The organism is Sedimentitalea todarodis (assembly GCF_032595355.1).
Lineage (GTDB): Bacteria > Pseudomonadota > Alphaproteobacteria > Rhodobacterales > Rhodobacteraceae > Sedimentitalea > Sedimentitalea todarodis.
In genome coordinates this window covers 1-56,950 of sequence record NZ_JASMWN010000025.1, presented here as the reverse complement: position 1 = coordinate 56,950, position 56,950 = coordinate 1, and the positions used below count along the sequence as shown (strand labels likewise).

Genomic DNA, 56,950 nt, shown 5'->3' with positions numbered 1-56,950 from the left:
TCTGCCGCGCCCGCGGCTACAAGGTCGACGACATCTCGATCGCCGCCGGAAACTCCGACAAATCCCCGCCCGAAGTCTTTGTCGCAGCACAGGACACCATGCAGCCCACCGGGGTCTATTACGGCATGGCCCGCGGCCCCTATGTCAAGGACATGCCCGCCCTCGCCGACCTGCGCCTCGTCGTGCAGCTGCGCGATCCGCGCGACTGCATCACCTCGGCCTATTTCTCCTACGCCAAAAGCCACGTGCCCCCCAAGGATCCCGAGCGGCGCAAAAAATTCGAAGCCCGCCGCCAGTCCCTGCAGCAAAAGACCATCGACGATTTTGCCCGCGACAGCGCCGCCAATTACCGCATGCGCATGGAAATCCTCGCCGGCCTGCTGGCCGATCACCCGGATGCGCTGGTTCTGAAATACGAGGAAATGGTCACCGACACCGAGGCCTGGCTGAACCGCATCGCCGCGTTTCTCGATGTCACGATGACCGATGATCTGCGCGCGAAACTGGCGGCAAAGGGCGATTTCTCGACCGAGGGCGAGGACACCAGCAAGCACAAGCGCCAGGTCACCCCCGGCGATCATGCCCGCAAACTGACGCCGGACACCATTGCCGAACTGAACCGGGAACTGGGTCCGGTGATGGAACGCTTCGACTACCCGGTCTGATCCCGCATCAGAGCGGTGCCACGAAAAACGCCGGGGGCCGCGTGCCCGCCTGAACATGGCCCAGAAAGCCGCGCGCGGTGTCCAGCGCCTCGCGGATGGTCACATCCATGTCCAGATAGCGGTAGGTGCCCAGCCGGCCGACAAAGCTGACGCCCTCCGCCCCTTCGGCCAGCGCCACGTAATCCTGCAAAAGCGCCTTTTCCGCCACCTGCCGGATCGGATAATACGGGATATCGCCGGGATCGCAGGCGCGGGAAAACTCGCGGTAGCAGACCGATCCGGCATGGTTTTCCCAGGGCGCGAAATGCTTGTGCTCGGTGATCCTCGTATAGGGCACCCCGACCTCGCCGTAATTCATCACCGCACAGCCCTGGTAATCGCCGTCACAGGTGAACCGCTCGAAATCCAGCGTGCGATACCCCAGCCGCCCAAGTTCATAGTCAAACCACCCGTCCAGCGGCCCGGAATAGAACACATGGTCATAGGCGCCGGCCTGGTTGCGGCTGAACACGGTCTGCAGCCGCACGTCTATGGCCGGATGATCGAGGATCCGTTCCACCATCGCGGTATAGCCATGCTCGGGCATGCCCTGGAACCTGTGGAAGAAATAATTGTCGTCATAGTTGAACCGCACCGGCAACCGCTTGAGGATCGAGGCCGGCAACTCGCTGGGATGACAGCCCCATTGTTTCATCGTGTAACCCTTGAAGAACGCCTCATACAGATCCCGGCCCACAAAGCGCATCGCCTGTTCCTCGAAGGTCTGCGGATCGTCGATGCTGGTGTCGGCCTGTTCATTGACGATGAAATCGCGCGCCTCGTCCGGGCGCAGGGTCTTGCCAAAGAACTGGTTGATCGTATGCAGGTTCACCGGCAGCGAATAGACCGCCCCGCCGGTGGTTGCCTTGACCCGGTTGCGATAGGGCAGAAACCTCTCGTAGGCGTTGACATACTCCCAGACCTCTTCGTCATCGGTGTGAAAGATATGCGGCCCGTAGACATGCACCATGACCCCGGTGTCGGGGTCGCGCTCGGTGTGGCAGTTGCCGCCGACATGGGAGCGGCTGTCCACCACCGTGACCTCATGCCCCGCCTCGGCCAGATGGCGGCCGATCACCGCTCCGGACAGGCCTGCACCCACCATCAGATATTTGCCCATCGCGCACGCACCCCCTGCCAGACCGGTTGAAGCCTGCCCGCGTTAAAAACAAATCCGGCCGGTATCGCAATGGCCATACCCACGGGAATTGTTTTGCCCCGCACAATCGCCTATGGACGCATCAACAATACAATCCTGAGGTGCAAAGATGAGCACAACCACACGCAGAACCCTGATCTTCCACATTGGCGATCACAAGACCGGATCGACCTCGATCCAGACCGTTTTTGCCGGCGATCGTGTGCGGTTCAAATCCGGGCGTGCGTATTTCTCGGCCAAACTTTCACACAACTGGTTGAAGGAACACTGCAATGCCTATGGCGCCGAAAACCGGCGCGGCGCGAAAGCAAACGCGGAAAAGGTATTCAGAAACATTGCTGCTGACATCCAGCGCGCCAATGCAGAGTTCTGTTTGATTTCCGCCGAGTCCTTGGAGGGTGTACCCGCCCATGTTCTCAAGGATATCATCGACCGGTTCTTTTCAGACACCGCTGATGACATCCGCGTCGTTGCCTACGTCCGGCCTCATGCCGGTCGTTTTACATCGGGCTTTACCGAAAGAACAAAAACCGGCCTGCCCAATGCACTTTCCAGCGATCTGGACCGCCTTTTCGATATCGTCATGGAAAATGGCACCTTCCTGTATGCGCCCCGGTTTCTATCGTGGCGCGCGCAGTTTGGGGACCGGTTCATCCTGCGCCCAATGATCCGCGACCAACTCTATCAGGGGTCCGTGGTCGAAGATTTCATACTGCATGCGTTCGGGACAAAAGACTTCACCGTTGTCGGTGAAGCCGGAGCAAATGAATCGCTGTGCCTGGAGGATCTCATGCGGCTGAAGGCCCTGCAGTCATATATTCTCAAAAGCTCGGATCCAAGGCTGCGCCACGCCATCGGCTGGGAATTTTCCAGGGTCGTGAATCAGATGCAACCTCCGGAAACACCCACAAAGCTGCGCCTTCATAAAAGCCTCGCGGAAAAAATATACGCCGCCTATCTCGACGATGCCCGCGAAATGGACCGCGAATTCTTTGAGGGTGCGCCGCTTCTGGCGGGTGACCTGGAGCGCACGGTCGAAACGGCCATTCCTCGGGCACAATCAACAGAGCCTGCCGATCACTTGTCCCAATCGGAAATGCGGTCTCTGGAAGTCTTTTCCAGAATCATCGCCGGGCTTCTGGAAAGCGAAGAAACAAACTGGCCCGCCTTCCTGCGCAGCAAACGCATCCGCGACATCAAGAAAACACGTATTGCTGCAAAAGCAGCCCAATGACAGCCGATAACCTGGGACCTCGCCGCAGACCATGAAAGTCATCACCTTCTTTGGCCATCACAAGGTCGGCTCCACCGCGTTGCAGGCGTTTTTCGCCCGCAATCATCTGGCATTGCTGCGGCGGGGCATTCTCTACCCCGCTGTCGAAGTCGAAGGGCTGGCCCAGTCGCTCGCGGGGGCGCTCAACCCGGACCGCCCGCCGGCGCTCGACCGGATGAACGTGCGCGAACCGCATAACGCGCTGGCCTTCCGGATGCTGGCCCAGGCCACCGGCGGCAAACCCCCTGACTGGCATGGCAACCTGCCCGCCGTCGCCCAGATGATCCGGGCGCTGCGCTTGCAGGCGGACTATCTGCAGCCGCATACGGTGATCCTCTGCTCCGAGGTCATGTCGAATTTCGGATCAAATCATCCCAGGCTGATCGACACCCTGCGGGGTATCTTTCCGGATGCCACGCACGAGCTTTACTGCGTTCTGCGCCGGCCCGACGAATACCTGACCTCCTGGCACGCCCAGCGGCTGCGCTTTGGCGACAAGGTCAGCGCGCTCAGCGACAAGGCCGCGCGCAGCTATTTTGCCGGCATCCACTTCGACTACAAGCGCCTGCTCGTTCCCTGGATCAAGCGCTTTGCCGACTCGACACTCCACCTGCGCAACTATGCCGATGTGCTGGCCGCCGGCGGCTCGACCGAGGATTTCCTGGCCCGGTGCGGCATCGGGCTTGGGCCCGACCTGATCCCGGCGGGCCGCGCCAACACCAGCCTGCCCCGCGCGGCGATGGAACTGGCCCGGCGGGCCAATCTCGACCTGCCCGCCGAACAGGCCCGCATCCTGCGTCAGTACCTGCTGGAGCACGGCGACCGGCTGAACCCGGTGAAAAACGCCGATGTCGAGATGTTCGGCCCCGACCTGCGCGCGGACATGGCCAGGCGGTTTGCCCCGGTACATGACTATCTGAGCGCGCTGACCGGCCAGCCGTTCTTTCCCGATATCGACCAGCTGTCCACGCCCCGCCCGATCCCCGAAGCGCGCGCCACCGCTCAGCTTCTGGACCGGATCGACCCGACCGACCTGCCCGACCCGGCGCTGCGCGACTACATCAGCGCGCTGCACCGCGAGATCGCGGCATGATCCGCACAAGCATACAAAGGCACCCCATGATCACCCTGCAGAAGCTGACCTTTCCCGAACCCGGAATTTGCACCGAACACGATCTCTATTTCCGGCCCCGTGGCGCGTTCGGCTTTTCCCAATCCGCAAACGAGATCTGGCTGAACCAGGGCAGCCTGCTGGTGCTGGACACCTATTTCAACCTGCTGAACATCGGCAAATGGCATGCCGGCTGCGCGCTGGACGGGCTGTATGTCGAGCTGACCGGGCATGGGCGCATCGAACTGCGCGCCTTTCAGGCGATCCCCGGCCAGTCCTGGGAAATCCTCGCCTGCGAAGTGATCACCATGTCCCCCGGCGTGCCGTATCGGGCCGATCTGTCCCATTATGCCGAACGCTCGGTGCGCGGCCTGATCTATCTGGAGGTCAAGGCGCTGGACGAAGGCGGTGCGACGATCACCGGCGGCCGCTTTGCCACCGACACCAAACTCGCCACCCCGCCCCGGCTGGCGGTCAGCATCACCACCTTCAAGCGTGAAGACGAGGTCCGGCGCACCGTGGCCCGGTTGCAGACCTTCCTTGGCAGTTACGAATTCGGCGAAAACGTACATGTGCAGGTGGTGGACAACGGCCAGAGCGCCAAGATCCCCGAAACCGGCAAGGTCACCCCGATGGACAACCCCAATTACGGCGGGGCCGGCGGCTTTGCCCGCGGCCTGATCGAGGCGGAACGCGCCGGGTTCAGCCACTGCCTGTTCATGGATGACGACGCCTCGTTCCACATGGAGAACATCGCCCGCACCTATGCCTTCCTGGCGCTGTCCAGGGACCCCAAGAACGCGGTGTCCGGCGCGATGATCAACAACACCCACAAATGGGCGATGTGGGAAAACGGCGCCTTTTTCGACGGCTCCTGCCAGCCGATGTTCTGCGGTGTCGACCTGCGCAACCGGGACGCGGTGTTCGGGATGGAAAACGAATCCGCGACCCTGAACCCGCCGACACTGTACGGCGGCTGGTGGTTCTTTGCCTTTGCCATCGACCAGGTGCGGCACCACCCGTTCCCGTTCTTCGTGCGCGGCGATGACATCTCGTTCTCGCTGATGAATGATTTTGACATCACCACGCTGAACGGCGTGGTGTCCTTCCAGGATGATTTCTCCGAAAAGGAAAGCCCGCAGACGCTCTACCTCGACCTGCGCAATCACCTGATCCATCACATGGTCTCGGACAAGCTGGCGCGCCGCCCGCTGGGCACCGCCAAGATCGCAATCCGCTTTATCATGCGCAGCCTGTTGCGGTTCCATTACGACTCGGCCCGGGCACAGTTGCTGTCCTGGCAGGACACGATGGAAGGCCCCGGCTTCTTTGACGAGAACATCGACATGGCCGCCCGCCGCGCCACCATCAAGGAGATGACACAGACCGAGGTCTGGCGCGATCTCGCACCGGAGGACAAGATCGAGCGGCGCAGGCAAACCCTGAAACCGCACGACAAGCGGCACCGGTTGGGACTCTGGACGCTGAACGGCCATCTCGTGCCGTTCTCGGCCCGACGCTGGGACCGGATCGTGCTGGGCATCGGCGAGCGCGGCATCGTCTTTCCCGCCTTTGGCGCCTCCCGGATCACCTATCTGAACACCGCCGCGGACAAGGGCTATACCGTGGCCCAGTCCAAGGCCCAGTTCTTTGCAATCGCCTGGCAGATGACCAGGACGCTGTGGCGGTTCACGCGCGGATACAAGGCGCTGAAACGGCAATATCGCGACGGCTATGACGCCATGACCACGCGCGGATACTGGCAGGACAAGCTGACCCTGCCTCCGGCAAACCCGGATACATTCAGGGAACCGATTGTTTCGCGCGCGAAACAAATTTCTGCAAGCGTTTGAAAACAAACAATCCGTTCCGAAGCGAGGCCTGTCCGCTCAGCCCATGATCGCCTCGTGCATGGCGATGGCCTCTTCCAGATCATCGAAATACTGCATCTGGCCATTTTCCAGGACGATCCCGGAATCGCAGAACTGGCGCAACTGGCCCATGCTGTGACTGACCATGATGGCGCTGGAGTATTTCATCCGCTCGATAAAGACCGCGCGGCTTTTGCGCTTGAACACCGCATCCCCGACCGCGGTGACCTCGTCCACCAGGTAGGTGTCGAAATGGATCCCCATCGACGCGCCAAAGGTCAGCCGCGAGCGCATGCCGCTCGAATAGCTGCGCACCGGCATGTAAAAGGATTTGCCCAGCTCCGAGAAATCCTCGACGAAACTCATCAGCTCCTGCGTATCCACACCATAGATCCGGGCGATGAACCGCACGTTCTGCGCCCCGGTCAGCTCGCCGTGAAACGAACCGCCGAACCCCACCGGCCAGGACAGGGTTCCATCGCTGACGATCCGGCCGGAATCCGGGTTCATGGTGCCGGCGATCATCTTCAGCAGGGTCGATTTCCCGGCCCCGTTCCGCCCCAGGAGCGCCAGCGACCGCCCGGTCGGCAGGGTCAGGTTCAGATTGTCGATCACCAGCTTGCGTTCGCCCTTGATGCGAAAGCTCTTGGTCAGGTTCTCGAAACGGATCACCGGCGATTTCTCCCGAAATCGCCGCGGGGCGGCAGGGCATTCGCACAGCGAATGTCCCGAGAGCCCCACTGCGGATCACACACCCCCTGCCCCATTCCCGGTCTCTAGCTCCGGTCGCGAATGCTGTAGAAGATCAACGCCCCGATCGACCAGATCAACAGCAGGAACAGCGCCGCCAGCGCCGTCAGCAGGGCGCGCTGAGGATATTCCGGCTCGGTCGCGAGGGTCGGCCGGATATAGGTCGCAAGATACCGGCTTTGCCGGGCGGCGTCGGCCCGGGCCAGCTCCAGCGCGGTCAGCGCCGCGCGATAGGTCTGTTCGGCATATTCGCGATCCACGGTCAGGCTTTCGAACTCGGCGATCAGGGTCGGGTAATCCTCGCCCACGGCGCCGGTATCGGTGTTGTCGCTGGTGAAGGTCTGACGCTCGATGGTGATGCGTTCGCGGATCACGTCGATGCGCTGCTGCGCCTTGGTCAGCCGCGGGTCGGTGTTGCTGGTGGTGCCGCGCAGCAGGTCGTATTCGATCAGCGCCTCGGCCAGCTGCTGCTGCAGGTTGTTCATCACCCCCATGCGGCCCTGGATGTCGGCCTCGGGGTCGACGATCTTGGTGCGGGTCCGGAACCGTGTCAGCGCCTCGCGCGCATCCTTGAGCCGCGCAACCGACTGGTCCAGATCGGCGCGGGCATAGCCCATCGCATCCTCGCGCGCCTGGTTGTTCAGCGCATTGATCCGGTCCTGGCTCTGGTTCACGATGGCCCGGGTGATCGCCTGCGCGGTCTGCGGATCATAGGCCAGCGCCTGCACCTCGATCAGCCCGGTGCCGGAATCAAAGGAGATCCCGACGATACGCTGCCAGTACCAGACCAGGTCCTCGAGCGTGGCGTCCGGCCACAGCGCAAAGGCCCAGTCATGCGGCCATCCCTGGCTATAGTGGGTCCGCAGATCGACGCGCGCATCCACCAGTGCGACCATTTCCTGGCTCTGGATGAACTCGTAGAGAATATCGCTGTCCGAGGCGGTGGTGCCGCCCGAGAACTGCGCCAGCCCGCCCAGAAGCTCGGTGGCGCCACCGCTCTCCTGGCTGCGCACGGTGAACCCGGCGGTCGAGGCATATTGGTCATTGGCGTGGATCCAGAGGTAATAGGCCACCGCCGCCAGCGGGATCGCCACCATCAACAGAAAGCTGGTCAGAAGCCCCCAGTGCCGCTTGCGCATTCTGGCCGGCCCGGCAATCGGCTGCACCTGCACCACCGGCACGGGGCCCATTTTGCCGCCGCCCTTGCCGGGTCCGGATTTGCCGCCGCCCTTGCCGCCGCCACCGTTTCCGCCGCCCTGGCCGGACCCGGATTTGCCGCCGCCCCTACCGCCGCCGCCGCGATGAACCGGCGCGGTTTCACTCACCGGTTCACCCGCGTCTCCGGTCCTGTCGGTTTTCTGGTCCATGCCTGCCATCCCGGCCCGAAGCCGTTTGTATCTTTCCCCGATTTCTTACATAGTCGGTGGCACAAACGCCAGTATCAGAACGCTTTTTCATGTCCGTCCTGCCACCTGCCCGACCTGCCGCGACCGCCGCCCAGCCTGCCCCGGCCCTGAAGCCGGCGGGGGGCCGCCGCTTTGCCGCCGGGCGCACCATCCTGGCGCTGATCCTGCGCGAGATGTCGACCCGCTATGGCCGCACCCCCGGCGGCTACATCTGGTCCATCTTCGAACCGCTGGCGGCGATCCTGTTTCTCAGCGTCGGGTTTTCGCTGGTGATGCGCTCGCCGTCGCTGGGCACCAGTTTCCTGCTGTTCTATGCCACCGGCTATATGCCGTTTCACCTGTACCAGAGCCTTGCCGGAAGCATCGCCGCCGCCATCCGGTTTTCCCGGCCGCTGCTGCAATACCCGGCCGTCACCTGGCTGGATTCGGTGATCGCGCGGTTCCTGCTGAACAGCCTGACCGGCATCCTGGTCACCATCCTCCTGCTGGCTGGCATCATCGCGGTGGTCGATGCCCATACCACGCTGAACATGCCGCCCATCATCGAAGCGCTCGGCATGGCGATGTTGCTCGGTGCGGGGGTCGGCACGGTGAACTGCGCGATCAGCGGGCTGTTCCCGATCTGGGAGGTGATCTGGTCGATCCTCACCCGCCCCCTGTTCATCGCCTCGGGCATTTTCTTTCTCTATGACACGATGCCGCCACTGGCGCAGGACGTGCTCTGGTACAACCCGCTGATCCATATTGTCGGGCGCATGCGGTCCGGGTTCTATCCCACCTATACCGCCTCTTATGTCGAGCCGATCTTTGTTCTGTCGGTCAGCCTCATCCTGCTGGCGGTGGGGCTGCTGCTGCTGGGGCGCTATCACCGCGACATCCTGAACCTCTGAAACCCGCGCGCCTTCAGCGCTCCCTGCGCATCCGCACCGCCAGGCTGCGCAGCGCGTATTGGCTGAAATGCCAGGCCGCGCGCCGCCGCGACAGACCCAGGTGTCCCCTGCAGGCGGCCCAATAGATCCGCGCCGCCCGCCGCTTGTCGGCGCTGGCGCCATCCGCATGCACCCGGTAGGTGGCCAGCGCGTCCGGCAGGCCGATCACCGGCAGATCCCGCGCCCCGCAGGTGGTCAGGATATCGGCCCAGAGACAGAAATCCTCGGGCGCTGCGTCGGTGGGCATTGGCAGGCGGCCCAGCTGCTCCCGGTCATAGACCGCGGTCAGGCACCCGATCACCAGCCGCCGGTCCAGGAGATCTCCGAGCCCGGCCTCTGTCGGCACCGACTGGCGGCGCAGGGGATGGCCCGCCACATCCACGATATCGTAGCCGGTCCAGGAGAACGCCGCACCCGCCCTCTGCATGGCGGCGATCTGGGTGGACAGCTTCTGCGGGTGCCACATGTCATCGCAATCCAGGAACGCGATGAACCGCCCCCGCGCCGCCGCGATCCCGGCATTGCGGGTGGCTGCGGGACACCGCGAACCGCGCTGCTCCAGCAACCGGATCCGGGGATCGCTCTCTGCCGCGCGCCGCGCAATCGCTGGCCCGTCATCGGCTGACAGGTTGTCCACGATCAGATGTTCGTAATCGCCCATCTGTTGCGCCTGCACCGAGGCGATGTGCTCGGCCAGAAAGGCGGAACCGTCAAAGAGCGGCGTCACGATGCTGACGGTCGGGGTCATGGTCGCGGCTCTGCCAGCGCCCGGATCTCGGCATGGGTCACGTCCAGCCGCCCGGCCAGGCCGTCCCGCACCGCACGGCGCATCAGCCGCAGAAACCCGCGGCGCTGCCCCGGATGGTGGCGCACCTTGGCGGCCCATTTCGGCAGGATCAGCAGGCAGGCCGGCCAGAACCGCCAGCCCCCGGCGCGGCGATAGAACAGCAGCAGATTGCGGTGGTAATAATAGACCTTCCACAGCGGCTGGAACCGATGTCCGTCAAAGGTGGAACAATCATGTTCAAACCGCAGCGAGGGTTCGAACCCGATGCGACCGCCGGCCTGGCCCAGCGACAGGGTGAACAGCCCGTCATCGCCATAGACAAACAGCCGCCCGTCCGGATAGCCGACCCGCGCAATCGCCGCCCGCGACACGAACAGCCCGACAAAGGTGGCCGCGTCCACGGCGATCGCCGGCCCCTCGTAATCCGCCGCGGTGACATGCACACGCCCGCTGAACGGATTGTAGGAGGGCCGGTTGACCGGGCAGAGCGTGCCATCGGGAAAATAGACCGCCGCCGCCACCGCGTCCCAATCCGTGTCGGGCAGGGCATGGAACGCCGCCAGCGCGCCCGGGGCAGGGCGGGCGTCGTCATCCATCAGCACCATCCAGTCCGGATCGAACCGGTCCGAGACCAGCCGCATGCCGGTCTCAAAGCCGCCGGCGCCGCCAAGGTTGCTGGCCTGTGTCGCCACATGCAGGCGGGCATCCTGCTGTGTCGCCAGCCAGTCGCCGGTGCCGTCGGTGCTGGCATTGTCGACCACCACCACCGCGTCCAGATCGTCCGCTGGCTCGGCCAGCAACCGGCCAAGCGTCATCTGCAGCTTGGCCAGCCGGTCATGGGTGACCACCACCGCCACCAGACGACAGCCCTGTTTCTGATCCCGATCCGTGGTCACTCCCGGCCCCTGCCTGACTTCTGTGGCGGCTATCCACAAATCCTGCCCCGGTGTCAAATATCTCGCCGTCTCTGCGCGCGGATTCTTGTTTCGCGCAAAGACGGGTTGTTTGTTTTCAAAGGCTTGCAAAAATTTGTTTCGCGCGCGAAACAATCCGGTTCTGGAATGTATTGCGGTTCAGCGGGATTTCAACCAGTCCTGAAGGGCCGCGAAGAGATCGGCATTCACCCCGCCGCCGGTCAGGTCGATGCGCCCGGCCTGCGGATTGAATCGCACCGAGACGCGGCTTTCCCCGAGGCGCTTTGCAATCGAAGCGCTGTCGAGCCCGCTGAGACGCGGTCGCGGGGCAGGGGCCTGTTGCGGTGTGGTCCCGGGCGCGGTGTCTGCCTTTTGCGCCCGCGTCCAGTCGCGCAGAACTGCGGCGAGGATTTTCAGCTCGGCCTCCGCCGTCTCTGGCGGCGTTTCCCTAAGCCGAGCCCCCAGTTTAGAGCCGAAACCGTGATCCTCCTGCAGGGCCTTGGCCAGGCCCAGACCCAGCTTTTCAGGGATCGCCACCGGAAAGCGCAACACGCTGTCCAGAGGCTCCACCAGCGTCAGGAAGGAGCCGATCTTGGAGCGGCGCGACCGGCTGACCGATCCGAACAGCCCCCGCAGGGCCGCGCGCGGCGTGGGATACACGCCTTCATGGACCGCGCGCAGGGCGATGCGGCCCTTTTCATAGAGGCTGAGGGCGGCGCGGATCTCGTTTTCCTCGACCATCGCCACATAGGCGGCCTGCGCATCCACCGGACGGATGATGCGGGCCTGAACCGTGGCGAACCGCTCGTCCTGATCCACCGCGTACAGCCGCCGCAACGCGCCGAGCCGTCGCCAGCCCGAGATCAGCCCGTAGCGCGCCGTGCTATTGGAGCCCGTGCCGTTGGGGGCGGGCAGGGCGACAACCTCGATCGGGGTCTGCTGGCCGCGCGCGCGCAGCGACGTCATCAGCGCCTCCATCTCTTCGTCGTCCGGCTGTATCATGCGGTCGCGCACCAGGTGGGTTTCATCCACCGCGTCCAGCGCCAGCGCCTCGATCATCCGCCCCTGGGTGCGGGCCGTGCGCAACGTGTCGGAGAGTTCCGCAAGGGCGGCACTGGCGCTGGTCTCGCCCGCCACCTGCGCGATCGGGGCCGGCGACAGCGGCCCGCGCTTGCCGGGGTCTGCCTGAAGGAACCCGTCCTGCGCCGGGGTCAGTCGTTTGCGTTTGGCCATGATGGCTCCCCTCTATTCTGCCGGTTCCGCCTGCCGGGCGGCCAGTTCCTCGCGCCGCCAGATGCCCAGCAAAAGCCGCTTGAAGGCGGCATAGGTGGCGTCAAAGGTTTCGCGCCCCCGTGCATAGGTCTCGCGGTTGAAATCGCGGTAGTCGGCCTCGTAGATGCCCGAGACCTGTTCGCCCGCCTGGCCGATCAGCGCGGTGAAATCCTGCCGGTGCGGCGACAGGGTCTGGCCCAGATAGGCCTGCATCAGGGCCGAAAGCTCGCCCTGCTGCGCGGCGTCATAGCGGGTGATGACCGCGCGCACCGCGTCCCATTCAAAGCCCATCTCGGGCCGCCCCAAGGCGCGGGCGGCGACGTTTTCACCGTCTTCGATGCTGGCGAAGGTGGAATGCAGCATGTCAAAGAACCGGCCCGTGGAATCAAACTCCAGAAAGGACGCGCCCAGAGGCACCAGCAGGATATCGGCCGCCGCCAGCCCGTTGATGGTGAGATAGCCAAGGGCCGGGGGGGTGTCGATGAACACGAGGTCATAGTCATCCAGCACCCCGTCTTCGGTCAGCCGGTCGGTGAGCGCCTCCCACAGTTTCCAGCCGCGCGCCGCCATGCGCCAGACCGGCACCTGGAATTCCGCCCAGTAGAGGTTCAGCTGCGCTCCGATCAGGTCGATATTGGGCCAGTGGGTCGGCTGGATCAGATCCTGCGCGCCGATGCCGAGCGCCTCGGTCAGGGCCTCGTCCAGCGGTTGCGGGGTCTCGCCCCGGTCGAGCCGGCGCTGGTTGTCGGCGCGCAGATGCTCGCCGTAATGGCGGGCGAGCAGCGGAAAGGCGGTCTGCCATTCGTCCTCGACCGTACCGCCAAAGATCGAGGTCATCGACCCCTGGCTGTCCAGATCGATCACCAGCACCTTGTAGCCATCCAGCGCCGCCGACATCGCCAGATGCGCCGCGGTGCTGGTCTTGCCGACGCCGCCTTTGAAATTTGCCACCGCCACCAGCTTTGCAGGCAATCCTTCGGGCCGGTAGGGGCGGTAATTCTTGGCCTTGGAGCCTTGCGCCGCAAAATGGGCGCGCAGTTTCAGAACCTCGTCCAGCGCGAACCACTTGGCGCCGCCGGCGGTTTCGCTGGTGCCCTGCGGCAGGTCGGGGTTCTGTTTCAGCACGCGGCGGAAATGGGCCTGCGCCACGGGGATCAGGTAGCGGGTGATTTCCCAGGTCGAGAACAGGCGCAGCTGTTTCCGCCCCGCCTCGTTCAACCCCCGGCTGGCCAGATCGGCACGGCCCTGGGCGCAGGCGGCGGCGATGGCGGCAAACCCGGCGGTGCCGGTCGGCGCGCCGATGTCCGCAAGCGCCACATCGGGATCGATGTTGAAATAGGGCGGAAGCCCGACGGTGTCTTTTGCCATGATGCCTGCTCGATGTGCTGTGTTTTCGTCAGGATAGCATGAAACACATGACATGGAAGAAAAACCATCACAAACACGGATTTTTCCAAGCAATTCCGGGGCCTGCCAAGGGCTGTGGGGTCTGATGTGAGGCGCTGTGGCTTTTTTTGTCGTGTTAGATTCGTGTTATTTATATGTTACGGGGAATCCTTGGAACCGGCAAAGGTTTGTTATCATGACGTTTTCAGGAGATTTCTGAAGTCCCGGTGACTCTGAACCCCCGAAAGAGCGACTCTGAAGCCACGTTCAGGTGATTCCGAACCCCCGTTGCCGCCGCCTGTGGATAACCCTAGGGTGAGTGTCACCGAAACCACGATAAACGAGTCGGATACCGACCAAGAGCAGGGCCATGAGCAGGGCAGTGACAGCAGGCGGCGGAGGGCTTCTTCCGGACCGCCACCGGCAGAGCGATTTCTTTCTCTGTGACATTTTTGATGCGATCCCCAAGGATGACATCGCCAGCATGGAACATCCGCTGTTCTCGCTGGCGACGCGGCCGGACCGGCGCATTCTGGAGTATGAGCACAATGCCACGCGGATCACGGTGACGCCGTCGGTGCGGGGGCTGGCGACGATTCATGACAAGGACATCCTGATCTTCTGTGTCAGCCAGCTGATGGCGGCGATCAATGCCGGACGGCGCACCAGCCGCACCCTGCATCTGAAGGCGCATGATCTCTTGGTGGCGACCAACCGCGAGACCTCGGGCGATGCCTACCGGCGGCTCAAGGATGCGTTCGAGCGGCTGGCGGGCACACGGATCACCACCAATATCGTCACCGGCGAGACCGAGACCACCAGCGGCTTTGGCCTGATCGAAAGCTGGGAGATCGTGCGCAGGACGCCGCAGAACCAAAAAGGCGGCGGGCGGATGGTCAGCGTCAGCGTGACCCTGTCGGACTGGCTCTATCGCGCGGTGCTGAGCAAATCGGTGCTGACCCTGTCACGCGATTATTTCCGGCTCAGGAAACCGCTGGAGCGGCGCATCTATGAACTGGCGCGCAAACATTGCGGGCGGCAGGCGGAATGGGTGGTGTCGGTGGACACGCTCTTGAAGAAATCCGGGTCCGCCAGCCCGCGCCGGGTGTTTCGCGCCATGCTGCGCGAGATGATCGCGGCCGGGCACCTGCCGGATTACCATGCCGAGGAGCGCCCCGGCGATCTGATCCGGTTTTCACAACGCGATCCGGTGATCGACACGCCGCCGCCGGTGCTGGGACCCGATGCGCTTCAGGCGGCGCGCGCCCTGATGCCGGGGGTGGATGTCTATGCGCTGGAGGCGGAGTGGCGCGGGGTCTGGGCGCGCTCGGGCGCCCCGCGCCTGCGCAAGCCGGACGCGGCCTTTGTCGGCTGGGTGAAAAAGCGCAGCCAGCGCGGTTGACGGGGCGGGGACGCAACAAGGGGCCTGTTGTCAGGGGACGTTGCTGCCGTTCAGTCGTGACTATCCAGCCACTCTAGTGCTTTCTCCCGAACGTCATCGGGAATGTTTGCAGCTCGACGTGTCTCAAGACTCAACATTACGCATTTGAATTCCGTCTCGAATGCTATCGTATCGCCATCAGCGCGAAAAAGTTGGTGCCGAAAGGTCATTGATTTGGCGCCAATCGCAACAATCGAAGTCTCTAGCCGCAGCGCGTCGCCAGCAGACAGTTCGGCACGGAAATCACTCTGTGCGTTTACGACAGCAAATGAAAGCCGCCGACCAGTACGCATATCGTTTGCGGTCAATCCCATTTCCGACTGGATTGCGAAGACCCCATCGGAACAAGCAGCGAAGTAACGTGATACGTTCATGTGACCCAGAAAGTCACAGTCCGCCGGATCAACTACCGAACGGAATGAAATCATGGCTGGCATTGGTTTCCTCCATAACTCTAAAGCAATACAATACGCAGGAACTTTTGATCCTACTAGGTCTGCTCCGGGCTCCGAACCGACTTCCACCGTTTCAAGGATAAGCCGCGACCGGACTGAGGGGCGGGCGCGGTGAAACTGGAAACAGAAGACCCGGCAGAGTTGAACCGTTTCCGGCCTGTCAGGGCGCGCCGGGCCGGCAGCAGGGGTTTTGCTGCGCTGTGCTGAAATCCTGCGCCCCGGGTGCAGAGAGCGGGTGACGCGGGGGCGCGGCATTGCTAAACCCGGCGACAGTATTGTGACAAGGGTGCGCTGATTATGCAGATTGAACAAACGCCACTGCCGGGGGTGCTGATCCTGACGCCGGCGCGGTTTGGCGATGACCGGGGGTTCTTTTCCGAATGCTGGAACCGCAAGGGGCTGGCCGGGCAGGGGATTGATCTGGATTTCGTGCAGGACAATCATTCGATGTCGGTGGCGGTGAACACGCTGCGCGGGCTGCATTTCCAGGCCCCGCCCCATGCCCAGGACAAGCTGGTGCGCTGCGGACAGGGCGCGCTGTTTGACGTGGCGGTGGATATCCGCAAGGGATCGCCCACCTACGGGGCGTGGTTCGGGGTCGAGCTGACGGCGGAGAACGGGCGGCAGATGCTGGTGCCGCGCGGCTTTCTGCACGGCTTTGCCACCCGCGCCGAGCGCACCGAGATCCTGTATAAATGCACCGATTACTACGCACCCGACTCCGATGGCGCGGTGCATTGGGACAGTTGCGGCATCGACTGGGGCCTGAGCGGGGCGCCGGTTCTGTCGGGCAAGGATGCCGGTGCGGGCCCGCTGGCGGATTTCGACAGCCCGTTCGTCTGGGAAGGGTGAAACGATGAAACTGGTGGTAACAGGCGGCGCGGGGTTCATCGGATCGGCGGTGGTGCGGCAGGCGGTGGCGCAGGGGCACCAGGTGGTCAATCTGGATGCGCTGACCTATGCGGCCTGTCTGGACAATGTGGCCAGCGTCGCGGATGCCGAAAACTACAGCTTTGTCGAGGCCGATATCCGCGACCGCGCGGCGATGGATGCGGTGTTTGCCGAGCATGCCCCGGATGCGGTGATGCATCTGGCGGCGGAATCCCACGTGGACCGGTCGATCGACGGCCCCGGCACCTTTATCGACACCAATATCACCGGCACCTACACGCTGCTCGAAGCGGCGCGGGCCTGGTGGGTGAGGGCCGGGCGGCCCGAGGGGTTCCGCTTTCACCACATTTCGACGGATGAGGTCTTTGGCAGCCTCGGCCCCGATCCGGAAACCGACGGGCAGTTCACCGAGGACACGCCCTATGATCCGCGCAGCCCCTATTCGGCGTCCAAGGCGGCGAGCGACCATCTGGTGCGCGCCTGGCATGAAACCTATGGGCTGCCGGTGGTGCTGACCAATTGCTCCAACAATTACGGCCCCTATCATTTCCCCGAAAAGCTGGTGCCGGTGGTGATCCTGAACGCGCTGGCGGGCAAGCCGATCCCGGTCTACGGGGCGGGCGAGAACGTGCGCGACTGGCTCTATGTCGAGGATCACGCCGATGCGCTGTTGACGGTGCTGCAAAAGGGCGGGTTGGGCCGCAGTTACAATATCGGCGGCGAGAACGAGGTCAGGAACATCGATCTGATCGGCATGATCTGTGCGATCCTCGATGAGAAACGTCCCGGCGACAGACCTTACGCAGAGCAGATCAGTTTCGTGACCGACCGGCCGGGGCATGACATGCGCTATGCGATCGACCCCACGCGCATCCGCGAAGAGCTGGGCTGGCGGCCCTCGGTGACGTTGCAGCAGGGTCTGGAAAAGACGGTGCAGTGGTATCTGGACAATGAAAGCTGGTGGCGGGCGTTGCAGGACCGGGCCGGGGTGGGCGAACGGCTTGGGGTGAGTGCCGTCTCGGAAACCGTCCGGGAGACGGGTTCAGGCACGAACGGGCGGAGCCCGAAAACATGATCCTCGTTTTCGGCAAGACCGGGCAGGTGGCACGGGAACTGGCGCGGTCAGAGGGGGTGACCTGTCTGGACCGCGCGGCGGCGGATCTGGCGGATCTGGCAGCCTGCGCAGCCGCGATCCGGAGCCACAGACCCGCCGCGGTGATCAATGCCGCCGCCTTTACCGCCGTGGACGCCGCCGAAGAGCGCGAGGCCGAGGCGACGGTGATCAACGGCACCTCCCCCGGCGCGATGGCGCGGGACTGCGCGGCTCTTGGCATCCCCTTTGTGCAGATCTCGACCGATTACGTGTTTGATGGCAGCGGTGACACCCCGTGGCAGCCCGGTGACGCGACCGGCCCGCTGGGGGCCTATGGGCGCAGCAAGCTGGCAGGTGAGCAGGCGGTGGCCGGGGCCGGTGGCACATGGGCGGTTCTGCGCACCTCCTGGGTGGTGTCCGCGCATGGCAACAACTTTGTCAAAACCATGCTGCGGCTCGGGGCCGAGCGGGACGCGCTGACCGTGGTGGCCGACCAGATCGGCGGGCCGACCCCGGCCCGCGACATTGCCGCCGCCTGTCTGAAGATGGTCAAAACCCTCGCCACGGAGCCTGACAAACGCGGCATCTATCATTTCGCGGGCGCGCCCGATGTCAGCTGGGCCGCGTTTGCCCGCGCGATCATGGCAGAGGGCGGGCGGGACTGTACCATCACCGATATCCTGAGCCGCGACTATCCGACCCCGGCGGCACGACCGGCGAATTCACGGCTGGACTGTTCCGGGTTTGAGGCCGCTTTTGACATGACACGGCCCGATTGGCGTGATGGGTTGGCGGCGATACTGAAAGATCTTGGAGAGGCCTGATTTCATGAGCACACGCAAAGGCATCATTCTGGCCGGTGGGTCGGGAACGCGGCTCTATCCGATCACCATGGGGGTCAGCAAACAACTGCTGCCGATCTATGACAAACCGATGGTCTATTACCCGCTGTCGGCCCTGATGCTGGCCGGGATCCAGGAGATCGCGATCATCACCACGCCGCAGGATCAGGCGCAGTTTCAGCGCACCCTGGGGACAGGCAGCCAGTGGGGCGTGTCGCTGACCTATATCGCGCAGCCCAGCCCCGACGGGCTGGCGCAGGCCTATATCCTGGCCGAGGATTTCCTGAATGGGGCTCCGAGCGCCATGGTGCTGGGCGACAACATCTTCTTTGGCCACGGGTTGCCGAAACTGATGGCGCGGGCCAATGCGCAAGAGACGGGCGGCACGGTGTTCGGCTATCACGTGGCCGATCCCGAGCGATATGGCGTGGTGGCGTTCGATCCGGATGGCGCGGTGCGCGAGATCATCGAGAAACCCGCCGTGCCGCCGTCCAACTACGCGGTGACCGGGCTGTATTTCCTGGACGGCACGGCCTCGGCGCGGGCGCGCGAGGTACAACCCTCGGAGCGTGGCGAGCTTGAGATCACCTCGCTTCTGAGCCTCTATCTGGCGGACGGGCTGCTCCAGGTCGAAACCATGGGGCGGGGCTATGCCTGGCTCGATACCGGCACCCATGCCTCGCTGCTGGACGCGGGCAATTTCGTGCGCACGCTGGAGGAACGGCAGGGGTTGCAGGCGGGTTGCCCCGAAGAGATCGCCCATGAACAGGGCTGGATCAGCGACGAAGACCTGGCGGCGCGGGCCAGGATGTTCGCCAAGAATGCCTATGGCGCCTATCTGGCGGGGCTGTTGAAATAGGGCGTTGCGCGCGCCGGCCCGTTCAGTCGAGGTCGGGGGCCGTCGCCTTGACCGAGATCGCTGCGAACCAGGCCGCAAGGTCGGCGATATCGCCGTCACTCAGGCCGGATGCGATGATGGTCATCTGGTGATGCTCGCGCGCCCCGTCCCGAAACGCCTTGAGCTGGGCGGCCACATAGGCGGCGTTCTCTCCGGCCAGGTTCGGGGCGTTGGGCGCCACCGCAAGGCCCAGCTCTCCATGGCATAAACTGCAGTGTTGCGCCTTTTCGCGCCCCGCCAGAACATCCTGTGCCCCGGCAGGGCCGGCACAGGCGAGCATCAGCCCGCCTGCAAGGACCCAGTCAGCCGTCATAGCTGATCCGGTAGACCACATTCGCAAAATCGTCGGACACCAGCAGTGAGCCGTCCGGCAATTCCGCGATGTCGGTCACGCGACCGACCGCGCTTTCCCCCTGTAGCCAGCCATCGGCGAAGACTTCCTTGCCCACGGCATTTCCCTCGTCATCGAACAGGATGCGCAGGATCTGATAGCCAACGGGCGAGGTGCGGTTCCACGAGCCATGCTGGGCGACAAAGGCATCGTTCTTGTAGTCGGCCGGGAACATGTCGCCATTGTAGAACTCGATGCCCAGATTGGCGGAATGCGCCTGGAACTCGATCACGGCAGGGGTCACCTCGACCGGGGGGGCCTTGTCTTCATACCCGGTCAGTTTTGTGTCGATGCCGCCAAGATACGGAAACCCGAAATGCGCCCCGGCTGCGGTCACGCGGTTCAATTCGTCCGGCGGGGTATCGTCGCCCATACCGTCGGCGCCATTGTCGGTGAACCACAGTTCATTCGTCACCGGGTGCCAGTCAAACCCGACCGAGTTGCGCACACCGTCGGCAACGACTTCGACGTCCGAGCCATCCGCGTTCATGCGAATGATCTTGCCGGTGTTGTCCTTCAGGTCGCAAATGTTGCAGGGCGCGCCCAGCGAGACATAGAGTTTCCGGTCGGGTCCGAACTTGATGTACCGCCAGCCATGCAGGAAACCTTCGTCGATGTTCTCATGCACGGTGTTCAGCGGATCGAGCGGCAGGGCGGTATCGAATTCGGCCGGGACCGGCCAGTTGGCGATGCGATCCTGCATGCCGACATACAGGATCGAATCCTGCATCGCGACACCGTTGGGCACGTTCAGCCCGGCCACCCGCTCCAGCACTTCGTCGGCGGTGCCGTCCCGGTTGGTGTCCACCATCGAATAGATATGCCCGTGACGCGAGCCGACATAGACAACCCCGTTCGGCTTGCCGACAACGATCGAGCGCGCCTTGGGCATTTCGGCGAACACTTCGATTTTGAAGCCGTCCGGCAGGTTGATCTTGTCCAGAACGCCGGAAAAATCGGTCCCGGCCTGCGCCGGTACACTGGCAACAGCCAGGGCCATGGCGGCGAAGATTGGTTTTGTCATGAAGTCCTCCCAGTTGTATTTACGCGCGCCACTGTGGACGCATGAATGTGAAAAGATAGCTGGAAAAAGGTATTTGTCAGCACGTTCGGCGCCATGGCCTGCCCGGCGGGTCAGATCGGTGCGGCCCCCTGCGCCAGCCAGCCCGCGAACTGCGCTTCGCTCACCTCGCTGGCGGCGAGCCCCTCCATCATCCGCACGCCGTCAAACGGGTCCGGGCGAAAGGTCAGCCCGTTCAGGCGCAGAAAGGTGAGGGCGGTCACCACCGCCGTGCGCTTGTTGCCATCGACAAAGGCATGGGCCTTGGCGATGCCGAACGCATAGGCGGCGGCGATGTCGGTCAGCGAGGCGGTTTCATAGGCGGCCAGGTTCATCGCCCGCGCAGAGCCCATTTCCAGAAGGGTCGCGTCGCGCAACCCCGGCGCGCCGCCATGGCGGGTGATCTGGCGGTCGTGGATGATCAGGATGGCGCGCAGCGGAACCCAGACGGGACCCGCCTTTCCGACCCCCGTCACGCCAGCGCCTGAAGCATGTCCCGGTTGTCATCCATCACGGTCTCCGCCGCCGCCAGCGCCTCTGCCAGCGCCGGATCATGCGCCATCACGCGCAGGCTGCCGTCATCGCCACGCACCACAAACAGCCGGTCGCCTTCCTTGGCGTCGAGCATCGCCAGCATTTCAGCGGTCAGCGTCATCACGGCGGAATTGCCGACCTTGCGGATCTTGGTTTCGATCATGGTGTGGCGCCTTCATTGTATGTACGTATGTATATACGGACGCAGGAAGGGGAGCAAGAGTGGGGCGAGTGAGATGGGTAAAAACGGCCGATATCGGTCATTTTTGGCCATACGTCAGATCCCCCCGAAAGTTCAGGATATTTCGAGGACAAAACCCCTGGGACGAAACCGGGGCAGGAGGCGCCCTACGCGTTTGCCTGTGGCAAACGCGTTAGATATTACCCGCTGCGCTGAACACGCCAAAGAAGTTGCCGATGACGTTGGAGACGGTCAGGGCGTCGTTGATCGGGGATTCGGTGGCCATGACCAGGTCGTCCGGGTTGATCTGGAAGCGGCGAGCCGAGAACAGACCGTCCGCCGTGGTCAGATCAAGGCTGAACACCACCCGGCTCTCGCGCGGGCCGCGCACGCCGGCGCGGGTGGCCGAAGCGGGGTATTCGCGCAGAACCAGCAGCCCCTTGGGATCGGCCTTGCTGTCCTGGAAGCCGCCCATGATCGCCACCGCGTCCATCGCCGACATTTCGTCCTTGGTGAAGGTGTAGAGATCTTCCTTGCCGGTCGCGCCGAAGGATAGGAAATACCGTTCGTCCTCTTCCAGGAACACCCGGTCGCCGCCCCTGAGCAGGGTATCCAGCGAGGGGTTGTTCAGGAGCTTGTCCACCGAGGTGCCATAGATCGAGCCGCCGCGCATCAGCCGGATCTGCGGGTTGTTCAGGTTCGAGCTGATGCCGCCGCCGGCCGAGATCAGCCCCAGCACCGAATAGTTGCGGTCCGGCATCGGGTAGGTGCCGGGTTGCAGCACGCCCGAGACCAGGTCGACCGAGTTGCTGCGCCCTTCGGTCATCGACAGCTGTACCTGGGCCGAGGGCACGATCATTTCAAGCGAGGTCTGCAATTCCTCGCGCGCCAGATCCGGGGTCAGCCCGATAACGCTGACCTTGCCCACATAGGGCATGAAGATCGACCCGTTGGAGGCGACCTCGACATCGGTCAGCTGGATTTCCTTTTGCTCTGTCGTGGTCAGCAGCGAGTTGTCCGAACTGTCCCAGATGCGGACGTTCAGCTTGTCGCCGGGCTGGATGATCTGGCTGCGCGCGCCCTGGCTGGCCGAGATCCAGCCGAGATGTTCCTGCTTGCCGGTGGCGGGCCATTGCGACACCGTCGGCAGGAAGGCGCGGTTCACCGAGTAGAGCGCGAATCCGGCGGTGGCCTCGTTGGCTTCTTTCAGGATTTCCTCGCTGGCCGGGGCACCGCCGGGCAGGCGGGAACAGCTGGTCAGGGCGGAGACCAGCGCCAGCGCTACAAAAATCTTTGGAAGAATGCTCATATACAAGAGGCCTGTCATCAATGTTCAGGGGGCTGGTGGTTGCCGGCCCGCAAGATACTGTTACAGGAAAACCGGTCAACTGCGCGAGGGGGCAGATGCAGTTTCCCAAGACAATGGTACTGGGTGCAACAGGTCGTATCGGCATGATCCTGCGCAAAAGCTGGGATCCGCAGGCGATTTCGTGGCAAACCCGCAAACCGCAGGCCGGGGCAGGCTGGGTGGTTCTGGATCCTTTGACAGACCCCGAGTCGCTGAAACGTGCCGCAGACGGGTGCGAAGCGATTCTGTGCCTTGCCGGGGTGGTGCCGGGCCGGTCAGGTGCGGGCCAGTCAGGTGCGGGCAAGCCGGGGGCGATCGCGGACAACATTGCTCTGGCCGAGGCCGCCCTGCGGGTTGCCGCGCCGGGCGCACGGGTGTTGCTGGCCTCATCCGCCGCGGTCTACGGGGCGACACCGGGCCTGTTGCGCGAAGATCATCCACCGGTGCCGCTGTCGGAGTATGGCCGGGCCAAGGCCGTGATGGAGCGGCGCGGCGCAGAACTGGGGGCGGCGCGCGGTGTCGCGGTGACCGCGCTGCGCATCGGCAATGTCGCCGGGGTGGATGCGATCCTGGGCGGCTGGGCTCCGGGGTTCCGGCTCGATCAGTTTGCCGACGGGCGCACCCCGCGGCGCAGTTATATCGGGGTTCAGACCCTGGCCCGGGTGCTGCGGGATCTGATCATCGCACCGGACCTGCCCGGCATCCTGAATGTCGCCGCACCGGGGGCGATCGAAATGGGCGCCTTGCTGAAAGCCGCCGATCTGGACTGGACGCCGCGCCCGGCACCCGATACCGCCATTGCCAAAGTTGAGCTGTGCACCGGAAGGCTCGCGCGCTTTATCCGCTTTGACGCCGACGACAGCAGCGCCGCAGCGATGGTGGCCCAGTGGCGGAAAGCAGGCTCTGACAAGGGACAGACGGCATAAGATGACGTGCAAAAGATGACACGCAAAAGATGACCTGGCAAAAGCGCATTCTGGACCTGGTCTTTGCCTGCCTTCTGGTGGCCATCCTGGGGCCGGTCCTGATCGGGCTTCTGGCCTGGTTGCTGTTCAGGGAAGGCCGCCCGCTGTTCTACGTGGCCGAGCGGATGAAAGGCGTGGATCAGCCCTTCATGCTGTGGAAACTGCGCACGATGACGGTGGTGGAGGGCGATGCCGGTGTTTCCGGGGGCGACAAGGCGGCACGGATCACCCCGACGGGAGCCTGGCTGCGGTCGCGGCGGCTGGACGAGTTCCCGCAGCTCTGGAACATCATCCGGGGCGATCTGAGCTTTGTCGGCCCGCGCCCGCCCTTGCGGCAATATGTAGAGGCCTGTCCCGAGCTTTACCGCGAGGTGCTGAAATCGCGCCCCGGCGTCACCGGGCTGGCCAGTATCGTCTATCACCGGCACGAGGTCACGTTGCTTTCGCGCTGCGCCACGCCGGAGGAGACGGACGCGGTCTATCGGCGCATCTGCGTGCCCGCAAAGGCACGGCTGGACCTGATCTATCAGCGCCGCCAGAGCATCTGTCATGATTTCGACCTGGTGTTCCAGACCATCGGAAACCTGTTTCGCCGGAACCGCGAGACGTGATCAGGGTCTTTACGACCGGACGGCATGCACATCGCTCGCCCCTGCGCTATCCGGCGCTGGCGGACCTGTTTCAGGGCGAGATCACGCAGGTGACGCGCCCGGACGAGGCCGACCTCTATGTCTTTGCCCATAGCGTCGACATTGCCGAGGCTCCGCATGCGATGGTGGCGGATTGGCGGGCGCGCCGCCGCCCTGTCGTGCTGCTGTCGGAGGAACCGTTCTGGGATACGATCTGGACCCGCCGGCCGATGGAGCGGCACATCAGTCTCGAAACCGGGTTTGGCGCGCTGCCGGTGGTGCAGCTGGCGCATGCCACTAGCGCGATTTTCCGGTTCCGCGAGATCCCCTATTACCTGCTGACCAACAACCGCTTTGCCAATGCCTATCGCTGGCGGTTCGCCCGCAACGCCAGCCGTGGCGCCCGCTACTGGCGCCGCCATTTTGCGGCGCGCGAGGAGGATCTGACCTTCATGTTCGAGCGCCGCCCCGGCGCGCTGCATGACGTGAAATGGCCTGCGGGCGATATTGTCGGGCTCTGTGCCTGGCGCACCACGCTTGCGGAACGCTGCGAGGGCGACAAGGTGCAGCGGCTGGGGCAGAGCTGGCAGGGTGGGGTCAGCCGGTTCGATCTGGCGAACTGGCATTTTGACAAGCTGATGCGGCTGGACGGGGCGACCGGCACATTGGCGGCGATCGAGAACACCCACCAGCCCGACTATCTGACCGAAAAGCTGTTTGATGCCTTCGCCTGCGGCGCAAGGCCGCTTTATCATGCCAGCCCCGGCCACCGGCTGCACCAACTGGGCCTGCCTGAAGGGTCCTGGCTGAACCTCCATGGGCTGACGCCGGAACAGGCGGCCGGGCGGGCGCGGCAGCCCTTTGCCGGGGACGCGTTCATCGAGGCCTTTCACGGGGCACAGCTGCGGCTGGCGGCGCTGTTTGGCGATGCCGGGGCGCTGGTGCGCGAACGCCGGCGGCTCAGATCCGAAGTCCTGGGCGCATTTGCAACCCTCCTGGAGGTGCACGGAGATACTGCGCCGGGTGTGTGCCCCTGAGCCGAACCCATGGGAGCGCGCTCTTGTGACAGGGGGCAAACCATATTATCGCAGGACGCAATCGCGAGGTGAACATTCGACATGACCAAAACAGCATTGATTACCGGGGTGACGGGACAGGATGGATCCTATCTGGCGGAATTCCTTCTGGAAAAAGGATACGAGGTCCACGGTATCAAGCGCCGGGCGTCCTTGTTCAATACCGCCCGGGTAGATCACATCTATGAAGATCCGCATGTGGATCACGCCCGGTTTCAGCTGCATTACGGCGATCTGTCGGACACGTCGAACCTGACCCGGATCATCCAGCAGGTGCAGCCTGACGAGGTTTACAATCTGGGTGCGCAATCGCATGTGGCGGTCAGCTTTGAAGCGCCGGAATATACCGCCGATGTGGACGCGCTCGGCACGTTGCGGCTTTTGGAGGCAATCCGGTTCCTGGGGCTCGAGAAGAAGACCCGGTTCTACCAGGCCTCTACATCAGAGCTCTATGGTCTGGTGCAGGAAACTCCGCAGAAAGAGACCACGCCGTTCCATCCGCGCAGCCCCTATGCGGTGGCCAAGATGTATGCCTACTGGATCACGGTGAACTACCGCGAGGCTTACGGCATGTATGCCTGCAACGGCATCCTGTTCAATCACGAGAGCCCGCGGCGCGGCGAAACCTTTGTCACCCGCAAGATCACCCGTGGTCTGGCCAATATCGCGCAAGGGCTGGAGCCCTGCCTTTACATGGGCAATATCGACGCGCTGCGCGACTGGGGCCATGCCAAGGATTATGTGCGCATGCAGTGGATGATGCTGCAACAGGACACGCCCGAGGATTTTGTCATCGCCACCGGCAAGCAGTACAGCGTGCGCGCGTTCATCATCTGGTCCGCCACCGAACTGGGCATCACCCTGCGCTTTGAAGGCGAAGGGGTCGACGAGGTGGCCATCGTCGACGCGGTCGAGGGCGACAAGGCCGTTGCGCTGGCGCCGGGGGATGTGATCATGCGCATCGATCCGCGCTATTTCCGCCCTGCCGAGGTCGAGACCCTGCTGGGCGATCCCACCAAGGCCAGGGAGCGTCTGGGCTGGGTGCCCGAGATCACCGCGCAACAGATGTGTGCCGAGATGGTGACGCAGGATCTGGACGAGGCACGCCGCACCGCGCTGCTGCGCAGCCACGGTTTTCAGGTCGCGCATTCGGTAGAAGGCTGATCGGGGCGGGGCCGGAATAGAGGTCGGGCCGGAATAGAGGTCGGGTCGGAATTTGGAGCGGGGACAATGACATGACGCTGGCAATCCTGAACCTGTCCGGGTTGGACGAGGCAGGGTGGCGGCCCTGGTTCGAGACGGTTCTGCCAGCGAACACCGACTGGCAGGTGGCGGAGGATCCGGATGATCTGCCGGCTGCGGACAGATATGTGCTGATCTATGACGCCCCGGATACCCGGTTCCTGCGGGCGATGCAGGAGGGGGCGCCGTTCGGGCAGATCATCGCCGACTGGACAGAGCATGCCCGACAGGTTCTGGCCCGCTGGCGCAAGGCGCGCCGCCGCCTGTACCTGGTCGATGCCGATGCGTTTGCCGCCGCCCCCGAGATGCTGGCCGAAAGTCTCGGCGGCTGGCTGGGCTGCGATATGGGCACGCCGCCTGCCGGCGATCGCGACGCGGAGGTGCATCCCCTGGCCATCCTGGCCGCGCAGGCGGCGCATTGCCTGGACCCGGTGCGCCAGCTGGCGGACGAGCTTGAGGTTGGCGGCATATCGCCCCGGCTGGCCCGGCAGGGCAGCGCCGCCCGGTTGGGCGCGGCCTATGCGGCGTGGCAGGCGCAAGCCGCGGCGGCGGAAAAGAGCGCCGCCCGGAACAGGCAGCTGGACAAGGCAAAGGCCAAGACCAAGGCTGTGCAGGCGGACAGGACAAGAGCCCGGCGCGAGGTGAAGGCCCTGAGCGCCAAGCTGCAGGAGGTCACCGCCAAGACCGACCGTCTGCAGGCGGAACTGAAGACCCGGAAGGACGCGATCAAGGCGGAGCAGGCGGAGGACGCCCGCAAGCGGATCGAGACCCTGACCGCAAGGCTGGAGACGGCCGTTGCAGAGGCAGACAGGCTGCGCGCCGACCTGAAGGCCCAGAAGGACACCGCCAAGACGGCGCAGGCGGGCGAGGCCAAGACCCGCCATGAGGTCGAGGCGTTGACTGCACAGCTGCAACAGGCGACGGCGGAGGCAAGCCGCCTGGATGCCGATCAGACGGCCGAAAAGGAGGCGGCGCAGGCGCTGTTTCACGAAGAGATCGAACTGTTGCAACAACAGTTGATGACCGTGCAGCAGGCGCTGGAGCAGGAATATCGCGATGGGCTGGCGCTGCGCAAGGCGGCGGGCAGCGACCGGCATCAGCTGCGCAGCGATCTGGACCGGATGCGCCGGGCCGCCGAACTGGAACAGCTGCGCCTGTCGACGATGCTGCAGGAGCAGGCGGAACAGATTGCCGCCCTGCTGGAAGAACAGCGGACGCTGACGACCGAACTCGACCGCAGCCGTGAAGAGGTGGATGGGCTGCTCGCCTCGACCTCATGGCGGATGACCGCGCCCCTGCGGCGGGCTCGGCTGGTCGTGGCCAAACCGACATGAGTCCTGCGGAAGCCCTGTATATCGGCTGCGGACCTGCGCCCGATATCGACCCGGATGCCGAACGCGTGGTGCTGGTGGAACCCAACCCGGATCACGTGCCGGTCCTTCGGGCGCAGGTCCGCAAGATGGGCAACCGCGTGCGCCTGATCCCCGCGGCCGTGGCCGCAGACACCGGCCGTGCGCCGTTTCATATCTGCAATTTCTCCGATCTCTCGGGGCTTGAGGTGCCGGCGGCGCTGTTTGAGCTGATGCCGGGGCTGAGACAGGTGAAGACCGCCCAGGTGCAAACCCTGTCGGTGGCCGACCTGCTCAGGCAGGCCCGGATCCGGAGCGATGGCTATGCGCTGCGCTGCGAGGCCTGCGGGGTGGTGCCGCAGCTGCTGAACCAGTTGCTGGCGGAACAGGAACTGGACCGGGTGGCGACCCTGTGGCTGACCGTCGGGGCCGAACCGTTTCACGGGCCGGGCAGCGATGCGGACTCGGTGATCGGGCTGTTGCAGGATCATGGCTATCGCCTGCTGGCGCGCGAGGACGAGGCGGATCCGGACTGGCCCTGCCTGAAGTTCGAACAGGACAGGGCGCTGCTGGATCTGACCCGCGCCCGCGACGCGGCCAGGGCGGCAGCGGCAGCGGCGCAACGCACGCTCGAGACCGAACGCGCCGGGATGCAGGCCCAGCTGGAGGCGGCGGTGAAAAATGCGCGGACCGACGGGCAGGCCCAGATCGAAGCGATGCAGGCCGATCTGGCGAATGTGCAGGACCGGGCCAAGGCCCTGGACGCGCAACGGGAGCGCCTGCGGGCGGACCTGGAAACCGCCCGCGCCGAAACGGCCAGCCTGCGCAGCGCGCTTGAAAAGTCCGCAACCGAGAGGACCGCCCTGAAAGAGCGGCTTGCATCGGCAACCGGGGAGCGGGACGCCGCGCACGCGACGACAGAGACGGTCCGGACCAACACGCGGGCGCAGATCGCGGCGGCCCAGGCCGAGACCGCAGACCTGCAAAAGCGGGTTGAGGCGCTGAGCCAGGAAGCGGAACGGCTGCAAACCGAGGTCGAGACCACGGGGGCAAAGACCCGGGCTGAACTGAAGGCGGCGCAAGAGGCGCGCGCCGCGGCGGAGGCGCAACTGGCCGGGGCCCGGACAGCCCGCGCCGAGGTTCAGGCGCAGTTGACCACGAGCGGCACCGAGATCGCCGCGCTGCAAGAGCGTGTCGCGGCCCTGATCCGGGATCGGGATACACAGCGCGCGGCGGCGGAAACCGCCCGGACCGACCTGGGCATGGCCTTGCGGATGCAGGCGATGGCGGCGGCGGATCTGAAGGATCTGCAGGAGCGCCACACCGTGCTGAGCGCAACCAAGGACAGGCAGGACGCGGTGCTGGGCCAGCTGGCGCTGCAACTGGGCGATGTCTCCGAACATCTGCAGCAGATCGAAGCGGCCCCGGCGGCCCCGCGCCTGCAGCGGGATACGACGGCGAAAAAGGACGGCGCATGAGCGCGCCCACCGATCCCCAAGCCCTGCTGGCCCGGATCGAGGATGCAAGGGCGCTCCTGAACACTCATGATCACCAGAAGGCGCTGACCCCGCGCCTGGCCGACCCCTTGCCCAGCCTGATCCAGCAATGCCGGTCCCTGAGCGAAGAGGCCGCGCAGGTCGAGGCGGAGCCGGTGCGCTGTCTGCATCACTTTGCCTGTACCGGCGGCACGCTGATGGCCCGCTACCTGGCGGTACAGCCCAACACGATCCTGCTGAGCGAGATCGACCCGCTGAGCCGACTCCATATTGATGGCGAGCCCCCCCGGTTCGCGCCGACGGATCTGATCCAGCACCTGCGCTACAGCCCGCGTGAGATTCCGCAAGAGGTGATCGGCGACGTGTTTCTTGCCGGGCTGGCGCCGCTTTTGGCCGATTGCCGGGGGCGCGGGCGCCGGCTTGTGTTGCGCGATCACGCCCATTCGCAATTCTGCCATGGCGATGCGCCCCAGGACCGCCCGACGCTGCGGGCGTTGCTGATGCGTCGCTATCCCGTGCGCTCGGTGGTGACGGTGCGCCATCCGCTGGATGCCTACCTGTCGCTGAGCAATAACAACTGGCTGCATTTCACGCCGGGCACGCTGGATGAATATGCCCGCCGGACCCTGGCGTTTCTGGACGCGCACGAGGGGGTCGAGATCTTTCGCTACGAAGATTTCCTGGCCGCCCCGGACCCGCATCTGCGCAATATCTGCAAGGTGCTGGACCTGCCATTCGCGGGGGTGCAGGCAGAGCTGGTGGCGTTGATGCCCCTGACCGGCGACAGCGGGCGCGGCGGGCAGGGTCTTCAGAGCCGCCCGCGCCGCCCGGTGCCGGATGACATCGCCGCCGCGGCGCGCACATCGAAACGCTATATCTCCCTGTGCGACCGGCTCAAATATGACCCGGCGCCGGAGTCAGGCACCGGCGGGTCGGCAGGGCCTTAGCGCCCGCGTGCCAGAACCTCGTCATAAAGCCGCATCGGTTCGGGATTCCTTGCCAGGGCCTCCTCGACCTCGGCGCGTTGCTCCTGCTTCAGCGTTTCGCGCTCTTCGGTCGGAACACCGACACGTTCCGTGGCCTTGTCGCCATGTCGCTTGGCGGCGCGGGTCCGGGCCTGATCCTGCGCCCGTGCGGTGTCGCGGGCGAGATCGTCAGAGAGCGGCAGCGGATCGCCCAGAACGGCGTTGAGACGGGTGAGGACCGCGTTGAAATTGTTCACCGTTTCCTCGAATTCGCCAAGGATGAACGGCTTGTTCAGCTGCAGGGTCCGGGAGTAGAACGTCACGTAGCGATCCAGGCAGAACGCAACGGGCCGCCCCGAAAAGATCTTGTAGGACAGGATGGCGGCGGCCGGGTCGCGGATCAGCACAACGATCGGGATCTTCTGGAGCGCGCCCAGACGCAGGTTCAGCACCGAATGGGTGTGGTGCCCCATGGACGGACGCTTGTGCCCGGCGGCGTCGCAGATGACGTTGATCATGTCGACGGAAAAGGTGTTGGCGCTGCGTGGATAGCCTTCGACCACCAGCTTGCTTCTGGGCTGGCAGACCAGGTTGTGCATGTTCTTTTCCAGAAGCTTGGCACGGATTTCGTCTGGGCTGGGCATCAGGCGTGACTTTCTTGTTGTTCTGTCTGCGCGCGCGGGATCGCCGCTGCGATCCGCAGGAACTGTGCGGCGACCCGGTCGGCGCGGTGATCGTCGCGAATCCGGGCCGTGGCCTCGGGGAGTGGGGCAAGCCCCGCGATCGTGGCCAGCAACACATCGGCAAAAGCCTCTGCGGTATAGCTGTGGGCGATGCCGCCGATGTCATAGGTTTCACAAAATTCCGCGCAGCCATGGCCAGGACCGACCACCGGAACGCAGCCATAGGCGCCGGCCTCGACCAGGATGTTGGGCCAGTTGTCCTCATACGAACAGCTGAGCACGATGTTGCTGGCGGCGAAGATGCCGACCAGCCGGACATGATCGCTGATGCGCCCATGCAAAACATGGGTCAGACCGCTGGCATTCAGCCGGTCAACCAGCATCGGATCGGCCTGGCCGACCACATCGATCTGCACCCTGCGCCCTGCGGGCAGCCGGTCGTGCAGGGCGGCGAGACTGTCCAGCGCCAGCGGCATGCCCTTGCGCCGTTCGGCAAGGGAGTCGGCAATCAGCAGGATGCGGATGATGTCGTCATCCGGACGTCCGGCCCCGGTGTCCAGCGGCGCATAGGCGTTGCGCAAGACATGTGCCCGCTCGCCCGGTACGATGCCGCTGGCCATGGCCTGATCCCGCAAAAACCCGCTGGGGGCGGCCAGATGCACGTTGTCATGGGCAAATATGGCGCGTTTGACGCGCAGATTCACCGGGATGAAGCGGGCGTCACACAGGCGCGAATCCACCTGTGGACAGCCAAGGCAGCCGCGCATCATACCGGTGCAACCCGCCGGGTAATGGCAGCCGCCGGTGAAGTAGTGATAGTCATGCAGCATGAACAGCATCCGCGTGCCGCGCGCGGCCAGCGCCTCCAGTTCCGCCAGCCCCAGCAGGTACGAGGCCCAATGCACGTTCACGATATCATAGCCCGACAGCAGCTCGATCAGCCAGTCGCGGCGATAGCCCGGGTATTCCACGGTGAAATGCGTGTCGGTGAGCTGCCGGTTGCTCTTGCTGCCGGAGGGCACCACAGCTTCGGGCAGAAAGCCGCCCAGATCCCCGGCGGTCAGGAAATCCGCACTCAGCCCGTCCTGCGCATCCAGTGCGCCGGCCAGCCGCTGGGCGGCAATGCCACCGCCCCCCGCGCCGGCGCTGGACAGAACGGCGATCCGGGTTGGTCCACCGGAGGAGGAGGCCGCATCCCGCATCACATTGCCTCAAGATCCAGATCCAGCAGCAGTGCCCGGTTTTTCTCGACCGTGCCTTGCAAGGCGGCAAGCTGCACCTCCAGCACGTTGTCGCTGGCGCGGGGCGGGGCCACCGGTTGCGGCGCGGGGGCCGGGGCGGGTACGCTGCTGGCGGCCTCGGCCTCGTTGAACAGGCCGACCAGGATATCCAGCGTCCTGCGGGCCTCGGCCATACCGCCGTGGCGGGCCTGCACCAGTGCCAGTTCGGTGATCGATTCCGCGCGTTTGTCACGGGTCTTGCAGTCTTCGTGATAGACCGAATAGGCGATATCGCGCGGCAGGTGCAGGAAGCTGTATTTCGCCGCCATGCCCAGGAACAGGTCCGCGTCCATCGCATAGTGATGGTCAAGCTTCACCGGACCGACCGCGTTCCAGGCCGCGCGCGAAAAGAACACGCTGGGCTGGATCAGGTGATGGGCGGCATAGTCCAGCAGGTAGGAGAAGGCGAGTTTTTCCGGCGAGAACCGGAAATGGTGGATCGGGCTGAAATCCTTTTCCGTCAGGTAGGCATCGCCAACCACCACTTCGGTTCCGGGATTGGCATGAAACGCACGGCGCACCGCCACCAGCGTGTTGGGCAGGATGACGTCATCGCCGTTGAGCCAGTAGAGGATCGGCTGGGAGGCGCGCTCGTACCCCTTGTTGATCGCGTCCGACTGGCCCTTGTCCTTTTCCATCACCACCACGGCAAGGATGTCGCGGTAATGCTCGACGATCTGCGGCGTTGCATCGGTGCTGCCGCCATCCATCAGGATCAGTTCGACCCCGTTCAGATCCTGACACATCAGGCTGCGCAGGGTCTTTTCCAGAAAGGCGGCGGAATTGTAGATCGGGATCACGATCGAAACCCCCGGCAGGTCAGCCTCGGCGGCGTCGAGGATGAGCCCGTCCTCCCATGGCAGGATGGCATCGGCACGGATCGGTTCAGGCAGCATGACGGACCCCTTGGGCATGGGACAGGATTTCGCGCAACAGCAAACGCTCGTCATCGCATTCGCAGCCCTGCACCAGATAGTTGAATATACGCGGATTGAAAATGCCGTGCTCCACCAGTTCGGCCCCGAACACCGATGTGATCTCGAGCTGCAGCATTCTGGGGTCGTCCGCGAGCGTCTCGCGCAGATGGCGGATCGCTTTGCCATGCAGGTTGCCTTCGGGGTACTGGGTGCGCACCGGCACCGGGCCGGGCGTGAACAGGTCCCGGCATTCCAGGCAGAAGAGGATCGCCAGGAGGCGCTGGCTGAACCGGTGATGCGGGTCCGGGTTGACCTCGAACACGTCCCGCGCCCAGGGCAGGTCGCAGGCCCCCGCGGTCCTCGCCTCGGTGGCCAGATGGGCGATGGACCCGCGCCGCGTCACCCAGCCCTGAACCGGACAGAGCCGCAACAGCCGGTCCGCCAGCGCCATCGCCGCCGCATCGGGCAGGGTGGCGGCGCGCGGCGGGGCGAGGAACATCATCTGCATGCGCGCCGTCAGCGGCGCGGAGCGGTCGCATTCCCATTCGATCACCCGCTGAAAGATCGCCGCCGCCTCGGTCGGGTTTTCGGTCTCGATCCCGGCCAGACGGCGCATGTCCGGCAGGTAATGGGCAAATTCATCCATGCTGCTGTAGGTGGTCGGATGGCGCTCATGCAGCAAGAGTCCGCTATCGGCAAGGCCGCCCCCGGCAGACAGGATCAGCGCGCCCATCACGTAATCCCAGCCGATCATCCCGAAACACATGCGCCCGGCGCTGGTGCTGGTGCCGGCCCGCTCCAGCACCTGTGCCAGCGACGCGCGCGAGAACACGAACGCGTCCAGCCCCCCGCGATAGGGCGCGCGATCTCCGAAACGTACGGTCTCGGCGGCCCCACAGTCTTCGCGGGTCAGCGCCATGGCCGGAAAGTGATCCAGCCAGTGGCCAAGCCCGGCAGGGCTGCGCATGGCCGGGAAAAGGTCGGAATTCACCACCGCCACCGGCCCGGTTCCGGGCTGCTCCCGCAGGCGGCGCAGGGTGGCGAGGATCTGCGGCACCGGCTTGCCGTGAAGCGCCTGCCCGGTATCGGCGGCAGACAACCGCAGGATGTCGGCCTCGGCCAGCCCGAGGGGGATCAGCCGATCCGCCTCGTCGTCGACATTGACAGTCAGGATGCGGACACCAAGAGCTTTCCAGGCCTGAAAACAGCGCAGTTGCGTCTCGATGCGGGAAAACGGATTCAGCGACGTGACCGCTGTCACGGCAGACTCCGAACGCTCCATTGCCAAACACCTTTCAAAACGCCCTGTGCATTCGCGCGCAGGGCGACAGCCCGCGTTTACGATCTGCTTGGCACGAAAGAAAGAGCCGCATCCGGGATTCCGCGGATTCACAGCGATTTGCCGGACAGGTTCGAGTGTATCGCGCAACTATGCCGCCCAAAGAGGCACGCTGGCAAAGACCGTGATCCTGCATTAAACCCTGCGGACAGGTTCGACGGTACAGCGAAAAGGCATGCGATGTCAGCGACACAGGGATCGGGCAAGACCATCGTGCTGCATATCGGTCTGCACAAGACCGGCACCAGCAGCATCCAGGCGACGCTAAAACACAACCAGGCGCTGTTGCGCGAACGCGGTGTGCTCTATCCGGGTTTTCTGCCGGCCAACCATTCGCAATTCTTCATCAATGCCTTTTCCGACCGGGCCGAGCATTATCACGCCAATCGCCGTCAGGGGCTGGACGCCGCGGCAATTGCCGGGCGCGCCGCGGAACAGATGGACCGGCTGGGCCGCGCGTTGACCCGGTTCGGCGGCGCAACCATCCTGCTCTCGGGCGAGGATGCCAGTACCCTGCAGGCCCCCGAGGTGGCGCAGGTCCGCAGCCGGCTGGATGCGCTGGCCGAGGCGGTCGGGGTCAGCCTTGGCTACCGGGTCTTGCTCTACACCCGCAATCCGGCGGCCTTTGTTTCGAGTGCCATGCAGGAAAACGTCAAGGGCAACGGCATGCGCCTGGACGACAGCCGCGAGCTGCATATCCGCAATGCCTCCGGACGCTACCGGCGCATCCATGATGCCTGGGTCTCGGCATTTGGCGACGACGCGGTGCGCTTTCGCTGTTTCGAAACCGCCTGTGACGCGCCCGGCGGTTTGATCGGGGATTTCCTGCACAGCCTCGGGATTCCGCCCGACGGCATCAAGCCTCGCCTGACCAACGAGGGGATTTCCGACGAAGTCACCGAATTCCTGTCCTCGCTCTACCTCCCCGGAAGCGGGGCCGGGCATGGCCGGTTGCAGGATTGCGCGATGCGTATCGCGCTGACACCGGAAGATCGCGAGGCGCTGTTTGCCCTGCGTGGCAGCAAGGGGGGTCTGTTGTCGCTGGCCGACCAGATTCGCACCTGGGATGTGGTCGCGGACGACATGCATTTTCTGCAGGCGCAGTTCGGCATCACCTATGCCCGCCCCGAGGCCGGTCGGCTCGCCGCCGGTGAAAAATTCGCCGCCGCCTTCCTGCACGACCTGGCGCAGGCCCTGCCGCGCCTGTCCGTGCCCGCGCGCGAAGCGCTGCTGCACTATCTGCTGACACGCCCCGTCGAGCCCCCGCAACACGCGAACACCGAGGCCGCCGCAGAGTGAAACTGTCGCTTCATATCGGCACGCCAAAGTCCGGAACCACCACGATTCAGCGGTTTCTGAAGCGAAATCGCGTGCTGTTGCAGGAAAACGGGGTCCATGTTCCGCGATCGGCAGGCGAAAGCAATCAGCAGCGACTGGCGGCCATGTTCCTGAGCGACGACACCGTGGACGATTTCTTTCGCCGTCTGAACCTGCAGAACCGGGCGAAACGCAGTGCCGCCAAACGCCGGTGGCAGGCGGATCTGAGTGCCGAAATCGAGGCGCAGCCCTGTTCGCACGTGGTCATGTCCTCGGAGCATCTGCAAAGCCGCCTGCACGAGCCCGAAGCAATCCGCGCCCTGTCCGATTACCTGCAGGCCCGGTTTTCCGACATCCGGATCATCCTCTATATCCGCGATCCCCTGGACACGGTTGTCTCGCTTTACTCAACGGCGGTGAAATCCGGCTCCAGGCTGGCGGAACTGCCGCTGTCACCGCCCGCTCTCTGGACCAATATCGTCAACCACAAGGCGACGATCCAGCGCTGGCAGGCCAACCTGACCCCCGCCAGGCTGGACCTGCGGCTGTTTCAGAAAGAGGATTTCGTGCAGGGCGATCTGCTGGCCGATTTCATATCCGCGGCAGAGTTGCCGGAGCTTGACTACAAACGTCCGAAGCGGGCCAATGAATCGCTGGACCGGCTGGGCCTGGAACTGCTGCGTCGTCTGAACAAGGATATCCCGGTGATCCTGCCGGATGGCACGACCAACCCGCAACGCGGCAACATCAAGACGGTTTTCGAGGCGCATTTCAACGGCGGAGCACCGTTCCTGCCCAGTGCCGAGGCGGTTGCCGCCTACGACACCGCTTTTGCCGCATCAAACGACTGGGTGCGACAGACATTCTTTCCCGACCGGGCGCACCTGTTCACACCCAAGACCCGCAATATTGCCGCCCGGGAAGAGCTTGCCCCCGGTGATCTCGACGAGATGGCCGCATTCGCCGCAGCACTCTGGCGCCGGGATCACAAACAGGCATCAGGCAAAAAGAACCGGACCTGAACCCGGTCAGCGCATCAGAACCGTTTCCATCCGCTCGATCCGGGCCTCAAAGGCATCGCCGGAGAAGAACAGGTGAAGCTCGGCGCCCCGGCTGTCCGCAATCTGATCCTGCGGGATCGCGATATGACCCTGCAACAGGTGCGCACCGCCCGAGGACGCCATGTGCTGGTCCGCGAACACGTCCCGGTATCCCTCGTCCTTCAGGAACCGCAGGCAGGGGCGAAAGGCAAACAGACCGTCCGACACAACCTGCAGGATCAACCCGACATAACGACCGCTTCTGACGGTGCCAATATCCAGCGTACAGGACAGGGACACCCAGGGAGATTGGCCCGCGGTTTCCATCCGCAAGAGAAAGCCGCCCTCGGTCGGGGCAAATCCCAGCCGCGCGCCGGAGTCAGGCTGGCTGGACAGCCAGACATGCGGACCCAGGTCCTGATGCGGGGCGGCAAGATCGATCGCGTCATGGCCGGCCAATGCGGCCAGCCGGGCGTTTTCGGTCTCGAATGCGGGGGTGGGTGCGGTGCTCATGATCGCCTTCTACTGGAGCCTCAGGTCGCCGCCAAGGCGTTTTCGCGCAGGCCGCAACAGGCCCGGCCAGGGCGTTGCACCGCAGGGCTGATCCGGTGTAGGCAGCCGCCATGTCCCGGAAGGAAAAACGCCCGATGAAGATATATGTTGCAGGACATCGCGGAATGGTTGGCGGGGCCATCTGCCGCCAGCTCAAAGCGCGCCAGGGCGCGGGCGAAGCGATCGAGCTGATCACCCGCACCAGTGCCGAACTGGACCTGACCGATCAGGCGCAGGTGGCGGAATTCATGCAGGCCGAACGCCCCGACCGGGTCATCCTCGCCGCCGCCAAAGTCGGCGGAATCGTCGCCAACAACAGCTATCCGGCGCAGTTCATCTATGAAAACCTGATGATCGAATGCAACGTCATCCACCAGGCCTATGCCGCCGGGGTGACAAAGCTGCTGCAACTGGGCAGTTCCTGCATCTACCCCAAGCTGGCGGAGCAGCCGATGGCCGAGGACGCGCTCCTGACCGGCCCGCTGGAGCCCACCAACGAACCCTACGCGATTGCCAAGATCGCCGGCATCAAGCTCTGTGAAAGCTATAACCGGCAATACGGCACCGATTACCGGTCGGTCATGCCGACCAACCTTTACGGCCCCGGCGACAACTTCCATCCCAAAAACTCGCATGTCCTGCCGGCCCTGATCCTGCGGTTTCACCGGGCGGTGCAGGAGGGGGCCAAAGAGGTGGTGATCTGGGGGTCGGGCAAGCCGATGCGCGAATTCCTGCATGTGGATGACATGGCCGCCGCCAGCCTCTTTGTGATGGATCTGGACGAGGGCATCTACCAGCGCGAAACCCAGCCGATGCTGAGCCATATCAATGTCGGTTCGGGCACCGATGTCACCATCCGGGACCTGGCCCAGATCGTGGCCCGCGTCACCGGATTCACCGGGCAACTGGTCTTTGACAGCTCCAAACCCGACGGCGCCCCGCGCAAGCTGATGGATGTCAGCCGGCTGGCCCGGTTGGGCTGGACCGCCTCGATCGGGCTCGATCAGGGGATCGCCGGCACCTATGACTGGTTCCTGTCCCAGAGCCCGGACAGCCTGCGCGCGAAATAGGGGGCTGTTGCATTAACAGGGCCGAAGAGGTCCTGGATCGGGCAGCGGGCTAACCCGGCGAGCCCGGGCGCGCTCACCACAACCCATCGACCGGCTTGCTGCGGTGCGCGAATAATGCGCCGTGTGCCGGGGGTCGTCGCCTTCGACCGGATGTTCGACGCTCAGCCTGTCAGGGTCACGCGATCATTGAGAGCCTCCGGGTCGCTCGAACTCAACGGGGAAGGGGCGCCACGCCTCACGTGGGAGTTCTGCGACAACGCCGGCCAGACCCGAAACTGGATGCTGATTGACACGAAAACCCTCAAATACTAGGACGAAAGCCCTCAGCATGGGGAAAGCAGAAATAGTGAAATATTTCAAGCGTATACTACTGGAAATTTTCCCAAGCACCTATTTGACGGATAGGCATAACTGGCTTGCGCGAAATGGGCTTGCCATCTTGGCCTACGCAGCAACGCTTTTGATTACATTCGAACCCGTTCTTGCGCGGGACAACTTCGCCAATATGTCAAAAGATCGTTTTATCACTGGGTTGCGCAGGTTATCCTGGTATATGAGGCGTGGCTGGCCGAGGCTTAATCTATCAATCGACCCGGTCTATCTTTTTTGTGAAAATATGGATCACCGGGAATTGGTGGCGGTTCGACGCTTTCTTATGCGCCGCAAGACATATCAATCCCGTGAAACATTTCTGGGCGAATTATGCTTCATTTCGGCCTGTGACACGATTGTCACCTTTGACACGGCAGATTACTCAAAAGCGGCCTCGACGTTTCGACAGGATGTTGACCAGGCACTCCAGAACAACTTGTCTTGCAGGCATTCGAAATCGAAAAAGTCGCCGAAACGGGGCACCGGGCCTATCGTCAAAAAGGGGCCTATCGTCAAGAAGGAGTTCACGCGCGATGCGGCGAAGCACGCCTTACGCGATACGTTGGAGCTTCTGCAAAGCAACGGGTTCAGTCCTTTCATATTGTCCGGAACTCTTCTTGGCTCGGTCCGTGAAGGGCGTATCCTCGAGCATGATTATGACATTGATTTAGGTCTGTTTGCCGATGAGATCGACCCAATCAGGTTGGGCGATTTGCTACATGACAGCCCGCCTTTCCGCTGTATCGCGGCGCAAGATCAAATCGTATTCACCAGATCGCCTTCGGGAGCGCTTGAACTGAAAAAATTGCCGGTCATCTTCAAGCTCCGTCATCTGAGCGGCATTGTCTCCGACATTTTCTTGCATTATCGCGATGAAGGTCAGATCTGGCACGGATCTTCTATGTTTCGTTGGGTCAATTCGGAATTTAGCCTGGTGTTTTGCGATCTGGATGGGGTCAGCGTGAAAGCGCCCGTCAATCCAGCCCGTCATCTGGAGGAAAACTACGGCAATTGGCAGGTGCCAAAGTACGATTTTCACTGCGCGATCGATACGCCAAACCTGCAGCTTCACTCAAGCCCGTTGTCAGTCGCCCTGGCCATCTGGCGGTTGCAGATGCTTTCGGACCAAGCGGTCGACGCGTTTGACGATCTCTTTGAGCAGATGAAGGATGCAGGCTTTGTCGTGTCCAATTCCAGCGGTGGCTGGCAGATTGCAGCCGACCTCTTCACCCTGCATCAGAACGGCTCTGGGGATGTACCCGCCCCGACGGCCCTGTCTTCTGTATTCTGAGATCTTTTTCAGGATGCTGGTTCTGATGATCGCGATTGCGATGATGACGCGTTTGTGTGGCTTTCCGCGCGCTTTGAGGCCGATCTGATCCGGTTGCGGACGAAAGAAGGCACGGCCATTGCCCGGCCAAAGGGCAAACGCCGTGGAAAACCGCCTGAACTTACTGAAAAACAACAGAAAGAATGCGCATGCAGGCAGGCCACCGGTGCCTGTTCCGTCAGCGATCGGGGCGCGCCCCGGACCTGGCAGAACTGTTCGTTGTCCCGAGGCCAACGATCTACAGATTCTGCACCACGCAGGAGCCAGGATCAGCCCCTGGCGTACTATTCTGCCCCCTCCGGAACTCTCCTGCGTCAGACCTCTTGACCTCGCTCCCGATAGGGTGCAAATCGCGGTGCCCGGAGGGTTCAGCCAAAGGCCCCACCGGACCCGGAACATGCCCCCGTTCGGAACGGAAAGCCACTCCATGAAACTGACCGTCCACATCGGAACCACCAAGACTGGGTCAAGCAGCATCCAGACGTTTCTGGCCGTCAACCGGGCCACGCTCGGACAGGCGGGCATCCTGGTTCCTATTTCTCTCGGCAAGGAGCTGCATCTCAGGGCACCACTTGCATCGCTTCCATTCGGCGCAAGTTCCGACCTGGCGGGTTTGTTCGACATGGCAACGCCCGAGGCGCATGCTGCTTTTCGCCGGAATACGGTCGCCGCCTACAGGAATGAAATCGCGCAAGCCCCAGAGTGTCGAGAGGTCGTAATCACGTCTGAACACCTGCACTCTCGCATGCCAAAAAGAGTGGACATCGAAAGATTCAAGGATTTGTTCTGCAGTGAATTCTCCAGCGTGCGGGTGATCGTGTACATCCGTCCACAGCTGGATCAGATCACGTCCCTTTATTCGACCGTCCTGCGGGGCGGTTACCAGAATTCCCTTGATGATTTCGTAAGAAGCCGAATGAAACCCGAATTCCGCCCCTACTTCAATATTCGGCACATCATCCGGCGCTGGTCAGGTGTTTTCGGGTCCGAGAACGTCTTTGTTCGTCCCTACAAGGCTGTTTCGCAGAAAGACGGGACGCTGGGGGATTTCTGTGAATTGCTGGATCTGGATATTTCGGGTTCGGAATGGCAAGTCCCTGACAATGCGAATACTTCGATCAATCAAGCTGGGCAGAATCTGTTGCGCTTGGTCAATCAGGAAAAGAGCGCGACCGCGCGTTTGCGTAAACAGGTTGTAAAGTGGGTGGAGAAAAACAGTGCGGGTCGGGGCGAACAGCCTTCGCCCGACTTGGCGAGGGCGTTCCAGCGAGGTTTCAACGCCGGCAATGAATGGGTGATCAAGACCTACTTCCCCGATCACCCTGAATACCTGGAACCGCGCTGGCCGGCCTGACCTGCCGCTCTCAGCTGTCGACCAACGCTGCCACCTCGGGGTCGGCCCGCCATGTGGCGGCAAATTCAAACCGGTCGCAACAGCGCAAGATCTCCTCCGCCAAATCCGTCTCGGCGATCTCCGCATGACGCAGCGGCATTCGTGTCTTCACAGCCTTGGTGTTGATGATCTGCGGGCCTCGTCGTCGCGAGTTCCTTCGACGGCTGCGCCACCACTGCCGCAGGGGCACGTCACATCATCAAAAGGCGATCAGGTTTCGGCATGACGCTGACTTCTGGCCCCTCCCGGGAAAATCGTCTAGGCATGGGCCGGCATATTATGACGGATGGCTTCAATGACGCATGAGCTTCGCGCAATCACCCTCGTCCTCGCCTCTCAGCGGTCGGGGTCGACTCTGCTGTGCCGCGACATCGAAAGCCTCGGCGGCATGGGTGCCCCCAGAGAATATTTTCTCGATATTGTCGGAAGGAATACCCGCGAGGGGCTGACCGAGGCCGACGTGCTCGATCAAATCGCCCGCGGCGTGAAACCTGATGCCCCTGGCATTGGGGCCGTCAAGCTGATGGTCAGCTACGCACCGAAGATCGACAGCTACATCCGCGGCGCAGAGGCGGTGGCCCCCCAAAAAGCAGTACAGAACATCATCGACTGGGCACAAGAACGGTTCGACAGGGTGAACCTGGTCGCGCTTGTGCGCGGCAACAGCCTCGAACAGGCTATCTCGCGCGCGGTCGCCAATATGACCGACGTTTGGCACCGCCACGAGGCGACCACGAAGGACGGAGATCTCTATGCCGACGTCAAACTGCCAACCAAGGCGCTGAACCTTGCCATTCTCGAGGCGCTGCCGGGGGTGATCCGGCAGACCCAGGTTGTCCGCCGCATTGCCAAGGCCAATCCCGATCTGTGCTGGCTGATCAAATACGAGCATCTCGCAGCGTCGGTCGAGGACAGCTCGGCGCAGCTGATCACCCATGCCCGCAAGGCCGGGTTCGAACCGACCGAGACGATGGCCAGCCGCAGCCTGCGAAAGCTGATCGACAAGGACAAGACCGAGGACTTCAAGGCCAACTTCAAAGCCTTCATGAAACGCCATCTTTAATCGACATTCGGACTTGCAGCCCATTCAGACGCAGCACATCGGCTCAAGTCAAGGCGCGTAGCTCAAACGCGTCGCACTGCCATCATGTCCCGTCCCAACTCTTGCAAAAGGTATTGGTCAGAAAGGGACGTCATCAAGCGTTCAAGACGTTCAGCCGAAAGATTGGATTTTCCGAACCGAACAACCGAAGGCTGGGTTACTTTCGTGCTGCAAGCATAGATCACTTCATCGTCAAACCCTTCGGCGTCAACCTGCAACACATCGATTTTCGTGTCCCGTCCGGCGTCCTGCAGAAACGTCACCAGTGGCCCGCAAGGTACATCCAATTCTACAATCAGGCGCTCCGGGTCCGGCTCTTCCGGCAGGTGTGTTTTGATCCACGTCAGGACAGTTCCTCTATCGCTGGTCGTTATCGCTGTGGGAGCCCGGTACGAGGGCCATTTTGATCCGCATTCGGGATTGAAACGTTTCCAGTGCTCGGGATGAATAGCGTGCAGCTTAACAGTCTGCTCCGGGCCGATTGCGGCTCCGATTATTCGGTGTGACGGGTGAAAGCTGTAGTTCTTCGCGAGAAACGGATGCAGGTATTCCTGCGGCTCAAAAAGCAACAAGTCCGACGAGGAACGAAGGTGAGACCGGATGATTTCATAGATCGGGTCTCCGTGTTTCCCGTCTTTTGCACCGACAACGCAGATCCGAAGTGGCGTCTGTCGACTCGCAGCCGCAAGTATCGCCGCCTGATAGGCAAACGCGTTCGCATCGCGCATCCGCAAGCGCATCTCTCGCACGCGCGCCTGCATCTTCGGTGTCGAGCCTTGATTCCGTTTATGCTGGTCCAAAGCAGACCCCGGAACCCGGGCTTCCTCCGCTGAAACAGCCTGGGATCCAATGTTTTTCTTCAGCGCGTCCAGACAATCTGTTCGTCTCTTCATCGGGGTTATGACGACCCTTTCGGCATCCCCCCCAAGAGACCAATCGGCAGCCAACAGACTTGCTATGTGTTCGGCGCGCTCCTCACCAAGAACTTCTGTCAAGTTGAATGGCTCTTCCGGATTTCCAGGGTAGTCATCGTGGAGGGACCGGACATGCAGGATTCTTGGTGCCCCCATACTGGCTGACCAGACATCAAGAAAGCGGAGCTGGATGCAATTGTAGTTTAGCCCCAACGCTGCGAAATCGAGATTGCTCAGATAAAGGCGTTTCCGAAACGCCGGTTGATCAAGCAAGGCGTTTTCGGATCTGACGTCGTTCTCCCACGCAAGCGCAAACTCCTGCAACTTCGCGGACGCTCGAACCGCCAAGACGCCGCTGTTGATAACGGGCAAGCAGTTTGGAACCAGGGGATCCGGTGGCGTCATTCCCGGTTCCCGGTTGTTTCCCAACACGCCGGCAATGTCAAAACGGTCCAGAACATCGAAGACATCCGAAACATCGGCAAGCAAGACTATATCAGCATCAAGGACGATGGTGCGCTCGAACCTGGAGCAGCGCACCGCGTACATTTTCGGTCGACGCCAACTGTCTGGAAGACTGTGAATCTTGTCAAAAACGTCGTCGGAAGTATCCTGGTCGGTGAAGAGATCGATCAACGCATCTGGCATGACTGTACGGATCGTTCGAGCAGCCCTGCGTGCAAGATCGGTATACAGTTTTCCCGTCGTTGCGAATGCAAAGCCCCTTGTGCCAGGTTGGGTGACGACCTGACCGTCGCCCGCCTGCAAATTGTCTTTGCTCACACTTTCCTACCTCTCGCCAAAGCGATTTTCGGTGGCGCAACCGCGGGTTTGACCAGAACCGCGGTTTCGAACCGCCTCGTCTGCAGAGCAGAAGCCGCCGGTACATCGACGGCACACCCGTCCTGCCGGAACTCGGCCCTACCGACCGCAGACGTTGCGATAGAATTCGTCCATCGTCGTATCAGTATATTCGCCGCCAATATCCGCCGCCACGAACTTCGGCAGACGACCCTCGATCGCGGCTTTCATCGTCGCGGCGAAGGCCTCCTCGGTCGGATCGGTGATATGTCCCCGTCCATCCTTCAGCACCGAGCGAATGCCTGGAATGTCGGTGCCGATGCAAGGTACGCCGAGGGAAAGCGCCTCCAGGAGCGTCATCGGCTGCCCTTCGTAATCCGAGGACATCACGCAGACATCGGCATTGGCGAGCAGCGGATAGGGATTGTGAACCTGGCCGAGGAAACGCACCTGTTCGGCCACGCCCTTGCGGCGCGCGAACTGGAGCAGCTTGTCCTTGAGCGGACCCGAGCCGCAGATCAGCAGCACCGCATTGGGATGCTCAGGCGCGATGCGTGCCAGCGCCCCTATCATCCGATCATAGCGCTTCTCGGGCGAGAGTCGGCCGAGCGCGATGAAACGGAACAGTTCAGGACTCTGGAACAGTGGCGCAACCGCAGGATGGGCCAGAACGACCGGGAGCCGCTTTCGCTCAAGCACCCGCGCCATGTTCATCGTGTTGCGCACAGTGCAGGCCTTCGAGCCATCCGGGTAGAAGCGTGCCAAATGTGTTTCGTTAACCATTCGCGTTTCGTCCGAAACGGCGACGATCTGGTCAAACCAGCCATAGGTCAGGAACACACCGTACAGCTGGCGCTGGTTCCGCGAGGCATCCAGATTGGTGTATTCCGCCCACAAATGATTGTGTTGGTAGCAAACCTTGCGCGTTGCGTTCGAACAGGCCATCAGCGCGGTCCAGAAAGGGGCATAGCCGCCGAATTCGATCGACACATCGAACCGCGCGGTGCCCAACACCCGAGCATTCTCGCGCTCGAAAATCCGGCGGATCACCGCCATTTCCGCGTCTCCCAGCCAGTCGTCCCCCCGACGGAAGGCGTGGTAGATCGGCTTCTCCTCGGCGGTGAGCAGCATGTCGCCGCTGCGCAGGATCCAATTGCAGCGCGAATCGAACTCCTCGAACTGCTGACGGCGCGCCACATCCTGGTCCATCACCGCTGCTTCTATCAGGATGTAAGGATCGTACCGGTCGTAGTCGAGATTGGCGATCAGGTTCTTCAGGGACGTGGTGATGCCGTTCGGGACCAGGCCGCCCGGCGCAATGAGCAGCCGCTGTCGCCGGTTGGGCTCGCGCTGCGGCCCCATAGCTACCGGAGCGAGCAGCGCCGCCAGCGCGGTGACGGCCGCCTGGCCATCCTCCAGCGGTACGAAGCGTGTCTGCATCTCCGGCCAGCCAGGAAAATCCGAAGGCGGCCGCGCGGCGCGGATCGCAGCGATCAGGCCGGGCAGATCGCAGGTCTCGGCGCAGGGCAGGTCGGTTGGTTCGAGGTACAGCCCGCGATCCTGCCGGTACTGCTCTATATCGGGAGTGAACAGGACGATCGGGCGGTCGGCGGGCAGAAAGTCGAAGATTATGCTCGAATAGTCGCTGACCATGACGTCGACGACGGTCAGGACGTCGTTGATATTCGTGTTCTCAGGCAGCAACGCCCCGTTCGGAACCGGCTCGGCCTTGTCGACCTTTACCATCTGGTGCGCCGAGAACAGCACGAAGTGATCCTCGCCGAGTTCCCGGGCGATCTGCGCCCAGAGCCTGGCCTGATCGCCGAAAACCGGATCGATCGCGGTGGAATTACCCCGCCAGGTCGGCGCGAACAGCACCACCGTCTGCCCCTCGGCGATGCCGATCTGCGCCCGCAGCTCGGCCGCTGGAATCCTGGGCGTCAGCACGTCGTCGACCCGCGGCGCGCCACAGGGCAGCAACGACCGCGCCGCGAGCTGCTCAACATAGTAGGAGTGGAACATGGCCTCGTGGTAGAAGTCGCTCATCTCCAGCAGCAGGTCCGCCTGAAGGAAATTGCGTTGGGTGTTGGCCATCGAGATCATCGGCGCGGCCATATCGCGCCCCATCGCCTTCATCGGTACCCCGTGCCAGGTATTGCAGTAGCGCTGTCCGGGGCGGCGGATGAAATAGGGCGGAAAGGTGACGTTGTTCACCAGCAGGCCGGAGGCGAGAAGGGCATGCCCGTATTCTTTCGAGCGCACCCGCACCAGTGTGACGTCGGGATTCGCTGCGATCTCCGCCGGGGGCTGCGCATTGCCAGCCACTGTCCAGTGGATGCGGAAGCTGCCGCGCGGATGGGTGCGTACGAGTTCACGATAGAGCGCCAACGGGCTTTCACCGAATTTTTTGCCCCAGTAGCATTCGAAGAGGATCGTATCTGGAGAAGGCGAGACGCGGTCAATATTCGCCGCGTAATAGGCCGCTGCCGCATCGCCTTTGCTTTGGCCGGGACTCTTGCTTTTCGCGCGAATTTTTTCCTTGCCTGGGGCCGGGATTTTTTCCTTGGCTGGCGCCGGACTGTTGTCCTGGTCGGGCATCATCATGTTGTCCTGGTCCGAGATCACGCTGTTGTCCTGGTCGGACATCATGATGCTGTCCTGGTCCGAGATCACGATGTTGCGCTGATCGGACATCATGATGTTATAGCGCTGCTGCAACATGCGCGAGAGCCGGGCATAGGAGGGAAGCCTGCGCAGGCGGGTGTCGATTGGCCGGTAGGTCAGGAGCGCCTTGCGCAATAACATTTTCATGGTCTCGCCACTCCTTCTTTGGATCCAGACGGCATATCCCCGCCCGAAGAACCCGCCTGCCGATTGGCCATTTTGGTCAGCCCGCCACCGTGGTCAAGGCTCATTTTCCGGCGCAGAATTCGCCGCAGCAATAGGTCGGACAGGCGAGAACGCGGCGCGAGCCGGGATGGAACGGCAAACCCGAGCGGCCTGTTGGCGGTCGCGAACAGCATAGTTATTGCGCCATCGCCTGATCGACGATCCCGCGCAGCTCTCCTTCGGAAATCTCGGGGCGTGGGGTCGCGACAGTCAGGCGCTCCCAGTTCGGCTCCAGCGCGTCGGGAACATCCGCCAGAAAACGCGCCATGACCCAATCATTCTCGGCGGCAAAGCTCTCCTGGAACCGCCGCGACAGGGCCGGATCGGGCAGCAGGCGTCCCCTGCGCCCGTGCCCACGCAACCAGTTCCTTACCTTCTTGATATCGCCTCCGGGCAATGGCGGCATCATCGCGTTGAGCCGCCGCAGCGCCTCCGCCGACCAGGCGTCCAGGCTCTCGTTCACGCGCGGCAGATATTCGAGTCCATCGGCGTCCAGCCCGGTGACCTGCGTGAAGTCCGAAATCACCCCTTCGGGCAAGGTCTTTACCGCATCAAAGGCGCGGACTGTCATCGTCGCTTGCGGGAAGGCGCGCTGCCAGATCCGGATCAGCTTGCGGAAGTCGTGATATCGCCGCTTCGGGCCGAACATCCGGTCTTCGATGAAACTGTCGATATCCTGATTCAGCCCATGGGCGAGCATGGTGGAATAGAGCGAGATAGCATGCTCGATTTGGGGCCGGAGGTAGACCAGGATCTGCAGGTCCCGGCCCTCGAGAGCCGGGGCGAGCAATGTCTTGAGTCCCGAAAAATGCGCGGCGGTGAAACAGCGCGAATGCATGTGTTCGCTCGAGATCAGGATGTGCCCGGGCTGGGCCCTGTCAATTTCCCGGGTCAGGCGTTTGCGCCGTTCGGCGACGAATGTCCGGTATTCGTTTTCAGTGGTGATCTTGAACATTCTCTGGTGGTCGGTCGACGCCAGCCGTCCCTTTGACGCCACCGGAATGACGTTGTGCGACACCTTCCCCAGAGCCTTGGAATACAGCACGCCCTGGCGCTGCAAGGCGTCGCGGTTGGTGGCGAGAAACTGCTGGATGCTGCTGGAGCCGGTCTTGGTCGTCCCGATGTGCAAAGTGGTGCGTGTCATGAGGCCCGGGTGTTCTGGATACGTTGGAGTGTTGGCCCGACGGGCAAGATTCGCCTTTCATCTACATCAGGAGCCGCCGGACCGCCATAGTCGCGGGTGGAGACCGCAGGATGCCGTGGCAGGCCGGGGTGCGGACTGGCGATCAGCGGGATGGGACGCGGCCCGCAAACCTTGTTACAATCGGGTTACAGTCGTGTTACAAGACGTCAAATCAATTCAGAGAAAGAGCGATGAAGAAAGTTATCACATACGGCACGTTTGACACGCTGCATTATGGTCATCTCCTGCTGCTCAAGCGCGCGCGAGAGATGGGCGATCACCTGACCGTCGCCCTGTCGTCGGACAGTTTCAATGCCAAGAAGGAAAAGGCATCGCATTTCGACTATGCGCAGCGCCGGGAATTTCTGGAGGCGATCACCTACGTCGACGCGATCATCCCCGAACATGACTGGGAGCAGAAGCGCGACGATATCGTGACCCACGGGATCGACGTCTTCACAATGGGCGACGACTGGAGCGGACAATTTGATTTCCTGTCGGATCTCTGCGAGGTCGTCTATCTGAGCCGCACCCCCCGTATTTCCACAACCGCAATCAAGCAGATTCACAAGGTCGCCGCCGAATAGGCGCGGGCCCGGCAAGACCTTGACCGCAGGGGTGTTCCGCGAAAATCCTTCTGCGCAAGGGCTATGTCAGGGCCGACAGCTTCTGCCTGCCCTGGCGACAAGACGCGGGGGGCTCGCCGTAGCCGGTCCTATTGTTCCTGCCCCCCCATATGCACCGACAGGTCGCCCAGCGGTGTCAGTTCGACGACGACAGTGCCGTCGATGCCGGTCCAGTAGACTGCGGAGGTCAGAACCGAGCTGCCGGCCTTCTTCTCTCTTCGGAGGTGATCCTTCGCGAACGTGACATCCGCCAGGGACCTGTCATCGAGCGCGTCCATGGCCTGTTGGGACCCGTCGTAGGCCCAGACGGGAACCCGGATGGGGTCCCGATGCCCACGGATCAGGGCGTTGTACCGCTCCAGTGTCCTGGCCTGCCAGGCCAGGTTGGCCGGTCGCGAGAGCACAGCGATCCGGGGCCGGATGTGGTCGTCGAACTCAGCCACGATCCCCGAGGGGACGCCGTGATGGCTGACCTGGTAGAGATCCACATCTGCCAAGATTGCCGCATCCTTGTCGAGCATGTCGAGCAGAGCGGCTTTTTGCATATCGCCTGTCAGGAGGGTCCGCGTGTCGCCCCAGGAGGCCATCAGGGCAACGGAGTGGTTGTTCTCTTGCGCGTATTGTTTCTTGCTCCAGTCTGCGGGTTTCGGCCTGGAGTCCCCCCACAGGAGGCGAATGTCGGACTCCGGCCCCCCGGTGCAGCCCAGGTCCCGGGCGAGCGGCAAGGACAGTCCGCCGGGTGGAATCGTCTCGGTATCCACCTCGCGGTGCTCGATCCCGGAGTGCTTTGCCAGGAGTTTCGAGAATTGCATCTTCTCCAGACTGCCTTCGTCCAGATGGCCGTTTGTCAGCAATGTTCCGATCTCGTAGCGCTTGATGACGTCATCGGCATAGCGGGTATGGTCCGGGTGGCTGTGGCTGAGAACGAACAGGTCGATCCGGCGCGGCAGATCCCGGCGTCTGTCAAAGTAAGCGTCGAGATAATCGGTCAGCTTCCGGGCCTTGCGGCGGTCGCCTCCGGCATCGAACAGGATGGTTCCGCAGGGATATTCGAAGAGCGTTGCATCGCCGCGTCCCACATCGATGAAATGGACCCGCAGCGGCGTCTGATTGTCTGCCGCCAGCACGCCGGCAGGCAACATGGCAATCCAGATGAGAACGGAAAACAGGACTCGGGACAGCAAAGGAATTCTCCGCGGTTGGCATCATGCGGATTGTGCCTGGATTTGGAAACCCGTGTCAAAGCCTGTTGCGACGTTCCTTGCGACCCGCACCGGCGATGTGATCATCCGGGATGGAACACCTGGCAACATCCCCACGCGCGGCCTGCAGGGCGGCTGGCCGCTCCGCTTTCCGCGCCCGTTCTGCGCAAAGAACGATAACCGCGGGGAAAGGGTGACACCTGGACGGCTGTTTTTGTACGCCTCTGCTCAGCCGCAAAATGCCCAGGATCCATGCCTCGGCCAGTTCATGCAACAGTCCCTCTCAAAACCGCGCTGGCTCAGGCCGCCTCTGTCAGCCGGGTCAGACCCAACGGCGCCAGATAGTCCTCGGCCAGGCTGTCTTCGATGTCATAGAGCGAGTCATCGAAATACCGGAAATCGCGGATGTCACGCGCCCGTTTGACCGGGCGTGCGCCCTCGGACTGTTCCTGTGCATAGCGGGCAAATCCGCCGGTAAACCGGCCCACCGCCGTCTCAAGCCGGGCGCGATCAATATCTTCCTGTGCACCGGTCAGAAAGGTGACGGCCGATTCAACGCTGCCCATCGTATCCGCATAGAGATCGCCATAACGCACGACATGACAACGGACGCCCTGCAACCGCTCGGCATCCAGGCACCACTTGCCCACGAAAGCCTTCCAGTATTCCACGCCCCAGGGCAGGAATTCGGCCCAGCTTTCGGCGCTGTCCTCGTTGTGCCCGTGATGCACCCGGAATTCGAAATAGGATTGCACGCTTTCCAGCGGATGCCGGTATTGTATCAGGTATTGCGCCTCTGGTGTCACCGCGCGGTCGGGTGTGTCGTTGCACAGGCCAAAGTCGTGATCCTTGATATAGTTGGCATCCTCGATGCCACGATCCTTCACCATGTGCATGGATTTGAATTTCATGTCCTTGCCGAAATAGGCCTGGCAGATGCTGCGCAGGAACCGGTGCCCCGAGCGCGGAAAACAGGGGTTCACTGTGTGAAGAAGTCGGGGCATGGGGATTCTCCGGGCCTGTCGCATGTGCGCCTCTTATAGGAGTGCCCACGGAAAAGACCAACAGAGCGCAGGCGCGACATCGGCCCGAATTACCTGCTTGAACCGAGCGTCATATTCAGGAGATATGCACAGGACGCGCCGAGAGAGTTCAGGAGTACAAGTCCCAATGATCACACCCGTTCTGCTCTGTGGGGGCTCCGGCACCCGGTTGTGGCCGCTTTCACGCAAAAGCTATCCGAAACAGTTTGCCGCGCTGATCGGCGACACCACCCTGTTTCAGGCCAGCGCAACCCGCCTCTCAGGGCCGGATTTCGCGGCACCGATGGTGCTGACCAATGCCGATTTCCGCTTCATCGTGACCGAACAGCTGGCCGAGGCGGGGATCGATCCGGCGGCGATCCTGATCGAACCGGAAGGGCGCAATACCGCGCCTGCGGTTCTGGCCGCGGCCCTGTGGCTGGAAAAAACCGACCCCGACGCGCTGATGCTGGTGGCACCGAGCGATCACGTCGTACCGGACGCCGCTGCCTTTCGCGCCGCCATAGAGGCCGGGACGGGCGCGGCCGAGGCCGGGCAACTGGTCACCTTCGGGATCAAGCCGACCCATGCGGAAACCGGCTATGGCTACCTGGAACTGGCCGAGGATCCGGGGGATTTCGCGGCCCGGCCACTGGCATTGTCCCGCTTTGTCGAAAAACCCGATGCCGCGCGGGCAGAAGAGATGCTGGCGGCGGGCACCTACCTGTGGAATGCCGGGATCTTCCTGTTTTCGGTCGCGGCGATTCTCAAGGCATTCCGCGCATATGCCCCCGCTCTGGTCGATCCGGTGCAGGCGGCCGTGGATCAGGGCAAACCCGATCTGGGTTTCCTGCGGCTCGCCCCCGCGCCCTGGGCAGACGCGAATGACATCTCGATCGACTACGCGGTGATGGAACATGCCGACAACCTGTCGGTGGTGCCTTTTGCCGCCGGCTGGTCGGATCTGGGCGGTTGGGATGCGGTCTGGCGCGAAACCGGGCCGGATGCGCGCGGGGTGGCCCTGTCCGGGCCGGCCACGGCGCTGGATTGCGACGACACCCTGTTGCGCAGCGAGGACGACGCGCTGGAAGTGGTCGGGATCGGGCTGAAGAACATCATCACGGTGGCGATGCCTGATGCGGTCCTGGTGGCCGATGCATCCCGCGCGCAGGATGTGAAACAGGCGGTGGCCGCGCTCAAGGCAAAAAAGGCCAAGCAGGCGGAAAGCTTTCCCAAGGATCACCGGCCCTGGGGCTGGTTCGAAAGCCTGGTGATCGGCGAGCGGTTCCAGGTCAAGCGCATCGTGGTGCATCCCGGCGCCGCGCTGTCCCTGCAATCGCACCATCATCGCTCGGAACACTGGATCGTGGTGGAAGGAACCGCCAAGGTCACCGTGGATGACGACGTGAAACTGGTGACCGAGAACCAGTCGGTCTACATCCCGCTGGGTGCGGTACACCGGATGGAAAACCCCGGAAAAGTACCGATGGTGCTGATCGAGGTGCAGACCGGGACCTACCTGGGCGAAGATGACATCATCCGTTACGAAGACGTCTATTCCCGCGACTGAAACATTTCCACGTGTGCCTCACGGCACGGATCATGAGGGGCGCTGCCCCTCAAACTCCCCGGAGTATTTGAGCAAAGCTGAATGTGCAGTCCCGTTCAGTCTTCAGCTTTGGAAAAACACTCCGGGGGAGTCGCCCGCAGGGCGGCGGGGCAGAGCCCCCTGTCACTTTTGCGGTGTCAGAACCATCTTCCGATCCACAGCTTGTCACCATCGATCCTGGTGACCGCCCCGGTAAAATCCGCGGGAGCGGTGGTGATCGGGGCGTTGGCATTGGTGCAGATCTGGGTGCCGTCCGCCCAACGAATGTAATCGCCATCGCCGTTGCTGCCGCGCTCGATCACCGCCCCGGTCGGCGTGCCCCCGGACTGGCTCACGGTTCCCAGGAGCTCGGATTGGGAGAAGACGGTGGACCAGGTATCCCAATCGCCCCCGACATAGCGACGAAACCGGATCTTGCCGGGGCGGAACGCGATCTGGCTGCGGGCCGCGTTGGCATGTTGCAGGTGGATCACGTGCCATCCCCCGGCCCCGTCGGGGGCCCCGTTGGCCGCAGTCCCCTGATTGAAATAGAAGCCGCTCGCAGACAGCGAGTCAAAATCCGTCGTCGGGATCAGCGTATCACCCAACCCGAAAGCCCCCACCGTCATCAGGGCTCCAATGGCCGTATCCTCGGCAGATGCCTGCACTGCGGCCCCGCCCGCCTTGCCCGTGATCCCGTCAAACCGCAGTGCCTCGGTCCAGTCGGTCCCGTCGCCTGACACCCTGATCGCAAAGTCCGTTACCCCGGCCAGACCCATCTCGGCATGTCCCGTCCAGTTCGACTGGAACACGACCGAGGCGGTATCGCCTTCATCCGCCTTGTTGATCTTCAGCCGGTGATCGGCACCGTCATGGGTCAGCAACGCCGCATCGGATGCCACTGCCAGCCGGTTGGTGGCATCCGACGCGGTGCCGATACCCACCCCTGCAAGGTTTTCTGTCTCTGCCTGCGGCAAGACCCAGGCCCCGCCGTTCCAGATGCGCAACTGCGCTTCCGCGCGGCCCCAGGCCCGCCAGCCCTCCTGCGGCGCCACGAAATGCCAGGTTCCGTCCAGCCACGCCGCCAGGGCCTGCGCCTGACCGGCCCAGGCCGCTTCCGGGTTGGCCGACAGGGCATGAACCTCGCCCTCTTCGGGGGCTGCGGGCGGGGTTGTCGCATCAAACCCCGCGACGCTTAGTTGCACGACAATATCCAGCCGCCGCAGCGCCTCGTTATGGGTCACGTGTTTCTGTGCCTGGCTTGGCATCAGAAAGGGCAGGGCGAGGATCGGTGAGGTATCCGGCATCCGGGTTCTCCTGTGCTGGAACGGAACCCGCGCACCCTGCAGCCGCAGCCCTCAAGCCTGTCCTAACCCGGCGCGCGGGCGATTCACCCCCTGTTCACCCCAGGACCGCGAGCCCCCGGATGCAACGCATTCTAGCTATTTTTCCCGGTTTGGCCGCAATTGCGTCCCGTCTTTTGGCATTCCGGGCGGTCATCCTCGTTGCGGGTTATGAGGTGGTGAGAACAGATGACACTGCAACTGGTAGGCCGGATCGCGACCGGCGATGCGCTTCTGGATGGAGATCTGCGCGACATCGATATCGTCACGACCGAGGCTGGCAGCCTCCTCTTTGCCACAACCGGGCAGAGCGGCGGTGTAAGCGCCTGGACGCTGTCGCAAACCGGGACATTGGCACGTCTTGCAGACAGCACCTATTTCTCGGTCTGGGGCATGGGGATCGGATCCTTTGATGCGGTCGATGTGGACGGACAGACCCAGCTGATCCTGTCCGGCACCGGTGCGGGCAAGCTGATCCGCTATCGCATCGCGGACGATGGCGCACTGTCAAAGGCCGGCAAGATCGATCTGCCCGGACCCACGACACAGACCCATGACGCGCTGACAACCGTCACCCTGACAGGCGGGCGCACGGCACTCTATACCGTTGATGCCGACACCGGGGATCTTGCCGGCTGGCTGTCTTCGGGAAACGGCGCGCTGGACAGCGAGATCGGCTTTGCGGCCCCGATGGCCACGCTGGATCCGGACAGCCCGGTCCTGCTGAACCAGACCGAAGCCGGGGGCGTCCGGTTTCTGCTCACCGCCGACAACAGCGGGTCCGGTGTGCGCAGCTACCGGATCAACGCCGACACCGGCCAGTTGACGCAAAGGGACAGCTGCGGAATCGCGGATGGGCTTGGCCTCGCCCTGCCGACTGCGCTTGAAACCGTGACCGCCCATGGCGCAACCTGGGTGGTCCTGGCCGCCGCAGGCAGCAATTCCCTCAGCGTGATGCAACTGGCGGCCGACGGCACATTGATCCCGACCGATCACATCCTGGACACCCGCGCCACGCGCTTTGACGGGGTCACCGCGCTCGAGGTGGTCGAGGCCGACGGTCATGTCTTTGTTCTGGCGGGCGGGGCGGATGACGGGCTCAGCCTGTTCTACCTGCTGCCGGAGGGGCAGCTGGTGCATATGCAGACCCTGATCCATGACACCGGGCTGGGGCTTGCGAATGTCACCGGGCTCACTGCTGTCCGGATCGGTGACGCGCTCCAGGTCTTTGTCAGTTCCGGAACCGAAGGCGGGCTGTCACAGTTCACGCTGCCGCTGGGTGCGCTCGGAACGGTGATCAAGGCCAGTGGCACAGAGCAGGATGTCCCGCTCTCGGGCACGGAGGGCAGCGACCTGCTTTTGGGCAGCGCCGGACAGACCACGTTGCGCGGGCAGGCGGGAAACGACATTCTCGTCTCCGATGCCAGCGGCGGCATTCTGACAGGCGGCGCCGGTGCCGATATTTTCGTGCTGCACCCGACCGGGAACACGCTCGTTATCACCGATTTCGAGCCCGGCAGCGACCAGCTGGATCTGACCCGGTTTCCAATGCTGCGCAGCCTGGATCAGCTCATCCTGACACCGAGCGATACCGGCCTGATCCTGCGGTTCGGCGAGACCCTGATCGACATCCGCAGCCGGGACGGCAAACCGCTTTCCGTTCAGGATATCTGGCCAGGCGGGCTGGCGACCCCTGACCGGATCCAGTTGTCGGTGCCGCAGACCCAGGGGACCAGCGGCGCCGACACGCTGATCGGCAGCGCGTTTGACGACACCATCCATGGCGGTGGTGGGCGCGATCGCATCCGGGGCGGGGACGGCGCCGATACCCTCCATGGCGATCGGGGCAACGACAGGATCAAGGGCGGCGCGGGCGATGATATCCTCCATGGCGGCATCCATTCCGACACGCTCCATGGCGGGCGTGGCAATGATCAGGTCTGGGGCGGGATGGGACGCGACAAGGTCTATCTCGGCAACGGCGACGATGTCTTTCGTGACAGCAAGCAAGGCGGCGCAACCGGCGCCGATCTGGTCAGGGGTGGCAACGGTAAAGACCGGATCCATGGTGGCGGCGGAAACGACACGTTTCATGGCGAGTCGGGCAAGGACATGATCAAGGGCGGCGCAGGCGATGACACCCTCTCTGGCGGCATCCATTCCGACACGCTCCATGGCGGCGGCGGAAACGATCAGGTCTGGGGCGGGATGGGACGCGACAAGATCTATCTCGGCAAGGGCGACGATGTCTTTCATGACAGCAAACAAGGCGGCGGCGGCGGCGCCGATCTGGTCAAGGGCGGAAGCGGAAACGACCGGATCCATGGCGGCGGCGGAAACGACACGTTTTATGGCGAGCTGGGTGATGATTTGATCAAGGGCGGCGCCGGCGCAGATCGCATCTCTGGTGGCCTGCATTCCGACACGCTCTATGGCGGCGATGGCAATGATCAGGTCTGGGGCGGGATGGGACGCGACAAGATCTATCTCGGCAAGGGCGACGATATCTTTCATGACGAGGACCAGGGCGGCGCGAACGGGGCCGATCTGGTCAAGGGCGGAAGCGGCA

Annotated in this window: 51 protein-coding genes (1 of these 51 cut by a window edge); 26 read left to right on the top strand and 25 right to left on the bottom strand. The window is 63.2% G+C overall.

Translation table 11 applies throughout. The annotated features are described in order from the left end of the window. Positions 1 to 665: the 3' portion of a sulfotransferase domain-containing protein gene (locus QO231_RS22225; protein ID WP_316781726.1), read on the top strand. It extends 79 nt beyond the left edge of the window; only the last 665 of its 744 coding nucleotides appear in the window; its start codon lies beyond the left edge, outside the window; it ends in the stop codon at positions 663 to 665. Positions 666 to 672: 7 nt separating this feature from the next. Here the strand turns inward: QO231_RS22225 and glf are convergent, their stop codons facing one another. Then, entirely contained in the window at positions 673 to 1,824 is a 1,152-nt protein-coding gene (gene glf / locus QO231_RS22220) for a UDP-galactopyranose mutase (protein ID WP_316781725.1), read from the bottom strand. A 148-nt stretch (positions 1,825 to 1,972) separates the two neighbouring features. Here glf and QO231_RS22215 point away from each other — a divergent pair, with 148 nt between their 5' ends. Genes QO231_RS22215 through QO231_RS22205 form a run of 3 tightly spaced genes read left to right on the top strand, consistent with a single transcriptional unit; the run spans position 1,973 to position 6,100 of the window. Next, positions 1,973 to 3,097, top strand: coding sequence for a hypothetical protein (locus QO231_RS22215; RefSeq protein WP_316781723.1), 1,125 nt, complete (start codon positions 1,973 to 1,975; stop codon positions 3,095 to 3,097). 31 nt (positions 3,098 to 3,128) lie between these two features. Then, the gene (locus QO231_RS22210) at positions 3,129 to 4,229 is read left to right on the top strand and encodes a hypothetical protein (RefSeq protein ID WP_316781721.1); all 1,101 of its coding nucleotides are present in this window, start codon (positions 3,129 to 3,131) and stop codon (positions 4,227 to 4,229) included. A gap of 26 nt (positions 4,230 to 4,255) precedes the next feature. Next, positions 4,256 to 6,100 (top strand): glycosyltransferase family 2 protein, encoded by a 1,845-nt coding sequence (locus QO231_RS22205; RefSeq protein ID WP_316781719.1) that lies wholly within the window; start codon positions 4,256 to 4,258, stop codon positions 6,098 to 6,100. 36 nt (positions 6,101 to 6,136) lie between these two features. Here the strand turns inward: QO231_RS22205 and QO231_RS22200 are convergent, their stop codons facing one another. Both QO231_RS22200 and QO231_RS22195 read right to left on the bottom strand, forming a co-directional pair. Continuing rightward, on the bottom strand, positions 6,137 to 6,790 hold the full coding sequence (locus QO231_RS22200; protein ID WP_316781717.1) for an ABC transporter ATP-binding protein: 654 nt from the start codon (positions 6,788 to 6,790) through the stop codon (positions 6,137 to 6,139). A 104-nt stretch (positions 6,791 to 6,894) separates the two neighbouring features. Further along, positions 6,895 to 8,235 (bottom strand): sugar transporter, encoded by a 1,341-nt coding sequence (locus tag QO231_RS22195; RefSeq protein ID WP_316781715.1) that lies wholly within the window; start codon positions 8,233 to 8,235, stop codon positions 6,895 to 6,897. 89 nt (positions 8,236 to 8,324) lie between these two features. Here QO231_RS22195 and QO231_RS22190 point away from each other — a divergent pair, with 89 nt between their 5' ends. Then, a complete protein-coding gene (locus tag QO231_RS22190; protein ID WP_316781713.1) occupies positions 8,325 to 9,164 on the top strand; it encodes an ABC transporter permease in 840 nt (279 codons plus the stop codon). Between the two features lie 13 nt (positions 9,165 to 9,177). On the opposite strand, the gene QO231_RS22185 is transcribed toward QO231_RS22190, so the two are convergent. The 4 genes from QO231_RS22185 to QO231_RS22170 all read right to left on the bottom strand — a co-directional run bounded on the left by QO231_RS22185 (position 9,178) and on the right by QO231_RS22170 (position 13,544). After that, the gene (locus QO231_RS22185) at positions 9,178 to 9,951 is read right to left on the bottom strand and encodes a glycosyltransferase family 2 protein (RefSeq protein WP_316781710.1); all 774 of its coding nucleotides are present in this window, start codon (positions 9,949 to 9,951) and stop codon (positions 9,178 to 9,180) included. After that, on the bottom strand, positions 9,948 to 10,886 hold the full coding sequence (locus QO231_RS22180) for a glycosyltransferase (protein WP_316781708.1): 939 nt from the start codon (positions 10,884 to 10,886) through the stop codon (positions 9,948 to 9,950). Before QO231_RS22180 ends, QO231_RS22185 begins: the two co-directional genes overlap by 4 nt. A gap of 177 nt (positions 10,887 to 11,063) precedes the next feature. Continuing rightward, positions 11,064 to 12,137, bottom strand: coding sequence for a ParB/RepB/Spo0J family partition protein (locus QO231_RS22175; protein ID WP_316781707.1), 1,074 nt, complete (start codon positions 12,135 to 12,137; stop codon positions 11,064 to 11,066). A gap of 12 nt (positions 12,138 to 12,149) precedes the next feature. Further along, positions 12,150 to 13,544 carry an AAA family ATPase gene (locus QO231_RS22170; protein WP_316781705.1) on the bottom strand — a complete coding sequence of 465 codons (1,395 nt, stop codon included), beginning with the start codon at positions 13,542 to 13,544 and terminating at the stop codon, positions 12,150 to 12,152. 388 nt (positions 13,545 to 13,932) lie between these two features. Between QO231_RS22170 and QO231_RS22165 the strand changes: the two genes are divergently transcribed. Then, positions 13,933 to 14,964, top strand: a complete 1,032-nt coding sequence (locus tag QO231_RS22165; RefSeq protein WP_316781703.1) for a replication initiator protein A — start codon at positions 13,933 to 13,935, stop codon at positions 14,962 to 14,964. Positions 14,965 to 15,014: 50 nt separating this feature from the next. Here QO231_RS22165 and QO231_RS22160 read toward each other — a convergent pair whose 3' ends face one another. Beyond that, a complete protein-coding gene (locus QO231_RS22160) occupies positions 15,015 to 15,440 on the bottom strand; it encodes an acyl-CoA thioesterase (RefSeq protein WP_316781701.1) in 426 nt (141 codons plus the stop codon). A gap of 315 nt (positions 15,441 to 15,755) precedes the next feature. Between QO231_RS22160 and rfbC the strand changes: the two genes are divergently transcribed. Genes rfbC through rfbA form a run of 4 tightly spaced genes read left to right on the top strand, consistent with a single transcriptional unit; the run spans position 15,756 to position 19,143 of the window. After that, positions 15,756 to 16,310: a dTDP-4-dehydrorhamnose 3,5-epimerase gene (rfbC, locus tag QO231_RS22155; protein ID WP_316781700.1), complete on the top strand. Its 555-nt coding sequence runs from the start codon at positions 15,756 to 15,758 to the stop codon at positions 16,308 to 16,310. 4 nt (positions 16,311 to 16,314) lie between these two features. Next, positions 16,315 to 17,424: a dTDP-glucose 4,6-dehydratase gene (gene rfbB, locus QO231_RS22150; RefSeq protein ID WP_316781698.1), complete on the top strand. Its 1,110-nt coding sequence runs from the start codon at positions 16,315 to 16,317 to the stop codon at positions 17,422 to 17,424. Next, positions 17,421 to 18,266, top strand: a complete 846-nt coding sequence (gene rfbD, locus QO231_RS22145; RefSeq protein ID WP_316781696.1) for a dTDP-4-dehydrorhamnose reductase — start codon at positions 17,421 to 17,423, stop codon at positions 18,264 to 18,266. The genes rfbB and rfbD overlap by 4 nt, the downstream gene beginning before the upstream one ends. 4 nt (positions 18,267 to 18,270) lie before the next feature. After that, a complete protein-coding gene (gene rfbA / locus QO231_RS22140) occupies positions 18,271 to 19,143 on the top strand; it encodes a glucose-1-phosphate thymidylyltransferase RfbA (protein ID WP_316781694.1) in 873 nt (290 codons plus the stop codon). Positions 19,144 to 19,165: 22 nt separating this feature from the next. On the opposite strand, the gene QO231_RS22135 is transcribed toward rfbA, so the two are convergent. The 5 genes from QO231_RS22135 to QO231_RS22115 all read right to left on the bottom strand — a co-directional run bounded on the left by QO231_RS22135 (position 19,166) and on the right by QO231_RS22115 (position 22,657). Then, positions 19,166 to 19,495, bottom strand: coding sequence for a c-type cytochrome (locus tag QO231_RS22135; RefSeq protein WP_316781692.1), 330 nt, complete (start codon positions 19,493 to 19,495; stop codon positions 19,166 to 19,168). Continuing rightward, entirely contained in the window at positions 19,485 to 20,597 is a 1,113-nt protein-coding gene (locus QO231_RS22130; protein WP_316781690.1) for a PQQ-dependent sugar dehydrogenase, read from the bottom strand. Before QO231_RS22130 ends, QO231_RS22135 begins: the two co-directional genes overlap by 11 nt. A gap of 110 nt (positions 20,598 to 20,707) precedes the next feature. After that, positions 20,708 to 21,109 carry a type II toxin-antitoxin system death-on-curing family toxin gene (locus QO231_RS22125; protein ID WP_316781687.1) on the bottom strand — a complete coding sequence of 134 codons (402 nt, stop codon included), beginning with the start codon at positions 21,107 to 21,109 and terminating at the stop codon, positions 20,708 to 20,710. Continuing rightward, entirely contained in the window at positions 21,106 to 21,330 is a 225-nt protein-coding gene (locus tag QO231_RS22120; RefSeq protein WP_316781685.1) for an AbrB/MazE/SpoVT family DNA-binding domain-containing protein, read from the bottom strand. The genes QO231_RS22125 and QO231_RS22120 overlap by 4 nt, the downstream gene beginning before the upstream one ends. Before the next feature lie 211 nt (positions 21,331 to 21,541). Next, entirely contained in the window at positions 21,542 to 22,657 is a 1,116-nt protein-coding gene (locus QO231_RS22115) for a polysaccharide biosynthesis/export family protein (protein WP_316781683.1), read from the bottom strand. A gap of 95 nt (positions 22,658 to 22,752) precedes the next feature. Here QO231_RS22115 and QO231_RS22110 point away from each other — a divergent pair, with 95 nt between their 5' ends. The 7 genes from QO231_RS22110 (at position 22,753) to QO231_RS22080 (ending at position 30,400) form a co-directional block, all read left to right on the top strand. Next, positions 22,753 to 23,622: an NAD-dependent epimerase/dehydratase family protein gene (locus tag QO231_RS22110; RefSeq protein ID WP_316781681.1), complete on the top strand. Its 870-nt coding sequence runs from the start codon at positions 22,753 to 22,755 to the stop codon at positions 23,620 to 23,622. A 29-nt stretch (positions 23,623 to 23,651) separates the two neighbouring features. Further along, positions 23,652 to 24,272 carry a sugar transferase gene (locus QO231_RS22105; RefSeq protein WP_316781679.1) on the top strand — a complete coding sequence of 207 codons (621 nt, stop codon included), beginning with the start codon at positions 23,652 to 23,654 and terminating at the stop codon, positions 24,270 to 24,272. After that, a complete protein-coding gene (locus QO231_RS22100) occupies positions 24,269 to 25,327 on the top strand; it encodes a hypothetical protein (protein WP_316781678.1) in 1,059 nt (352 codons plus the stop codon). Before QO231_RS22105 ends, QO231_RS22100 begins: the two co-directional genes overlap by 4 nt. An 81-nt stretch (positions 25,328 to 25,408) precedes the next feature. Further along, on the top strand, positions 25,409 to 26,530 hold the full coding sequence (gene gmd / locus QO231_RS22095) for a GDP-mannose 4,6-dehydratase (RefSeq protein ID WP_316781676.1): 1,122 nt from the start codon (positions 25,409 to 25,411) through the stop codon (positions 26,528 to 26,530). Between the two features lie 71 nt (positions 26,531 to 26,601). Beyond that, complete coding sequence (locus tag QO231_RS22090; RefSeq protein ID WP_316781674.1) at positions 26,602 to 27,942, top strand: coiled-coil domain-containing protein; 1,341 nt, start codon at positions 26,602 to 26,604, stop codon at positions 27,940 to 27,942. Then, entirely contained in the window at positions 27,939 to 29,435 is a 1,497-nt protein-coding gene (locus QO231_RS22085; protein WP_316781672.1) for a hypothetical protein, read from the top strand. Before QO231_RS22090 ends, QO231_RS22085 begins: the two co-directional genes overlap by 4 nt. Continuing rightward, positions 29,432 to 30,400 carry a hypothetical protein gene (locus tag QO231_RS22080; protein ID WP_316781670.1) on the top strand — a complete coding sequence of 323 codons (969 nt, stop codon included), beginning with the start codon at positions 29,432 to 29,434 and terminating at the stop codon, positions 30,398 to 30,400. The genes QO231_RS22085 and QO231_RS22080 overlap by 4 nt, the downstream gene beginning before the upstream one ends. On the opposite strand, the gene QO231_RS22075 is transcribed toward QO231_RS22080, so the two are convergent. Genes QO231_RS22075 through QO231_RS22060 form a run of 4 tightly spaced genes read right to left on the bottom strand, consistent with a single transcriptional unit; the run spans position 30,397 to position 34,580 of the window. Continuing rightward, on the bottom strand, positions 30,397 to 31,062 hold the full coding sequence (locus QO231_RS22075; protein ID WP_316781668.1) for a hypothetical protein: 666 nt from the start codon (positions 31,060 to 31,062) through the stop codon (positions 30,397 to 30,399). The genes QO231_RS22080 and QO231_RS22075 overlap by 4 nt on opposite strands. Next, the gene (locus QO231_RS22070) at positions 31,062 to 32,303 is read right to left on the bottom strand and encodes a glycosyltransferase (protein WP_316781666.1); all 1,242 of its coding nucleotides are present in this window, start codon (positions 32,301 to 32,303) and stop codon (positions 31,062 to 31,064) included. The genes QO231_RS22075 and QO231_RS22070 overlap by 1 nt, the downstream gene beginning before the upstream one ends. Further along, positions 32,303 to 33,277 carry a glycosyltransferase gene (locus QO231_RS22065; RefSeq protein WP_316781664.1) on the bottom strand — a complete coding sequence of 325 codons (975 nt, stop codon included), beginning with the start codon at positions 33,275 to 33,277 and terminating at the stop codon, positions 32,303 to 32,305. The genes QO231_RS22070 and QO231_RS22065 overlap by 1 nt, the downstream gene beginning before the upstream one ends. Continuing rightward, complete coding sequence (locus QO231_RS22060; protein WP_316781662.1) at positions 33,267 to 34,580, bottom strand: hypothetical protein; 1,314 nt, start codon at positions 34,578 to 34,580, stop codon at positions 33,267 to 33,269. Before QO231_RS22060 ends, QO231_RS22065 begins: the two co-directional genes overlap by 11 nt. A 237-nt stretch (positions 34,581 to 34,817) precedes the next feature. On the opposite strand from QO231_RS22060, the gene QO231_RS22055 reads away from it, so the two are divergent. Together QO231_RS22055 and QO231_RS22050 are read left to right on the top strand one after the other, a co-directional pair. After that, complete coding sequence (locus QO231_RS22055; protein ID WP_316781660.1) at positions 34,818 to 35,936, top strand: hypothetical protein; 1,119 nt, start codon at positions 34,818 to 34,820, stop codon at positions 35,934 to 35,936. Further along, positions 35,933 to 36,976, top strand: a complete 1,044-nt coding sequence (locus QO231_RS22050; RefSeq protein ID WP_316781658.1) for a sulfotransferase — start codon at positions 35,933 to 35,935, stop codon at positions 36,974 to 36,976. Before QO231_RS22055 ends, QO231_RS22050 begins: the two co-directional genes overlap by 4 nt. 6 nt (positions 36,977 to 36,982) lie before the next feature. Here the strand turns inward: QO231_RS22050 and QO231_RS22045 are convergent, their stop codons facing one another. Then, positions 36,983 to 37,507, bottom strand: coding sequence for a hypothetical protein (locus tag QO231_RS22045; protein ID WP_316781656.1), 525 nt, complete (start codon positions 37,505 to 37,507; stop codon positions 36,983 to 36,985). A 134-nt stretch (positions 37,508 to 37,641) separates the two neighbouring features. Between QO231_RS22045 and fcl the strand changes: the two genes are divergently transcribed. From fcl to QO231_RS22030, 3 genes are all read left to right on the top strand, one after another. Next, entirely contained in the window at positions 37,642 to 38,616 is a 975-nt protein-coding gene (gene fcl / locus QO231_RS22040; protein ID WP_316781654.1) for a GDP-L-fucose synthase, read from the top strand. Positions 38,617 to 38,944: 328 nt separating this feature from the next. Next, positions 38,945 to 40,279 (top strand): hypothetical protein, encoded by a 1,335-nt coding sequence (locus QO231_RS22035; protein ID WP_316781653.1) that lies wholly within the window; start codon positions 38,945 to 38,947, stop codon positions 40,277 to 40,279. Between the two features lie 466 nt (positions 40,280 to 40,745). Beyond that, entirely contained in the window at positions 40,746 to 41,672 is a 927-nt protein-coding gene (locus QO231_RS22030) for a hypothetical protein (protein ID WP_316781650.1), read from the top strand. A gap of 10 nt (positions 41,673 to 41,682) precedes the next feature. Here the strand turns inward: QO231_RS22030 and QO231_RS22025 are convergent, their stop codons facing one another. Then, positions 41,683 to 41,811, bottom strand: coding sequence for a hypothetical protein (locus tag QO231_RS22025; protein ID WP_316781648.1), 129 nt, complete (start codon positions 41,809 to 41,811; stop codon positions 41,683 to 41,685). A gap of 195 nt (positions 41,812 to 42,006) precedes the next feature. Here QO231_RS22025 and QO231_RS22020 point away from each other — a divergent pair, with 195 nt between their 5' ends. Beyond that, positions 42,007 to 42,774, top strand: coding sequence for a Stf0 family sulfotransferase (locus QO231_RS22020; RefSeq protein WP_316781646.1), 768 nt, complete (start codon positions 42,007 to 42,009; stop codon positions 42,772 to 42,774). A gap of 62 nt (positions 42,775 to 42,836) precedes the next feature. Here QO231_RS22020 and QO231_RS22015 read toward each other — a convergent pair whose 3' ends face one another. From QO231_RS22015 to QO231_RS22005, 3 genes are all read right to left on the bottom strand, one after another. Next, positions 42,837 to 44,510 (bottom strand): putative nucleotide-diphospho-sugar transferase, encoded by a 1,674-nt coding sequence (locus QO231_RS22015; protein ID WP_316781644.1) that lies wholly within the window; start codon positions 44,508 to 44,510, stop codon positions 42,837 to 42,839. Positions 44,511 to 44,648: 138 nt separating this feature from the next. Beyond that, a complete protein-coding gene (locus tag QO231_RS22010; protein WP_316781642.1) occupies positions 44,649 to 47,339 on the bottom strand; it encodes a glycosyltransferase in 2,691 nt (896 codons plus the stop codon). A gap of 214 nt (positions 47,340 to 47,553) precedes the next feature. Next, positions 47,554 to 48,561 carry a hypothetical protein gene (locus QO231_RS22005; RefSeq protein WP_316781640.1) on the bottom strand — a complete coding sequence of 336 codons (1,008 nt, stop codon included), beginning with the start codon at positions 48,559 to 48,561 and terminating at the stop codon, positions 47,554 to 47,556. A gap of 230 nt (positions 48,562 to 48,791) precedes the next feature. Between QO231_RS22005 and tagD the strand changes: the two genes are divergently transcribed. Beyond that, positions 48,792 to 49,187, top strand: coding sequence for a glycerol-3-phosphate cytidylyltransferase (tagD, locus tag QO231_RS22000; RefSeq protein ID WP_316781638.1), 396 nt, complete (start codon positions 48,792 to 48,794; stop codon positions 49,185 to 49,187). A 128-nt stretch (positions 49,188 to 49,315) separates the two neighbouring features. On the opposite strand, the gene QO231_RS21995 is transcribed toward tagD, so the two are convergent. Together QO231_RS21995 and QO231_RS21990 are read right to left on the bottom strand one after the other, a co-directional pair. Continuing rightward, a complete protein-coding gene (locus QO231_RS21995; protein ID WP_316781637.1) occupies positions 49,316 to 50,410 on the bottom strand; it encodes a ComEC/Rec2 family competence protein in 1,095 nt (364 codons plus the stop codon). Between the two features lie 317 nt (positions 50,411 to 50,727). Beyond that, positions 50,728 to 51,432, bottom strand: a complete 705-nt coding sequence (locus tag QO231_RS21990) for a hypothetical protein (protein WP_316781635.1) — start codon at positions 51,430 to 51,432, stop codon at positions 50,728 to 50,730. Positions 51,433 to 51,598: 166 nt separating this feature from the next. Between QO231_RS21990 and QO231_RS21985 the strand changes: the two genes are divergently transcribed. After that, positions 51,599 to 53,020: a mannose-1-phosphate guanylyltransferase/mannose-6-phosphate isomerase gene (locus QO231_RS21985; protein WP_316781632.1), complete on the top strand. Its 1,422-nt coding sequence runs from the start codon at positions 51,599 to 51,601 to the stop codon at positions 53,018 to 53,020. A gap of 176 nt (positions 53,021 to 53,196) precedes the next feature. On the opposite strand, the gene QO231_RS21980 is transcribed toward QO231_RS21985, so the two are convergent. Continuing rightward, positions 53,197 to 54,345, bottom strand: coding sequence for a DUF2793 domain-containing protein (locus QO231_RS21980; protein WP_316781630.1), 1,149 nt, complete (start codon positions 54,343 to 54,345; stop codon positions 53,197 to 53,199). Between the two features lie 225 nt (positions 54,346 to 54,570). On the opposite strand from QO231_RS21980, the gene QO231_RS21975 reads away from it, so the two are divergent. Then, positions 54,571 to 56,950: calcium-binding protein (locus QO231_RS21975; protein ID WP_316781628.1), on the top strand; the 2,380-nt coding region annotated here is incomplete at its 3' end.

Bases quoted from the DNA above. Each gene is read 5' to 3' on its own strand.
- glf (WP_316781725.1), bottom strand. From the start codon at position 1,824: ATGGGCAAATATCTGATGGTGGGTGCAGGCCTGTCCGGAGCGGTGATC.
- QO231_RS22215 (WP_316781723.1), top strand. From the start codon at position 1,973: ATGAGCACAACCACACGCAGAACCCTGATCTTCCACATTGGCGATCAC.
- QO231_RS22210 (WP_316781721.1), top strand. From the start codon at position 3,129: ATGAAAGTCATCACCTTCTTTGGCCATCACAAGGTCGGCTCCACCGCG.
- QO231_RS22205 (WP_316781719.1), top strand. From the start codon at position 4,256: ATGATCACCCTGCAGAAGCTGACCTTTCCCGAACCCGGAATTTGCACC.
- QO231_RS22195 (WP_316781715.1), bottom strand. From the start codon at position 8,235: ATGGACCAGAAAACCGACAGGACCGGAGACGCGGGTGAACCGGTGAGT.
- QO231_RS22190 (WP_316781713.1), top strand. From the start codon at position 8,325: ATGTCCGTCCTGCCACCTGCCCGACCTGCCGCGACCGCCGCCCAGCCT.
- QO231_RS22185 (WP_316781710.1), bottom strand. From the start codon at position 9,951: ATGACCCCGACCGTCAGCATCGTGACGCCGCTCTTTGACGGTTCCGCC.
- QO231_RS22175 (WP_316781707.1), bottom strand. From the start codon at position 12,137: ATGGCCAAACGCAAACGACTGACCCCGGCGCAGGACGGGTTCCTTCAG.
- QO231_RS22170 (WP_316781705.1), bottom strand. From the start codon at position 13,544: ATGGCAAAAGACACCGTCGGGCTTCCGCCCTATTTCAACATCGATCCC.
- QO231_RS22165 (WP_316781703.1), top strand. From the start codon at position 13,933: ATGAGCAGGGCAGTGACAGCAGGCGGCGGAGGGCTTCTTCCGGACCGC.
- QO231_RS22160 (WP_316781701.1), bottom strand. From the start codon at position 15,440: ATGCCAGCCATGATTTCATTCCGTTCGGTAGTTGATCCGGCGGACTGT.
- rfbC (WP_316781700.1), top strand. From the start codon at position 15,756: ATGCAGATTGAACAAACGCCACTGCCGGGGGTGCTGATCCTGACGCCG.
- rfbB (WP_316781698.1), top strand. From the start codon at position 16,315: ATGAAACTGGTGGTAACAGGCGGCGCGGGGTTCATCGGATCGGCGGTG.
- rfbD (WP_316781696.1), top strand. From the start codon at position 17,421: ATGATCCTCGTTTTCGGCAAGACCGGGCAGGTGGCACGGGAACTGGCG.
- rfbA (WP_316781694.1), top strand. From the start codon at position 18,271: ATGAGCACACGCAAAGGCATCATTCTGGCCGGTGGGTCGGGAACGCGG.
- QO231_RS22135 (WP_316781692.1), bottom strand. From the start codon at position 19,495: ATGACGGCTGACTGGGTCCTTGCAGGCGGGCTGATGCTCGCCTGTGCC.
- QO231_RS22130 (WP_316781690.1), bottom strand. From the start codon at position 20,597: ATGACAAAACCAATCTTCGCCGCCATGGCCCTGGCTGTTGCCAGTGTA.
- QO231_RS22120 (WP_316781685.1), bottom strand. From the start codon at position 21,330: ATGATCGAAACCAAGATCCGCAAGGTCGGCAATTCCGCCGTGATGACG.
- QO231_RS22115 (WP_316781683.1), bottom strand. From the start codon at position 22,657: ATGAGCATTCTTCCAAAGATTTTTGTAGCGCTGGCGCTGGTCTCCGCC.
- QO231_RS22110 (WP_316781681.1), top strand. From the start codon at position 22,753: ATGCAGTTTCCCAAGACAATGGTACTGGGTGCAACAGGTCGTATCGGC.
- QO231_RS22105 (WP_316781679.1), top strand. From the start codon at position 23,652: ATGACCTGGCAAAAGCGCATTCTGGACCTGGTCTTTGCCTGCCTTCTG.
- gmd (WP_316781676.1), top strand. From the start codon at position 25,409: ATGACCAAAACAGCATTGATTACCGGGGTGACGGGACAGGATGGATCC.
- QO231_RS22090 (WP_316781674.1), top strand. From the start codon at position 26,602: ATGACGCTGGCAATCCTGAACCTGTCCGGGTTGGACGAGGCAGGGTGG.
- QO231_RS22085 (WP_316781672.1), top strand. From the start codon at position 27,939: ATGAGTCCTGCGGAAGCCCTGTATATCGGCTGCGGACCTGCGCCCGAT.
- QO231_RS22080 (WP_316781670.1), top strand. From the start codon at position 29,432: ATGAGCGCGCCCACCGATCCCCAAGCCCTGCTGGCCCGGATCGAGGAT.
- QO231_RS22075 (WP_316781668.1), bottom strand. From the start codon at position 31,062: ATGCCCAGCCCAGACGAAATCCGTGCCAAGCTTCTGGAAAAGAACATG.
- QO231_RS22070 (WP_316781666.1), bottom strand. From the start codon at position 32,303: ATGCGGGATGCGGCCTCCTCCTCCGGTGGACCAACCCGGATCGCCGTT.
- QO231_RS22065 (WP_316781664.1), bottom strand. From the start codon at position 33,277: ATGCTGCCTGAACCGATCCGTGCCGATGCCATCCTGCCATGGGAGGAC.
- QO231_RS22060 (WP_316781662.1), bottom strand. From the start codon at position 34,580: ATGGAGCGTTCGGAGTCTGCCGTGACAGCGGTCACGTCGCTGAATCCG.
- QO231_RS22055 (WP_316781660.1), top strand. From the start codon at position 34,818: ATGTCAGCGACACAGGGATCGGGCAAGACCATCGTGCTGCATATCGGT.
- QO231_RS22045 (WP_316781656.1), bottom strand. From the start codon at position 37,507: ATGAGCACCGCACCCACCCCCGCATTCGAGACCGAAAACGCCCGGCTG.
- fcl (WP_316781654.1), top strand. From the start codon at position 37,642: ATGAAGATATATGTTGCAGGACATCGCGGAATGGTTGGCGGGGCCATC.
- QO231_RS22035 (WP_316781653.1), top strand. From the start codon at position 38,945: ATGGGGAAAGCAGAAATAGTGAAATATTTCAAGCGTATACTACTGGAA.
- QO231_RS22030 (WP_316781650.1), top strand. From the start codon at position 40,746: ATGAAACTGACCGTCCACATCGGAACCACCAAGACTGGGTCAAGCAGC.
- QO231_RS22025 (WP_316781648.1), bottom strand. From the start codon at position 41,811: ATGCCGCTGCGTCATGCGGAGATCGCCGAGACGGATTTGGCGGAGGAG.
- QO231_RS22020 (WP_316781646.1), top strand. From the start codon at position 42,007: ATGACGCATGAGCTTCGCGCAATCACCCTCGTCCTCGCCTCTCAGCGG.
- QO231_RS22010 (WP_316781642.1), bottom strand. From the start codon at position 47,339: ATGAAAATGTTATTGCGCAAGGCGCTCCTGACCTACCGGCCAATCGAC.
- QO231_RS22005 (WP_316781640.1), bottom strand. From the start codon at position 48,561: ATGACACGCACCACTTTGCACATCGGGACGACCAAGACCGGCTCCAGC.
- tagD (WP_316781638.1), top strand. From the start codon at position 48,792: ATGAAGAAAGTTATCACATACGGCACGTTTGACACGCTGCATTATGGT.
- QO231_RS21990 (WP_316781635.1), bottom strand. From the start codon at position 51,432: ATGCCCCGACTTCTTCACACAGTGAACCCCTGTTTTCCGCGCTCGGGG.
- QO231_RS21985 (WP_316781632.1), top strand. From the start codon at position 51,599: ATGATCACACCCGTTCTGCTCTGTGGGGGCTCCGGCACCCGGTTGTGG.
- QO231_RS21980 (WP_316781630.1), bottom strand. From the start codon at position 54,345: ATGCCGGATACCTCACCGATCCTCGCCCTGCCCTTTCTGATGCCAAGC.